Source organism: Aquitalea sp. ASV11, from assembly GCF_016429185.1.
Classification (GTDB): Bacteria; Pseudomonadota; Gammaproteobacteria; order Burkholderiales; family Chromobacteriaceae; genus Aquitalea; species Aquitalea pelogenes.
Genome location: NZ_JAELUD010000004.1, coordinates 57,672 through 115,342, shown reverse-complemented (window position 1 = coordinate 115,342; position 57,671 = coordinate 57,672). Strand labels below are relative to the sequence as shown.

General features: G+C 60.5%; 51 protein-coding genes (2 of these 51 cut by a window edge). 24 read left to right on the top strand and 27 right to left on the bottom strand.

The genetic code is table 11. The features are described 5' to 3' along the window. Positions 1-338, bottom strand: partial view of an antibiotic biosynthesis monooxygenase gene (locus JHD62_RS02950; protein ID WP_199101705.1) — the 5' portion only. Its footprint begins 220 nt before the window's first position; the window shows 338 of its 558 coding nt (coding positions 1-338); its start codon is at positions 336-338; its stop codon lies off the left edge, out of view. 111 nt (positions 339-449) lie between these two features. Beyond that, positions 450-2,714, bottom strand: coding sequence for a cation-translocating P-type ATPase (locus tag JHD62_RS02945; protein WP_199101704.1), 2,265 nt, complete (start codon positions 2,712-2,714; stop codon positions 450-452). Positions 2,715-2,791: 77 nt separating this feature from the next. Here JHD62_RS02945 and cadR point away from each other — a divergent pair, with 77 nt between their 5' ends. After that, the gene (gene cadR, locus JHD62_RS02940; protein ID WP_199101703.1) at positions 2,792-3,220 is read left to right on the top strand and encodes a Cd(II)/Pb(II)-responsive transcriptional regulator; all 429 of its coding nucleotides are present in this window, start codon (positions 2,792-2,794) and stop codon (positions 3,218-3,220) included. Between the two features lie 32 nt (positions 3,221-3,252). Here the strand turns inward: cadR and JHD62_RS02935 are convergent, their stop codons facing one another. Continuing rightward, complete coding sequence (locus tag JHD62_RS02935) at positions 3,253-4,872, bottom strand: methyl-accepting chemotaxis protein (protein WP_199101702.1); 1,620 nt, start codon at positions 4,870-4,872, stop codon at positions 3,253-3,255. Between the two features lie 135 nt (positions 4,873-5,007). Continuing rightward, complete coding sequence (locus JHD62_RS02930) at positions 5,008-5,316, bottom strand: LexA family transcriptional regulator (protein ID WP_199101701.1); 309 nt, start codon at positions 5,314-5,316, stop codon at positions 5,008-5,010. Positions 5,317-5,525: 209 nt separating this feature from the next. Here JHD62_RS02930 and JHD62_RS02925 point away from each other — a divergent pair, with 209 nt between their 5' ends. Together JHD62_RS02925 and JHD62_RS02920 are read left to right on the top strand one after the other, a co-directional pair. Next, positions 5,526-5,801 (top strand): HU family DNA-binding protein, encoded by a 276-nt coding sequence (locus JHD62_RS02925; protein ID WP_045844798.1) that lies wholly within the window; start codon positions 5,526-5,528, stop codon positions 5,799-5,801. A gap of 376 nt (positions 5,802-6,177) precedes the next feature. Then, positions 6,178-8,049: a methyl-accepting chemotaxis protein gene (locus JHD62_RS02920; RefSeq protein ID WP_199101700.1), complete on the top strand. Its 1,872-nt coding sequence runs from the start codon at positions 6,178-6,180 to the stop codon at positions 8,047-8,049. Positions 8,050-8,130: 81 nt separating this feature from the next. Here JHD62_RS02920 and JHD62_RS02915 read toward each other — a convergent pair whose 3' ends face one another. The 3 genes from JHD62_RS02915 to JHD62_RS02905 all read right to left on the bottom strand — a co-directional run bounded on the left by JHD62_RS02915 (position 8,131) and on the right by JHD62_RS02905 (position 14,557). Continuing rightward, positions 8,131-9,177 carry a two-component system response regulator gene (locus JHD62_RS02915; protein WP_199101699.1) on the bottom strand — a complete coding sequence of 349 codons (1,047 nt, stop codon included), beginning with the start codon at positions 9,175-9,177 and terminating at the stop codon, positions 8,131-8,133. A gap of 30 nt (positions 9,178-9,207) precedes the next feature. Further along, positions 9,208-13,116 (bottom strand): response regulator, encoded by a 3,909-nt coding sequence (locus JHD62_RS02910; protein ID WP_199101698.1) that lies wholly within the window; start codon positions 13,114-13,116, stop codon positions 9,208-9,210. Positions 13,117-13,315: 199 nt separating this feature from the next. After that, on the bottom strand, positions 13,316-14,557 hold the full coding sequence (locus JHD62_RS02905; protein ID WP_199101697.1) for a DEAD/DEAH box helicase: 1,242 nt from the start codon (positions 14,555-14,557) through the stop codon (positions 13,316-13,318). 172 nt (positions 14,558-14,729) lie between these two features. Here JHD62_RS02905 and hflX point away from each other — a divergent pair, with 172 nt between their 5' ends. Next, positions 14,730-16,112 (top strand): GTPase HflX, encoded by a 1,383-nt coding sequence (hflX, locus tag JHD62_RS02900; protein ID WP_199101696.1) that lies wholly within the window; start codon positions 14,730-14,732, stop codon positions 16,110-16,112. Positions 16,113-16,176: 64 nt separating this feature from the next. Here the strand turns inward: hflX and JHD62_RS02895 are convergent, their stop codons facing one another. The 15 genes from JHD62_RS02895 to JHD62_RS02825 form a co-directional block, all read right to left on the bottom strand. After that, positions 16,177-16,998, bottom strand: a complete 822-nt coding sequence (locus JHD62_RS02895; protein WP_199101695.1) for a TOBE domain-containing protein — start codon at positions 16,996-16,998, stop codon at positions 16,177-16,179. Beyond that, positions 16,995-17,555 (bottom strand): nitrogen fixation protein NifQ, encoded by a 561-nt coding sequence (locus JHD62_RS02890; protein WP_199101694.1) that lies wholly within the window; start codon positions 17,553-17,555, stop codon positions 16,995-16,997. Before JHD62_RS02890 ends, JHD62_RS02895 begins: the two co-directional genes overlap by 4 nt. After that, positions 17,548-18,255: an ATP-binding cassette domain-containing protein gene (locus tag JHD62_RS02885; RefSeq protein ID WP_199101693.1), complete on the bottom strand. Its 708-nt coding sequence runs from the start codon at positions 18,253-18,255 to the stop codon at positions 17,548-17,550. The genes JHD62_RS02890 and JHD62_RS02885 overlap by 8 nt, the downstream gene beginning before the upstream one ends. A gap of 1 nt (position 18,256) precedes the next feature. Continuing rightward, positions 18,257-18,943 (bottom strand): molybdate ABC transporter permease subunit, encoded by a 687-nt coding sequence (modB, locus tag JHD62_RS02880; protein WP_199101692.1) that lies wholly within the window; start codon positions 18,941-18,943, stop codon positions 18,257-18,259. A 2-nt stretch (positions 18,944-18,945) separates the two neighbouring features. Next, the gene (gene modA / locus JHD62_RS02875) at positions 18,946-19,695 is read right to left on the bottom strand and encodes a molybdate ABC transporter substrate-binding protein (RefSeq protein WP_199101691.1); all 750 of its coding nucleotides are present in this window, start codon (positions 19,693-19,695) and stop codon (positions 18,946-18,948) included. Positions 19,696-19,874: 179 nt separating this feature from the next. Next, complete coding sequence (locus tag JHD62_RS02870; protein WP_199101690.1) at positions 19,875-20,822, bottom strand: carbohydrate kinase; 948 nt, start codon at positions 20,820-20,822, stop codon at positions 19,875-19,877. 14 nt (positions 20,823-20,836) lie between these two features. Further along, positions 20,837-21,808: a transaldolase gene (gene tal / locus JHD62_RS02865; RefSeq protein WP_199101689.1), complete on the bottom strand. Its 972-nt coding sequence runs from the start codon at positions 21,806-21,808 to the stop codon at positions 20,837-20,839. Between the two features lie 2 nt (positions 21,809-21,810). Then, positions 21,811-23,277: a xylulokinase gene (gene xylB / locus JHD62_RS02860; protein WP_199101688.1), complete on the bottom strand. Its 1,467-nt coding sequence runs from the start codon at positions 23,275-23,277 to the stop codon at positions 21,811-21,813. Positions 23,278-23,302: 25 nt separating this feature from the next. After that, on the bottom strand, positions 23,303-24,694 hold the full coding sequence (gene dalD / locus JHD62_RS02855; RefSeq protein WP_199101687.1) for a D-arabinitol 4-dehydrogenase: 1,392 nt from the start codon (positions 24,692-24,694) through the stop codon (positions 23,303-23,305). A gap of 96 nt (positions 24,695-24,790) precedes the next feature. Beyond that, the gene (locus JHD62_RS02850; RefSeq protein WP_103525925.1) at positions 24,791-25,900 is read right to left on the bottom strand and encodes an ABC transporter ATP-binding protein; all 1,110 of its coding nucleotides are present in this window, start codon (positions 25,898-25,900) and stop codon (positions 24,791-24,793) included. Between the two features lie 37 nt (positions 25,901-25,937). Beyond that, positions 25,938-26,621 carry an HAD-IA family hydrolase gene (locus tag JHD62_RS02845; RefSeq protein WP_199101686.1) on the bottom strand — a complete coding sequence of 228 codons (684 nt, stop codon included), beginning with the start codon at positions 26,619-26,621 and terminating at the stop codon, positions 25,938-25,940. Further along, the gene (locus tag JHD62_RS02840) at positions 26,618-27,439 is read right to left on the bottom strand and encodes a carbohydrate ABC transporter permease (protein WP_199101685.1); all 822 of its coding nucleotides are present in this window, start codon (positions 27,437-27,439) and stop codon (positions 26,618-26,620) included. The genes JHD62_RS02845 and JHD62_RS02840 overlap by 4 nt, the downstream gene beginning before the upstream one ends. Then, positions 27,436-28,389: a carbohydrate ABC transporter permease gene (locus JHD62_RS02835; protein ID WP_199101684.1), complete on the bottom strand. Its 954-nt coding sequence runs from the start codon at positions 28,387-28,389 to the stop codon at positions 27,436-27,438. Before JHD62_RS02835 ends, JHD62_RS02840 begins: the two co-directional genes overlap by 4 nt. An 87-nt stretch (positions 28,390-28,476) precedes the next feature. Beyond that, a complete protein-coding gene (locus tag JHD62_RS02830; RefSeq protein WP_131360082.1) occupies positions 28,477-29,808 on the bottom strand; it encodes a sugar ABC transporter substrate-binding protein in 1,332 nt (443 codons plus the stop codon). Between the two features lie 102 nt (positions 29,809-29,910). Beyond that, positions 29,911-30,684, bottom strand: coding sequence for an L-iditol 2-dehydrogenase (locus JHD62_RS02825; RefSeq protein WP_199052736.1), 774 nt, complete (start codon positions 30,682-30,684; stop codon positions 29,911-29,913). Between the two features lie 354 nt (positions 30,685-31,038). On the opposite strand from JHD62_RS02825, the gene JHD62_RS02820 reads away from it, so the two are divergent. Both JHD62_RS02820 and JHD62_RS02815 read left to right on the top strand, forming a co-directional pair. Further along, complete coding sequence (locus JHD62_RS02820; protein ID WP_199101683.1) at positions 31,039-32,010, top strand: sugar-binding transcriptional regulator; 972 nt, start codon at positions 31,039-31,041, stop codon at positions 32,008-32,010. A 123-nt stretch (positions 32,011-32,133) separates the two neighbouring features. Continuing rightward, positions 32,134-32,895 carry a dimethylarginine dimethylaminohydrolase family protein gene (locus tag JHD62_RS02815; RefSeq protein WP_199101682.1) on the top strand — a complete coding sequence of 254 codons (762 nt, stop codon included), beginning with the start codon at positions 32,134-32,136 and terminating at the stop codon, positions 32,893-32,895. An 8-nt stretch (positions 32,896-32,903) separates the two neighbouring features. On the opposite strand, the gene JHD62_RS02810 is transcribed toward JHD62_RS02815, so the two are convergent. After that, positions 32,904-33,374 (bottom strand): Lrp/AsnC family transcriptional regulator, encoded by a 471-nt coding sequence (locus JHD62_RS02810; RefSeq protein ID WP_199101681.1) that lies wholly within the window; start codon positions 33,372-33,374, stop codon positions 32,904-32,906. A gap of 185 nt (positions 33,375-33,559) precedes the next feature. Here JHD62_RS02810 and alaC point away from each other — a divergent pair, with 185 nt between their 5' ends. Further along, positions 33,560-34,753, top strand: coding sequence for an alanine transaminase (gene alaC, locus JHD62_RS02805; protein WP_199101680.1), 1,194 nt, complete (start codon positions 33,560-33,562; stop codon positions 34,751-34,753). 57 nt (positions 34,754-34,810) lie between these two features. Here alaC and JHD62_RS02800 read toward each other — a convergent pair whose 3' ends face one another. Further along, positions 34,811-36,439 carry a methyl-accepting chemotaxis protein gene (locus JHD62_RS02800; protein ID WP_199101679.1) on the bottom strand — a complete coding sequence of 543 codons (1,629 nt, stop codon included), beginning with the start codon at positions 36,437-36,439 and terminating at the stop codon, positions 34,811-34,813. A 710-nt stretch (positions 36,440-37,149) separates the two neighbouring features. Here JHD62_RS02800 and wecB point away from each other — a divergent pair. The 17 genes from wecB (at position 37,150) to aroF (ending at position 56,043) form a co-directional block, all read left to right on the top strand. Beyond that, positions 37,150-38,322, top strand: coding sequence for a non-hydrolyzing UDP-N-acetylglucosamine 2-epimerase (gene wecB / locus JHD62_RS02795; protein ID WP_370541019.1), 1,173 nt, complete (start codon positions 37,150-37,152; stop codon positions 38,320-38,322). Continuing rightward, positions 38,306-39,925, top strand: a complete 1,620-nt coding sequence (locus tag JHD62_RS02790) for a glycosyltransferase family 2 protein (protein WP_199101678.1) — start codon at positions 38,306-38,308, stop codon at positions 39,923-39,925. Before wecB ends, JHD62_RS02790 begins: the two co-directional genes overlap by 17 nt. Further along, complete coding sequence (locus JHD62_RS02785; RefSeq protein ID WP_199101677.1) at positions 39,922-40,953, top strand: hypothetical protein; 1,032 nt, start codon at positions 39,922-39,924, stop codon at positions 40,951-40,953. The genes JHD62_RS02790 and JHD62_RS02785 overlap by 4 nt, the downstream gene beginning before the upstream one ends. Before the next feature lie 49 nt (positions 40,954-41,002). Further along, complete coding sequence (locus tag JHD62_RS02780) at positions 41,003-41,911, top strand: hypothetical protein (protein ID WP_199101676.1); 909 nt, start codon at positions 41,003-41,005, stop codon at positions 41,909-41,911. Positions 41,912-41,917: 6 nt separating this feature from the next. Further along, the gene (locus JHD62_RS02775; protein WP_199101675.1) at positions 41,918-43,780 is read left to right on the top strand and encodes a hypothetical protein; all 1,863 of its coding nucleotides are present in this window, start codon (positions 41,918-41,920) and stop codon (positions 43,778-43,780) included. A 5-nt stretch (positions 43,781-43,785) separates the two neighbouring features. Next, on the top strand, positions 43,786-44,703 hold the full coding sequence (locus JHD62_RS02770) for a YaiO family outer membrane beta-barrel protein (RefSeq protein ID WP_199101674.1): 918 nt from the start codon (positions 43,786-43,788) through the stop codon (positions 44,701-44,703). Then, positions 44,700-45,512: a hypothetical protein gene (locus tag JHD62_RS02765; RefSeq protein WP_199101673.1), complete on the top strand. Its 813-nt coding sequence runs from the start codon at positions 44,700-44,702 to the stop codon at positions 45,510-45,512. Before JHD62_RS02770 ends, JHD62_RS02765 begins: the two co-directional genes overlap by 4 nt. Before the next feature lie 275 nt (positions 45,513-45,787). Beyond that, positions 45,788-48,487: a DNA gyrase subunit A gene (gene gyrA / locus JHD62_RS02760; RefSeq protein WP_199101672.1), complete on the top strand. Its 2,700-nt coding sequence runs from the start codon at positions 45,788-45,790 to the stop codon at positions 48,485-48,487. After that, the gene (locus tag JHD62_RS02755; protein ID WP_199101671.1) at positions 48,484-48,951 is read left to right on the top strand and encodes a PaaI family thioesterase; all 468 of its coding nucleotides are present in this window, start codon (positions 48,484-48,486) and stop codon (positions 48,949-48,951) included. Before gyrA ends, JHD62_RS02755 begins: the two co-directional genes overlap by 4 nt. Beyond that, positions 48,948-49,388, top strand: a complete 441-nt coding sequence (locus JHD62_RS02750) for a PaaI family thioesterase (RefSeq protein WP_045846915.1) — start codon at positions 48,948-48,950, stop codon at positions 49,386-49,388. Before JHD62_RS02755 ends, JHD62_RS02750 begins: the two co-directional genes overlap by 4 nt. Before the next feature lie 62 nt (positions 49,389-49,450). Continuing rightward, entirely contained in the window at positions 49,451-50,536 is a 1,086-nt protein-coding gene (serC, locus tag JHD62_RS02745; RefSeq protein ID WP_045846916.1) for a 3-phosphoserine/phosphohydroxythreonine transaminase, read from the top strand. Positions 50,537-50,664: 128 nt separating this feature from the next. Then, positions 50,665-51,888, top strand: coding sequence for an MFS transporter (locus tag JHD62_RS02740; protein WP_199101670.1), 1,224 nt, complete (start codon positions 50,665-50,667; stop codon positions 51,886-51,888). A gap of 126 nt (positions 51,889-52,014) precedes the next feature. Further along, complete coding sequence (locus JHD62_RS02735; protein WP_199101669.1) at positions 52,015-52,602, top strand: O-methyltransferase; 588 nt, start codon at positions 52,015-52,017, stop codon at positions 52,600-52,602. A gap of 4 nt (positions 52,603-52,606) precedes the next feature. Continuing rightward, the gene (gene pheA / locus JHD62_RS02730; protein ID WP_199101668.1) at positions 52,607-53,680 is read left to right on the top strand and encodes a prephenate dehydratase; all 1,074 of its coding nucleotides are present in this window, start codon (positions 52,607-52,609) and stop codon (positions 53,678-53,680) included. 62 nt (positions 53,681-53,742) lie between these two features. Continuing rightward, complete coding sequence (locus tag JHD62_RS02725; protein ID WP_199101667.1) at positions 53,743-54,330, top strand: TIGR00730 family Rossman fold protein; 588 nt, start codon at positions 53,743-53,745, stop codon at positions 54,328-54,330. A 36-nt stretch (positions 54,331-54,366) separates the two neighbouring features. Next, positions 54,367-54,945: a hypothetical protein gene (locus JHD62_RS02720; protein ID WP_199101666.1), complete on the top strand. Its 579-nt coding sequence runs from the start codon at positions 54,367-54,369 to the stop codon at positions 54,943-54,945. A 90-nt stretch (positions 54,946-55,035) separates the two neighbouring features. Continuing rightward, positions 55,036-56,043: a 3-deoxy-7-phosphoheptulonate synthase gene (aroF, locus tag JHD62_RS02715; protein WP_233160559.1), complete on the top strand. Its 1,008-nt coding sequence runs from the start codon at positions 55,036-55,038 to the stop codon at positions 56,041-56,043. Positions 56,044-56,111: 68 nt separating this feature from the next. Here the strand turns inward: aroF and JHD62_RS02710 are convergent, their stop codons facing one another. The 3 genes in view from JHD62_RS02710 to dapF are tightly spaced (at most 37 nt apart) and all read right to left on the bottom strand, a layout consistent with a single transcriptional unit that may run on beyond the window. Then, positions 56,112-56,681: a hypothetical protein gene (locus JHD62_RS02710; RefSeq protein WP_199101664.1), complete on the bottom strand. Its 570-nt coding sequence runs from the start codon at positions 56,679-56,681 to the stop codon at positions 56,112-56,114. Further along, the gene (locus tag JHD62_RS02705) at positions 56,678-57,325 is read right to left on the bottom strand and encodes a DUF484 family protein (protein ID WP_045846924.1); all 648 of its coding nucleotides are present in this window, start codon (positions 57,323-57,325) and stop codon (positions 56,678-56,680) included. The genes JHD62_RS02710 and JHD62_RS02705 overlap by 4 nt, the downstream gene beginning before the upstream one ends. A gap of 37 nt (positions 57,326-57,362) precedes the next feature. Beyond that, a protein-coding gene (dapF, locus tag JHD62_RS02700; RefSeq protein WP_045846925.1) for a diaminopimelate epimerase crosses the window boundary here: on the bottom strand, positions 57,363-57,671 show its final stretch. It continues 522 nt past the right edge of the window; only the last 309 of its 831 coding nucleotides appear in the window; its start codon lies beyond the right edge, outside the window; the stop codon is at positions 57,363-57,365.

Here is a 57,671-nt window from a genome sequence, read left to right as displayed (position 1 = left end):
GCCTGCTTCCAGCGTGGCGGTGTTTTCAGACCAAACCACTGTTCCAGGCCTTCGGCACAATGCACGCTGCTGTGCCGGATCAACTCTTCCCCAGCTGCCAGCCATGCCTGGCGTGCCGGGCTGACTGCCCAGGCATCCAGGCTGGCCTGATCGCTGAAGCGGAACAGGATTTGCCAGTGGTCATCGCCCGGCGGCGGTTGCAGCAGGCCGGAGCCCAGATAGCCGGGCGCGGCACTGGCGAGGCTCTCGCCCTGGCGGATCCAGGCGTGAAAATCGGCGTGGCGTGCCGGCTTGATGCGGCGGGTGATCAGCAAGGTAAGCGGTGTGCTCGGTGTCATGATGTGGCTCCTGCGGGCAAGTCCTGCCACCCGGGGTGTGGGTGGTCGGCACGCCTCCGGGGTGTTGGAGGCGTTTCGATCATGGAGCAAGCAAGCAGCGTGCCTGCATGCCTATTTGCGCAGCAGTCGCAAGCCGTTGCCCACCACAAGCAGGCTGGCACCTACATCGGCGAATACCGCCATCCACATGCTGCCCATGCCCAGCAGGGTCAGCAGCAGGAAAACCGCCTTGATGCCCAGCGCCAGCACGATGTTTTGCACCAGAATGGTGTGTGTGGCACGGGATAGTCGTACAAATGCGGGCAGGCGGGCGGGGTCGTCATCCATCAGTGCCACATCGGCGGTTTCGATGGCGGTATCCGACCCCATCGCGCCCATGGCAAAGCCGATGTCGGCGCGTGCCAGTGCCGGTGCGTCATTGATGCCATCCCCCACCATGCCCACCAGGCCGTCCCGGCCCAGATGGGCAATGATGTCGGCCTTGTCCTGTGGCAGCAGTCCGCCATGGGCTTGGTCAATGCCGACAGCAGCAGCAATGGCGCTGGCGGTTTGCTGGTTGTCCCCACTGAGCATGACGGTGCGGATGCCCAGCTTGTGCAGCTGGGCAATGGCGTCCCGGCTGGCGGGGCGGATGGTGTCTGCCACGGCAAACAGGGCCAGCACCCGCTCTTCATCCATCAACATCACCACGCTATTGCCATCTTGCTCACGGGCAGCTACCCAACCCTCAACTTCGGGTGTATTCCGGCCAAGCTGACCGGCCAGCGCCAGGTTGCCCAGCCACAGCTGACGTTCGGCTATCACCCCGTGAATGCCACGGCCGGTGATGGCACCAAACTGGCTGACTTCCTGCAGGGCGATGCCGTCTTGCTCTGCCGCGCGCAGCAAGGCGCGGGACACCGGATGGTCGGAGCGGCTGGCAAGGCTGGCTGCCAGGCTGCGGCAGCTGCTGGCGTGTTCAGGCTCCACTGCCTGCCATGCAGTCTGTTCCGGCTTGCCATGGGTAATGGTGCCGGTCTTGTCCAGTGCCAGTGTACGCAGCTTGCGGCCTTGTTCCAGCCAGACGCCGCCCTTGATCAGTATTCCCTGACGGGCTGCAGCGGCCAGGCCGCTGACCACGGTAACCGGGGTGGAGATGACCAGCGCGCACGGGCAGGCAATCACCAGCAGCACCAGCGCCTTGTAGATCCAGGCCAGCCAGTCGCCCCCCGCCAATAGTGGCGGCAGGATGGCCAGCAAGGTGGCCAGCGCAAAGACGGTCGGGGTATAGATGCGGGCAAAGCGGTCGACAAAACGCTGGGTGGGGGCCTTGGCATCCTGTGCCTGCTCTACCGCATGACGGATGCGCGCCAGCATGGTATCGCTGGCGGCAGCGGTGACGCGGTAGTCGAAAGCGCCGTTTTCGTTCAGCGTACCGGCGTAGACGCTATCGCCAGCCTGTTTTTCCAGCGGCATGCTTTCGCCGGTCATGGCGGACTGGTTGACCGTGGAATGACCGCTGATGATGACGCCATCCAGTGCAATGCGCTCGCCCGGCGCCACCCGCACTACTGCGTCCAGCGGAATGTCGTCCACCGGCATGCTTTGCCAGCTGCCATCGCTGGCCTGCATGGTGGCACTGGGCGGTGCGAGCTGCAGCAGGCTGTCAATGGCATGGCGAGCCCGCTCCAGCGACCTGGCCTCGATGCGCTCGGCCAGGGTGAACAGCACCATCACCATGGCGGCTTCCGGCCATTGCTGCAGCAACAGCGCGCCGGTAACGGCAATGCTCATCAGGGCATTGATGTTGAGGGTGAGGTGACGCAGTGCTATCCAGCCCTTGCGGTAGGTGCTGATGCCGCAAATGGCAATCGCTGCCAATGCCAGCAAGGCTGCCAGCCATGCCGGTGCGCTCAGCCAGTCACACAGTTCTGCCGTCAGCGCCAGTACACCGGAGGTGGCCAGCGGCCACCAGGGGGCAGGGGCAGTTGCGGAATCGGCCGGGGGCAGGGTGCCTGCCTCGGCTGCGGTTTCCGGGTTGAAGCCCAGCTCACGCAAGGCGCTCAGAATGGCAGGCAGTGCTGCCTTCTGGTGCGTGACTGTGAGCATGCGCTGCATCAGGCGGAATTCCAGCGCGACAACTTCGCTCATGGCGTCCAGCTGTTTGCGGATCAGCGCTTCTTCGGTGGGGCAATCCATTTGCAGGATGCGGATGGGCGTAACCGTCAGCTCGCCTTCACTGCGCGCTCCGGCCAGTGTTTCCAGCGGCGCGCTGGTGCTGCCGCAGCAGTGGTCGTGGTGGTGGTCAGCATGCTTGTGTCCATCCTGTCCGTGGCCATGATGGCTGTGGACAGGTTTGTCGTGCGGGGCGGGAACACGCTGGTAGCTGGCTTGCATGCTGGTCTCCTGTGTTGCATTGGCATACAGTTAACACCCTGTAGTAACTTCAAGGTCAACAGCTAAAGGAGAGTGCAATGAAAATTGGTGAATTGGCCAGACTGGCGGACTGTACCAGCGAAACCGTGCGCTTTTATGAAAAGACCGGGCTGTTGCCACCGCCACAACGCGAGGCCAACAACTATCGCAGCTATGGCGAGCGCCATCTGGAACGGCTGCGCTTTATCCGTAACTGCCGGGCGCTGGACATGACGCATGAGGAAATCCACCAGTTGCTGTCACTGATGGAGGACCCGCAGTCCGATTGCGGCGGGGTGAACCAGGTGCTGGATGCGCATATCTGTCATGTGGATACGCGCATTGCCGAGCTGGTGCAACTGAAAGCGCAGCTGGATGAACTGCGCCAGCGCTGCCAGCAGACACAGGCGCTGGACGCCTGCGGCATCTTGCAGGGTCTGGCCGAAATGGAAACCGCCGCCCGTCCGGAGCGCCATACCCATCTGTAAACGGGTATGGCTGCAGGACAAAGCGGGTAGCGTTACACCTGATACTGCGCCACGGTGTTGAGTATGGTTCTGGCCTGCTTGTGCAGTTCACGTGCGGCATCGGCCGAACTGCTGGCGGCAGACGAGTTTTCCTCTGCCATCTGGGCAATCTGTTCCACCCGCTGGGCAATGGTGGTGCTGGTGCTGGTCTGTTCGGAAATGCTGTGGGAAATGTCATGCACCAGTTCCCTGGCCTGCTGGGTATTGTCCTGGATGCGTTCGATGGCGCTGTTTGCACCGCGTGCGGCATCGGCTTCCTGATTGGCGCGCTCCACCACGCGTTCCATGCTGCCAACAGCATCCTGTGTGCCTTGCTGCATCTGGCTGATGACCGTGGAAATTTCCGTGGTGGACTTGGCCGTGCGTTCTGCCAGCTTGCGCACCTCATCGGCCACCACGGCAAAGCCCCGGCCCATTTCACCGGCCCGTGCCGCTTCGATGGCAGCATTGAGCGCCAGCAAATTGGTTTGTTCGGCAATTTCCTTGATGATGTTCATCACCGTGGCCACCGTCTGACTGTCCTGCCGCAAACTGGCCACCTGGCTTGCTGCCTGGCGGATGGATTCGGAAACCGCCGTGATGCCGCTTACCGTGGCCAGAATCACCTGTCCGCCCTGGCTGGCGGTATCGCCTGCGGCACTGGTTTGCTGGTTGGCCTCCAGCGCGCGGTCGGACACATGGTTGATGCTGACCGTCATTTCCTCAATGGCTGCTGCCATGGCGGCTGCAGCTTCGCTTTGCAACTCGGAACTGCGGGCAATCTGCGTGGTGTTGCTGGCCATGCCCTCAATGGCCTGGTCGACGGATTCCACGCTGCGGCGGATATCCTGGAAACTGTCCTGCAATTGTTGCAGCAGGGCATTGAATGCCATGGCTGTTTCGCCCACTTCATCCTGGCGCATCACTTTCACCCGCAGGCGGAAATCCAGCGCCTCACGCACATTGAACATCACATTGCGCATGCTCAGCAGGCTGCTGCGAATGTGCCGGAACAGGCTGCCACCCAGCAGCGCACAGCCCAGCAGGCAGGCAGCAATGACCGCAATCGACATGGTGATGGCCTGCTGATAGGCCTGGTGGTTGTCATCGGCCAGCTTGCCCGCCAGCCGGTAGTTGAATTGCATGTGTTCCTGCAGGTTCTTGCTCAAGGCCGCAGTCGCCGCACGCATATTGCCGCCGGTGATGGCTTGCTCGGCTTCCTGGGTCTTGTGCTGACGTGACAGCTGCAACAAGGCATCGCGGGCGCTGCGATAGCTGGCCACCAGCTTGCGGTCCTGCTCCAGCAACTGGCGATCCTCGGCGTTGACGATCAGGTCTTTTTCGTAACGGGCTGCGGCTTCATCAAAGCGTTTGTCCTGGGTATTGATGGCCTGTTGGTCTTTTTCTTTCTGACTGTCGTTTTGCGCAATGACATGGCGGTAGGTGCCGGTGCGCATCTGGGTCAGTGCATCCTGCATTTCATCCAGCGCAATGATGCTGGGGAAGGTATTGGCAGTCAGATATTCGAAGCGGGTATTGGCTTGCTGTTGCTGATACAGGCCAAAGCCGCCCACACCCATCAATGCCAGCAAGGCAATGCCCAGTGTCAGTGCCAGTCGTTGCGAAATATTCACGAAGCGCTCCCTGTCCTGAATTGTGTCGGATGACATACTGTCTTTATAGACGGGAGGGTTGTGGCGACAAGTTACAGGAAATCAATCTCTTGCCGAATGACAAACAAGTGGCACTCCGTAGACTACGGCCTGTTGCTATGCCGTAAGGTGACAGTCCTGCTGGCTGATGACACCCCAGATGGCAAAGTCCTGGCCGTAATCCGCCTCTATTGGCGGGTAGTCCGGGTGAGCGGCCAGCAGGCATAGCCGTTGCCCGTTGCGCTGCAGGCGACGCACCATGAATTCGCCATCCACGGCGGCCAGCACAAGATTGCCTTGTACCGGGCTGCGCTGCGCATCGATGGTAAGGATATGTCCGGCAGCAATACCGGCGCCGCTCAGCGAGTGGTCGGGCATGGTCAGATAGAAAGCCTGGCTCTGATCCGGGTTCATGGTGTTTGTCATGATGAAGCTCCGCACTGTTGATTATGAAATTGTACAAAATCAAAACCAACAGGGCAAGCAGTCAATATCCATGTGCAAACAGTTTGAAGCAGGTAGGGCAGGCAGGGCCCCTTGTGGCAGATATGACAAATTTTCCTTGCTGGAGCAGGCTCTGGCTGGTTAACCTTCCAGCTTGAGACTATTCACCTTTTGCGGCGCAGGAGCCTTGCATGACCAAACAACAACTCATTGCCATTCTTTCCGAAAAAACCGGCTGCAGCAAAGTCGATGTCCTGCGCTTCATGGATGCGCTGGAGCAGACCATTCGTGATGAGCTGGTCAGCGGTGGTGAGGTCACGCTGGCCAGTACCGGCAAGTTCAAGGTGAAAAATACCGCGGAGCGCAATGGCCGCAACCCGAAAACCGGCGAAACCGTGCTGATCCCGGCAAAGCGCAAGGTGGTGTTCACCCCTATCAAGCTGCTGAAGGAAGCCGTAGCCGGCTGATCGGCCATGCCGGCTTGACCGGTATTGGACATGAAAAGGACGCCATGGCGTCCTTTTTTCATGCGTTCGGTCTATTTTGTGTGTCGGGCTGGATTGTTGCCTGAAACTGATCAATAACTAGAGAGAGCAGTAATAAATCTATTCAGTCAGTGTTTTATTTGATGTGTCGGGGATAAATATGCATGAAACAAAGCGTTAATTGCGTCATCAATGCCAATATTGTGCATCGGCCTGTTGAAAATGCCGGATGCATTTGAAATTGGTATTGACGTGTCGGATTGAAGCCGGGAACATTGCAGCACGCCGGTGACCACCAGAGGCGGTCGTGTCAGCTAGCAATGTGTGGTTTTAAGTAATTATAAGAACAGGATCCTCCATGCGTACTCTCCGTTCCAGAATGCTTGCATTTGTACTGATGATTCTGGTAGCCATTTCGCTGCTGTTCTGCGGTGTGGCCTACTGGAAGATGAAAGAAGCACTGCTTTCTTCCATCAGTGACCAGATTGTCCAGACGGCCAATAACAAGGTCAGCTTCATTACCGAGTGGGTTTCCACTCGTCAGAATATCGTCGGCTCTGCCTTGCTGCACTTTACCGAAGGGGACATGAAACCCATCCTTGACCAGTCGCAGGTGGCTGGCAAGCTGGATGACATGTATGTCGGTGAACCCAGCAAGAAAATGACGCAATTCACCGGTTCCACGCCAGTGCCTCCGGGCTATGACCCGACCGGCCGTCCGTGGTACCTGGCGGCCAGCAATTCGCAGGAAGCCATTGCTACTGCGCCTTACATTGACGCCGCTACCAAGAAGCCCATCATCACCTTTGCCAAGGCCCTGCGCAAAGATGGCCAACTGGTGGCCGTGGCCGGCGGGGATGTCTCCCTGGCGCGTGTGGCCGACGAAGTGGTGTCCTCCAAGCTGCCGGGTGACGGCTTTGCCTTCCTGATTACCGGTGACGGTTCGGTGATTGCCCATCCGGTCAAGGATTCGGGCATGAAGAAAATCAACGAAGTGATGCCCGGCTTTGATCTGAACAGCGTCAGCAAGGACGGCACACTGCAAACCATCAACCTGAACGGCGAAGCCAGCATGACTGCGCTGTATCCGGTGGGCAAGACCGGCTGGCTGCTGGGCGTGGTGGTACCGGTGGCGGCGGCTACCGTGTCGGTGACTCACCTGATCGAGCTGATGATCGCGGTGCTGATTGGCGGTGTGGTGGTGGTGGCCTTGCTGGCAACCATCGGTGTGGCCCGCATGCTGTCCGGCCTGACCGAACTGCGCGATGCAATGCGTAACGTAGCCAGCGGCGATGGCGACCTGACCCTGCACCTGCCGGTACGCTCGCACGATGAAGTCGGCCAGATTGCCGAGGCCTTCAATGCCTTCGTCCACAAGCTGCATGGCATGTTTGTGTCGGTGCGCAACGATGCCGAAGCGCTGGCACGCGATACCGCAGCACTGCATCAGGCCGCCGAAAGCATTGCTTCGGACTCCCGCGTACAGTCCAATGAACTGTCGGCGACGGCGGCAACGATCGAAGAGATCACTGTCAGCATCAACCACATTGCCGACAATGCCGGGGAAACCGAAGTGCTGGTTGCTTCCACCCGTGAAAACTCGGAAGACTCCTACCAGGCCATGGAGCAAGTGGCACGCGAAGTGCAGTCCATCGTGCAGACGGTGGATGCCCTGCAAAGCGCCATGGGCGACCTGTCTTCGCATTCCGAACAGATTCGCGGCATTGTGGCGGTGATTCGTGACATTGCGGACCAGACCAACCTGCTGGCACTGAATGCGGCCATTGAAGCGGCACGTGCCGGTGAGCAAGGCCGTGGCTTTGCCGTGGTGGCGGACGAAGTACGCAAGCTGGCCGAGCGGACTGCATCGGCCACGGTGGAAATCGCGCAGATGATCAACAGCGTGATGAGCCAGACCGAAGTGGCAATCGGCCATACCAGCAAGACCAACGAGCGTGTTGCCACCGGGGTGGCGATGTCGCGTGAAGCGGCCGAGAAGGTGGGCCGCATCAAGGCCAGCACGCAGGACATTGCCAGCCGCATGTCGGAAATCACCAGCTCCACCAAGGAACAGAGCACGGCTACCACGGTGATGGCGCAAAGTGCAGAGCGCATCAACACCAAGGCACTGGAAAGTGATGAGAACGTGCAACGCATTCTCACCATCATTCAGGACCTGTCGCGCCGTGGTGGTGATTTGCGTAACCTGGTGTCGCAGTTCAAGCTGTAAGCCCGCACGCAGCAATCCCAAAGAAAAACCCCCGCTAGCCGGGGGTTTTGTTTTTTCTGCCTGCAGGAAAACCGGCAGCACTCAGTTGCCCTGACCCTCGTCGTCGGCATAGTTGGCGCGAATCCGCAGGATTTCCGGCAAGGCCTTGCGAAAAGCGGCAATCAGTTGTGGGTCGAAGTGCGCGCCGGACTGGCCGTACATATAGTCCAGCGCTTCTTCAAGCGGCAGGGCCTTTTTATAGGGACGGGCCGACAGCAGCGCATCAAATACATCGGCAATGGCCACGATGCGCCCGGCCAGTGGAATGGCCTCGCCACGCAAGCCGAACGGATAGCCACTGCCATCCCAGCGCTCGTGATGGCTCAGCGCAATGATGCCGGCGGTTTGCAGCAGCTCGTCATCGTGGCTGCCAATGATGTCCGCCCCCATTTGCGGGTGCTGTTTCATCAGCTTCCATTCTTCAGCATCCAGCTTGCCGGGCTTGAGCAGGATGTGGTCCGGAATGCCTATCTTGCCGATATCGTGCATGGGGGCGGCCAGTTGCAGGATTTCCTGCGCCTTGCTGCCCAGGCCCGCCACTTCGGCGATCAGTCGGGTGGCGTGCGCCATGCGGATGACATGGTTGCCGGTTTCATTGTCCTTGAACTCGGCGGCACGCCCCAGGCGCTGGATGATTTGCTGGCGCGAGCTGAGCAGCTCGTTGGTGCGCTGAACCACCATGCGCTCCAGTTCGCGAGCCTGGTCATACAGCGCCAGATGGGTGCGTACCCTGGCCTTGACCACCGGCGGGCTGATCGGCTTGGTGATGTAATCCACCGCGCCGATTTCCAGCCCCAGCTTTTCATCCTCTACCGAGCACATGGCGGTGACGAAGATGACCGGAATGTGCTGGCGGTCGGGGTTGGACTTCAGCCGGCGGCACACTTCATGCCCGCTCAGGCCTGGCATCATCACGTCCAGCAGGATCAGGTCCGGCGGGGTGTCGGAATAGGCAATCTTGAGCGCCTTCTCACCATTGGGTGCCACCTTGATGGTGTATTCGTCTTCCAGGATGGCGGCCAGCAATTCGATATTGTCCGGCACATCATCGGCAATCAGGATGCTTTGACGTTGTCTGAGATCAGCCATGGATAATGGGCTTTCGGTTGGCATGCATGGTCAGCTTGCTTGCAGCCGGGCGCGCAGCTGGGCCAGCTGCTGCAAGGCGGCTTCGTATTCATATTGTCCCGCCTGACGTGACAGCTGTTCGGCGGCGTCGGCGGCTTCGTGATCAGCCAGGTTGCGGAACAATTCCGCCGCGGTCTTGCTGGCGCGGATGTCATCGTCACGCAGTTGTTGTTCCAGCGTATCCAGCAATGCACGGATGCTGTCTTCACCGGCCAGCGGAATGGCAGCTGCTGGCGTCTGCTCCTGCTCCAGCTGCGCCAGCAGGGCTTGCAATTGCTGCTCCAGCCGGCGGATGGCCTGGTCGCGGCTGTCGATGTCGCTGTCCAGATGGTATTCCGCGTGGCGGCAGGCGGCGGCCAGCGCGTCCGCACCCAGATTGCCGGCAAGGCCCTTCAGGTTGTGCACGATGCGGCGGGCGGTTTCGGTGTCTGCCTGCTGCAAGGCTTGTCGCAGCCGCTGGCAGGCATCGCTTTCCCGCTCGCGGAAGCGATGCAGCAAGCGCTGGTACAAGGTGGTGTCTCCACCCATGCGCAGCAGGGCGGCATCGCGGTTCAGGACGACATCGCTGCTGCGGCCGCTGCCGGGCAGCGTCAGCTTGCCGGGCAGGCTTTGCGGCATGCCGGGGCGCAAGTGGCGCAGCAGGCAGGCATAAAACACCTGGATGTCGATGGGCTTGGCGATGTAGTCGTCCATGCCGGCACTCAGGCAGCGCTGTTCTTCGCCTTCCATGACATTGGCGGTCATGGCGACGATCTTGCTCGCGTTGTGGCGGGTGTCCAGCCGCAACTGGCGCGTGGCTTCCAGTCCGTCCATCACCGGCATCTGGCAGTCCATCAGTATCAGGGCATAGTCCCTGGCGGCGGCCATCGCCACGGCCTGGGCGCCGTTTTCGGCCAGATCAGCCTGTATGCCGACCTGACGCAGTAGCTCCAGAGCCACTTCCTGATTGGTCTGGTTGTCTTCCACCAGCAAAACCTGTGCGCCTTGCAGTAACTGGCGCAGCTGTGCCAGATCCAGCCGCGGCGCATTGCTGCCGACTTGCAGCGCCGGCTGATGACGGCAGGCGGTATGAATGGCGTCCAGCAAGGTGGAGAAGGTGGCCGGCTTGTTGAAAATGCCGTCAACCGTGGTGTTGCCCAGAGCCTGGCTCAGGCTGTCGCAATCGTGCGCGGTGGCCAGCAGGCATACCGGGGTGTCCAGTTGTGTATTGGCCTGGATGCAGCGCAGGGTTTCCACCCCGTCCATGCCGGGCATTTTCCAGTCGATCAGCACCAGCTGATAGGGCAGTCCGGCATCCTGTGCCTGCTGCAGGGCCTGCAAGGCAGCCGTGCCGCTGTCTACCGACCATGCCTCCAGTTGCAGTGCTTGCAGCATGTGGACGAATACTTCGCGCGCTGCGGCATTGTCATCCACCACCAGCGCACGCATGCCACGGATGTCCGGCAGCGTGCTCAGTGCCGGCTCTTTGGCATCCGCCTTGCCAAACTGGCAGGTAAAGCTGAAGCAGCTGCCCTGTCCTGGCTGGCTGCTGACGGTGATATCGCCATCCATCAGTTGCACGATGTGCTTGCTGATGCTCAACCCGAGGCCGGTGCCGCCGTAACGGCGGGTGGTAGAACTGTCAGCCTGCGAGAAGGCCTGGAAAATACAGTCCTGCTGGGCCGCGCTCATGCCGATGCCGGTGTCGCTGACTGCAAAGTGCAGTGTCAGCTTGTCCTGTTCTTCCCGCTCCAGCCGCACGCTCAGCGTCACTTCGCCGGAATCGGTGAACTTGACGGCATTGCCCACCAGGTTGTTCAGCACCTGACCCAGGCGCAGCGGGTCGCCAATCAGCCGGGCGGGAACCGCGCTGTCAATGTCGAACAGCAGTTCCAGCCCCTTGTCCCGCACCCGCAGCGCCATCAGGTCGGCCACCCGGGCAATGACTTCTTCCAGCGCGAATTCGGTTTGCTCGCAACTGAGTTTGCCGGCTTCGATCTTGGAGAAGTCCAGGATGTCGTTGATCAGGCCAAGCAGGCCGTTGGCTGCGGTATTGACCTTCTCCAGATAATTGCGTTGCTGTGGGCTCAGCTGAGTTTGCAGTGCCAGCTGGGTCATGCCGATGACGGCATTCATCGGTGTGCGGATTTCATGGCTCATATTGGCCAGGAATTCGGCTTTGGCACGGGTGGCGGCTTCGGCCTGATGGCGGGCGGCACGGGCTTCCTGCTCGGCAACCTTGATGGCGCTGACATCGACAATCACGCCAATCAGCCCGCCCGGTGTGTTGTCCTCGTGGCGGAAGCCGGTTACCGAATACAGCACGTGATGCAACTGTCCATCGGCAAAGCGCAGCTGTTCTTCACGCGAAACGCGGCTGCAGTTGGCAATGACTGCTTCGTCCTCTTGCTGGAAGATCTGGCGGGCGCTGGCCGGCAGGTATTCCAGCTCCAGCACCCGTTTGCCGATGAAGTTGCTTCTGTCTATGCCGAAGGCCTGCTCGTATGCCTGGTTGCAGCCGATGAAGCGGGTGTCGGCACCCTTGTAGAAAATGGGATTGGGAATGGTGTCCAGCAGGGCTTCCACCAGGGCTACCTGATGTTGCAGGTCGCTGGTGCGCTCGACCACTTTTTGCTCCAGCTCGGCGCGGGCCTGTTGCAGTTCTGAAGTTTTGACCAGCAATTGCTGACGCATTTGCTCCTGCGCGGCTGCCAGCTGGCGCACTTCCAGCCAGGGGGATTGCAAGGCTTCCTGACTGACCGCCTGTTGCAGCTCCAGCTGGCCGAAACGGACGCTGCCCTGCGCCAGTAATTCCAGTGGTCGGGCAAAACGCTGTGCCATGCGCAGTGCCACCATGCCGGCACAAATCAGGGCGGCAATGCTGATCAGTACCAGCAGGATCAGGTCGCTGGCGGTGCCGGGCAGAAAGGAAGACTCCGGCGCAATCACCGCAATCCACCAGGTCTGGTCACTCAGTGTCATGGGCTGAAACAGGCTGAACCACTCCTGCCCATCTGCGGTGAAGCGGCTGGCTTGCCCGGCCAGCTGGCTGCGCAACAGCCAGTGCGGATAGGCATGCGACAGAGGGCCGTTGTTCACCGTGGCCAGCGGGTGCAGTTGCTCGCCCGGCTGCAATTGGCCATCAGCATAGGGCAGGGCTAGCAGGCGGCCCTGTTCATCCAGCAAGGCCAGGGTTTTGGCGCGTTCCGAAGGCAAAGTGCCGGCCAGGCGGGACAGGCTGCTCAGGTTGACGTCATGGCCAATCACGAAGCGGCTGCCGTCACTGGCGGTCCAGCGGGTGGAGACGGTCAGGCCGATCTGGCGCGTAGTGTAGAAGGTATAGGGTCTGGTCCAGACAATGGCCCCGTCATCGTTGCTGGCCATGGCATTGCGAAACCAGGGACGCTGGCGGGCGTCGTAATCCTGCTGCCGAGTCTCGCTGCGGATCAGCCTGCGTTGTCGGTCCCAGAAAAACCAGTAGGTGGTGCGGCCCCAGTGTGCCGGGTCGCTGATGCGATTGGTCCAGCCGCCGTTGGCATCATGCAGCAGCAGTATTTCGCGCCCGGACTGATGTGCCATGTTGACCGAGGCTATCTCGGCGTGGTTTTCGATGATGGGGAAAAAGAAATCGTTGAAGCGTTGCAGTTCGTGACGATTGGCCGCCAGCCATTCGGTCTGGCTGTTCCAGGTGCTGTTGCGGCCCCAGGACTGGCTGGCACGTAAGGTGTCCTGCACGCTGGACAGCAAATGCTGGGTGCGGGACTGCAATTGCTGGGCGGAAATCTGCATTTCCGACTGGGCCAGGCTGTCGACAGTGCGCTGCACGATCAGGTGATAGCAGCCAAAGGCGAATACCAGGATGGACAGCAGGATCAACCCGCACATGCGCAGGACCAGACTGCTGGCGAAAGTCTTTTTCAATCAGCGCTCCAATACCGGCGTACTGTGCTGTGCTGCGATGAGGGGAGAAGTGTTTGCCGGCCCGGTTGCGCCTGATTCAGAGGGGCGGAGCTGGCGATTTCCGTAGCGGCTTCATGATATTAACATGGCGGAAATCGCAAACTCAATTGTCATTGCAGATTGATTGCAGCCCCCGCCGGGGCTGGCTTCAGGGCTGGTTTCAGGATTGGGCCGCCTGGGCCGCGCGCAGCTTGTCCTTCTTGCTCATGCGCTTGCCCTTGATGCCGCCGTTGCCGTCGGCAAGCGGGGTGCTCGCTGGTGCATCCTGCGGTTCGAAACCGGCAATGCGTTCACGCTCAAGCTGGAGCTGTTGGCGCTTCTCGATCAGGCGGAAGTGGGCGGCGTTGTCGGCACAGACAAAGCTGATGGCTACGCCGCTGGCACCGGCACGGCCGGTACGGCCAATGCGGTGGGTGTAATCCGCAGGTGAGCGCGGCAGGTCGTAGTTGACCACCATCTCCAGCCGGGCAATGTCGATGCCGCGGGCCGCCACATCGGTGGCCACCAGTACTTGCAGCCGGGCAGCCTTGAAGTCGGCAAGTACCTGGCCACGCTGGCCCTGGCTACAGTCGCCGTGCAGGGCGGCGGCACGGATGCCTGCCTGTTGCAACTTGCCGCTGACGCGCTCGGCGCTGTGGCGGCTGGCAACAAATACCAGCGCCCGTTCCGGTGTTTCGTTTTGCAGCAGATGACGCAGCAGCATGGTACGGCGCGTTGCATCCACTTCGATGGCCCGCTGGCGGATGGCCGGGCTATTTTCAGCCGAGGCCGGGATGTCTATGGTTTGCGGCTGTTGCAGCAATTGCGTGGCCAGCGTGCGCAACGCTGGCGGGAAGGTGGCGGAAAACAGCAGGTTCTGCCGGTAGGGTGGCAGCAAGTCCAGCAACTGCTTGATTTCGGCAGCAAAGCCCAGGTCCAGCAAGCGGTCGGCCTCATCCAGCACCAGGGTACTGACGGCAGACAGACTCAGCGCATTGTGTTGCAGCAAATCCAGCAAGCGGCCGGGCGTAGCCACCACGATGTCGGCACCACCGCGCAGGGCCATCATCTGCGGATTGATGGAAACCCCACCATAGGCCACTACCACCTTGGGATGGCGCGGCAGGCTGTCGCCCAGTTCGCGCAGGGTGGCACCCACCTGGATGGCCAGCTCACGTGTGGGCAGCAGGATGAGCCCGCGCAGCTGGCGACGCTTGCTTGTGTGGTCGCTCAGCCATTGTTGCAGCAGCGGCAGGCAGTAGGCTGCGGTCTTGCCCGAGCCGGTCTGGGCGGTAGCCAGCACATCGCCCCCTTGCAGGATGGCGGGGATGGCAGCGTGCTGGATGGCGCTGGGGGTGGCATAGCCTTGGGCAGCGGCGGCATCGGCCAGCGCAGGCTGCAGGCCCAGAGAGGTGAATGGCATGAGCGGGACAGACGAAAGAAGAATGATGGAAGCGGCGGCAAAGCCGGCAGAGGCGCGCAGTATCAGCCTGTCAGCCTGCAGGGTCAAGCTTGCTGCAATCTGGGCGGCAGGCGGGGACGTTTAAGGGTAAAATCCGGGCTCGCCAGCCAAAGTAAAGTGAAGCAATCAGCTCATGGAAGAAACAGAAGTCAAAGACAAACCCAGATATGCCATCGTGGCGTCGGTTCAATTGCCGGAAGTCAGCGATATCGAATTTGCCTCCTCGCTGGCCGAGCTGAGCGAACTGGCCAAGACCCTGGGTTTCCAGGTGGTGCATACCTTTGTGCAGAAGCGTAACGGCTTTGACCGTACCGCCTATCTGGGGGTGGGCAAGCTGGAAGAAATCCACATGTACGTCAATCGCGGCTTGCGCGCTGATGAGCTGGCCGATGCGCCGCCGCAGTTGGACCCGTCCGCCATTGAGATTGATGTGCTGCTGGTGGATCACGAAATTTCCCCGTCCCAGGCGCGCAATCTGGAGCTGGCCGTTGGTTGCGAAGTGATGGACCGCACCATGGTGATTCTGGAAATCTTCCATCGCAATGCCCGTTCGCGCGCGGCCAAGGCACAGGTGGAAATTGCCCGGCTGGGTTATATGGCCCCGCGTCTGCGCGAGGCGGCCAAGCTGGCCGGCCCACAAGGCCGTCAGCGTAGCGGCATGGGTGGCCGTGGTTCGGGTGAGTCACATACCGAGCTGGACCGCCGCAAGGTGCGCGACCGGATTGCCGAACTGCAACGTGAAATCCTGGCGATGGAGCTGGAACGCAAGACCCAGCGTGCCCGCCGTCTGGAACGGCAGGGTCAGGGCCTGGCCGGGGTGTCGCTGGTGGGGTATACCAATGCCGGCAAATCCACCCTGATGCGGGCACTTACCGGTAGCGAAGTGCTGGTGGCCAACAAGCTGTTTGCCACGCTGGATACCACGGTGCGCGCCATCTACCCGGAAAGCGTGCCGCGCGTGCTGGTGAGCGATACCGTGGGCTTCATCAAGAACTTGCCTCACGGCCTGGTGGCCTCGTTCAAATCCACGCTGGAAGAAGCGCTGGATGCGGGCCTGCTGCTGCATGTGATCGACGCCAGCGACCCGGGCTTTGAACGCCAGCTGGAAGTAACCGATACCGTGCTGCATGAAATCGGTGCCGACGAAGTGCCGCGTATCCGCGTGTTCAACAAGATCGACCACGTGGCGGACGAAAGCGGCTGGCGTGCCGAGCTGGAACAGCGTTACCCCGGCTGCGTGGTGATGAGTGCGCGTCGTCCGGACGATGTATCCGCCCTGCGTGCCCGTATCGTGGCTTTCTTCCAGCAGGATCTGACTGAAGATGAAATCCTGTTGCCGTGGTCGGCCCAGCAACTGCGTGGCGAAATCTACAGCCACTGCCAGGTGCTGGAAGAACGGGCAGAAGAAGAGGGCAGCTGGTTCCGCGTGCGTGGAGAGGCAGAGCAATTGCGCCGTCTGCACGAAAAGCTCAACCCCGGTTCTGGCGGGCGGGAAAAGGAATACTGGGAAGTCTGAATCCGGTTTTCTGAACATAAAAGCCCATGTTGTCGCAACATGGGCTTTTTGTTGTGCTGTTGCGTCAGCCCGGCACGCCCAGAATCACGCTGGATGCCTTGAAGATGGCGGTGGCGCTGCAGCCGGTCTGCAAGCCCATGTCTTCGGCACTGCCATTGGTGATGATGGCGGCGATGCTGACCCCGGCGGCAATTTCGATCACCACTTCGCTATTGACCGCTCCCGGAATCAGCCGGCTGACCGTGCCACGCAGCTGGTTGCGTGCCGACAGGCGGATGTTGTCATCCCCAGTGCCGTCATCCCCGGTGCCGACAATCACCGATGAAGCCTTGATCAGCGCATAAGCCGTCACCCCCGGTTCCAGCCCCAGGCTGGCGACGCTGTCGTGGGTGACCACGGCCACCAGGCGCAGGCCATCGGTGATTTCCAGTTCAACTTCGTCATTCACCGCACCGTTCCTGACGGCCACCACCTTGCCCAGAAACTGGTTACGCGCGCTGGTTTTCATGCTCATGCCTCCCAAAAGCAGCAAGTCGTCGGCCATGCCGCTGGCCTGACGCTGCAGATTGCGCAGGAACTGCTGATGTTCCCGCTCGATGATCTGGTAATTTGCCACCAGTTGACGGCCACGAGCGGTCAGCCGGGTACCGCCACCGCCCTTGCCACCGGACAGCCGCTCCACCAGCGGCTCACCGGCGAGATTGTTCATGTGGTCGATGGCATCCCATGCAGCTTTGTAGCTCAGTCTGATATCGCGCGCTGCCTGACTGATGGAGCCGCAGACATCGATTTGCGCCAGCAAGGCCAGATGTTGCGGGCTGCCGAATTTCTCCCCGGCCAGGTTCAGCCACAATGCGCCTTGCAGGGTGATGTCCTGTTGCTTCATGTCAGATTTCCTGTCCCGGATGGGTGGCAAACGGTGCGCTCCTGATTTCTATGACATTCAGGTGGCTTGAGGTCTGGACGACCCAGCTGCTCTCCCAGCTCTGCATAGAGGAAATTCTTCCATTTGGCATCGCCCCGATTGCGCACATGCAAGGGGTAGAGATAGCACTGCAACAGCTGGTTCAGCTCGTGTCGGGACGACAGGCCCATGTCCTGCCACAGGTGGCGGCTGCCCAGGCTGGCAACGGCCACTGCATGTGCCAGCCAGCGGCCATGCAGTGGATTTTCCGCCGCCGAGCGGTTAACCAGCAGCATGAGCAGCAAATCATTATGCAAGGGTGGGCGCTGTGCCTGCAGTTGCTGGTACTGGGCATCGGGCAAGGCTTCCATGGTGCCAAGCTCTGGCGCGCAGGTGGACAACACCTCCAGAAAGTCCGCTTGTGACAGGCCCAGTGTCCAGGCAAACAGTGGCAGCTCACCATCCTGTGCATTGCGCAGCACACCCAGCACCGCACGGCTGAGCAGACTGAAGGTCTGTTGTTGCCGGGAATCATCCATGGAGCGTCTCCGTCAGGTCCGCAGGTGGCTGACCAAGCCTGCCTTCCTGCAGGTATAGGGTTTGCTGGCCGAATGCGCGCACGTCTGCCGCATCGTGGGTAATCAGCAGCATGGGAATGGACAGCCGTTGCAACAGTTCGGCCAGCTCGCCGCGTAATTGCTGGCGCAGCGCCGGATCCAGCGCGGAGAACGGCTCATCCAGCAGCAAGGCACGCGGCTGGGCCACCAGCGCGCGGGCCAGTGCGGTGCGCTGGCGCTGGCCGCCGGACAGGGTGGCCGGCAGTTGATCGGCCAGTGTTTGCAGGCCGAAAGCTTCCAGCCAGTAATCAACAGCCTCCAGCTGGCGGCGGCGTCCGGGGTTGAGCCAGCCGCGCTGCAGGCCAAAGCCGATGTTCTGCCGTACGCTCAGATGCGGAAACAGCGCGTAATCCTGAAACAGATAGCCCAGCTGCCTTTGCTGTGGACTCAGGCAGATGCCCTGTGCGCTGTCGAACAGACTGCGGCCATCCAGCCGGATGTGACCGGCATCAGGGCGGTGCAAGCCGGCAATGGCCTTGAGCAGCAGGCTCTTGCCTGCGCCGGACGGGCCATACACCACCAATTGCTGGCAGCGGCTTTGCAGGGAAATATCCAGCGAGAAGCTGCGCTGACCGCTGTGCAGGGTGTGGCGGATGGAAAGATCAAAGCGGGGTGTTGTCATGTCAGCGCTCCGCCACCCGGCCCGGAGCCAGCTTGCCGGCCAACAGCAAAACCAGCACACAGACCAGCGATGTCACCAGTACCAGCCGGTTGGCGCTGTCGTCCTGTCCTGCTTGTACTGCCTCATAAATGGCTACCGACAAGGTCTGGGTCTTGCCGGGAATACTGCCCGCCACCATCAGCGTGGCACCGAATTCACCCAGTGCGCGGGCAAAAGCCAGCAGCAAGCCAGCCAGTATTCCACGCCAGGCCAAGGGCAGGGTGATGCGAAAGAAAATGCCGATTTCCGAGATGCCCAGCACGCGGCCGGCCTGTTCCAGCTGGCCGTCCACCGCTTCAAATGCCGCGCGGGCTGGTTTGTATACCAGGGGAAAAGCTACCAGCGCGGCGGCAATTACCGCACCTTGCCAGGTGAAGATCAGGATGATGCCAAACTGCGCCTGTAGCCAGCCGCCCAAGGGGCCGCGTCGGCCCAGCAAGGTGAGCAGGTAATAGCCCAGCACGGTGGGCGGCATCACCATGGGCAGGGTCAGCAAGGTGTCCAGCAGATTACGGCCGGGAAAGCGGCCACGTGCCAGCAACAAGCCTACCCCCACGCCCAGCAACAGGTTGAGCAGGGTGGCGCAGCCCGCCACCCGCAGCGACAGGCCCAGTGCTGTCCAGGCCGGGTCATTCATCCAGTCAGTCATGGTCAGGGTTTGCTGAATCCATAGCGGGCCAGAATGGCCCGGGCGGCTGGCGACAACAGATAGCTGACAAAGCGTTGTGCCTCGGCGGCATTGGCCGCGCTGGTGGTGCGCGCCACCGGGTAGCTGATGGTTTCATCCAGCGGCACGGCAAACGCTACTTTTACCTTGTCCGGCATGATGGCGGCGTCGGTCTGGTAGACAAAGCCGGCCTCCACTTCGCCACGGGCTACGTAATCCAGCGACTGGCGTACGTTCTGGGTATTGATGGCCTTGGCTTCCACCGCTGGCCACAGGTGGGCATTTTCCAGCGCCCGCTTGGCGTAGCGGCCTACCGGCACGCTGGCCGGAACGCCCAGCGCCACATGCTTGATGGCAGGCTGTTGCAGGTCGGACAGTTGTTGCAGCTTCAGCTTGCTGTCGGCAGGCACAATCAGCACCAGCGTATTGCGGGCAAAGTCCTTGCGCTCGGCACTGTTCACCAGTTTCTGCTTGACCGCGCTGTCCATGGTTTCCTGATCGGCCGAGGCAAACACATCCACCGGTGCTCCCTTGGCCATTTGCTGCAACAGCGCGCCGGAAGCGGCAAAGTTGAAGTTGACCTTGCTGCCCGGATTTTTCGCTTCAAAACCCTGGGCAATATCCTTGAAGGCATTGGTCAGGCTGGCGGCGGCAGAAACAGTGATTTCCCCGGCCAGGGTATGTCCTGCCAGCAACATGCTGCACAGGGAAAGGGCAATCCGCCTTGCTTTCATCGGGCACTCCGGTGTGAGGGATGAGTGCGTAATATACCCGGATATATAACGCCAAGAAATAATCCTTCCGGTGAATGGGCAATCGGCCGGAGTTGGTAGCGGTGAATGGTGGGGTTCTGGGGTGTCGCACGAAAAAAGCCCGGGCAGCTGAGTGGCTGACCGGGCTTTGTGACAGAAGCTCAGGCGGCGGGTAATTCTGCACGCCGTGGCAAGTCCGGCCCGCGGCGCGAGCAGGTGATGGCAGCGGCGCGGATGGCAAACTGCAGCAGGGTGTTGATTTGTGCCTGATCCAGCCCGGCCAGCGCGGCCGGACTGGCCAGACCCTGCTCGGCCAGATGGCATAGCAAGGCGGCCTGGAAGGTGTCGCCCGCGCCCACGCTGTCCACCACGTCCACCGGCAGGGCCGGCAGCGACCATTCACCGTGGTGCGGGCTGAACACGGTGACGCCGTCGCCGCCACGGGTCAGTATCACCAGACTGCATTGCCCGCCCAGCCAGCGACGGGCGGCTTCTTCCACCGGCAAGTCCGGGTAGAGCAGTTGCAGGTCTTCGTCGCTGACCTTGATCAGATGGGCATGGTTGGCATGGAAGTCCAGCACGCTGCGCCAGCGGTTCAGGTCCGGCTCCACGTTCAGGCGAATGTTAGGGTCCAGGCTGATCAGCCGTTGCTTGCTTTCACGGGCGACCAGATGTTGCAGGCTGTCACCGGTGGGGTGGCTCACCAGCGCATACGACCCGACATGAATCCCCTGTACCGCATTGCCCAGCTGTGGCAGGTCGGCAAGGCTAAGGCTGGCTTCCGGGGCCTTGTCACCATAAAAGCTGTATTGCGGCTTGCCAGCGGCATCCAGCCCCACCAGCGCCAGTGTGGTGGGCAATTGGCGCAGTTGCAGGTGGCGGCAGTCCACGCCTTCCTGCTCCAGCACGGCAAGCAACTGCCGGCCAAGGAAATCCTCTGACATGCCGCTGAACAGGGCAGCGCGCTGGCCCAGCCGCGCCAGCCCGATGGCGACATTAAAGGGCGAGCCGCCCGGCACCGCCTGATAACGCAGTTGTGGCCAGCAGTCGGCACTGGCGGGCTGATCGACAAAAAAGTCGAACAGCGCTTCTCCACAAACCAGAAACATGTTGTTCTCCTGACTCAATCGTTTGGTAGCGCTTGCAGCCACTGCGCCAGTTTTTCGGTATCGGCGGCAAACAGGCGGATGCCTTCGGCCAGTTTTTCCGTGGCCATTGCGTCTTCATTCAGCGCAAAGCGGAAGCGGCTTTCGTCGATGGCATCGTCCAGCAGGCTGGCAGGCAGGGTGTCGTCGCCCAGGTCCATGTCAGCATGCAGTTGCGGCTGCAACACGCCATCCGCCTGTTGCAGCTGTTGCAGCAAATCCGGGCTGATGGTGAGCAGGTCGCAGCCGGCCAGTGCCAGGATCTGCCCGGTGGAGCGGAAGCTGGCTCCCATCACTTCAGTAGCAAAGCCATGCTGGCGCAGAAGGGCGTAAATGCGCCGTACCGAACGCACTCCGGGGTCGTTGACGCCGGCATGGGCGGCTTCGTCCCAGCTGGCCCCGGCGGTTTTCTTGTACCAGTCGTAAATGCGGCCAACAAAGGGTGAAATCAGTTTGACTCCGGCACGGGCGCAGGCGGCGGCCTGTACCGGGGCAAACAGCAGGGTGAGGTTGCAGTGAATGCCGTCACGCTGCAGCGCGGCGGCCGCCTGAATGCCTTCCCAGGTAGCGGCAATCTTGATCAGCACACGGGAGGTATCTACCCCGGCTGCCTGATACAGGGCAATCAGCTGACGCGCCTTGGCCTCGGTGGCCACGCGGTCGAACGACAGGCGGGCGTCCACTTCGGTGGAGACCCGGCCCGGTACGCTGTCCAGAATGCGCAGGCCAAAGGCAATCAGCAGCGCGTCGATCTGCTGATCCATGGGTAACTGGCGCTTGTCGGCCAGTGTGTCCAGCACCAGTTGGCGATAAGCCGCTTGCTGGGCCGCCTTGAGAATCAGCGAAGGGTTGGTGGTGGCGTCCTGCGGGGCGTACTGGCGGATCAGCTGAAAGTCGCCAGTATCGGCCACCACGGTGGTGTATTGCTTGAGTTGTGCCAGCAAATTCATGCTCAGGCCTCTTGCTGTGGAACCGGTCGGTTCCGGTAGATGTCACGGAAAAGTTGCAGACGGCCTTGCAGCGCCTGATGGCGCTGGGCATCCGGCTGATACACGGCCTGCACCGGTGGCCTGGTGCATACGGTGGGGATATCACCGCCCGCTGCCAGCCAGCCCAGCCGGGCTGCGCCCAGTGCACCACCGGCTTCACTGCCCACATGGGTGACAATGTCCAGTTGCAATGCATCGGCCAGCAGTTGCGCCCAGAACGGGCTGCGTGCGCCACCGCCCACCAGCGACAGCTGGCTGACCTGACTACCGGCGGCACGCAATGCATCCAGCCCGTCCACCATGCCGAAGCTGACGCCTTCCAGCACCGCATAGCCCAGCGCGGCACGGTCGTGCGCCTGGGTCAGGCCCCAGAACACACCGGGGGCAAAGGGGTCGTTATGCGGGGTGCGTTCGCCGGACAGATAGGGCAGGAATACCGGCGCGCTGGCGCGGGCCTCATCCGGCATGGCTTCGATTTCCTGCAGCAGGCTGGCTTCATCCACGCTGGTGAGCTTGCAGAACCAGCGCAGGCAACTGGCGGCGGCCAGCATCACGCTCATCTGGTTCCAGCGGCCGGGCAGGGCATGGCAGAAGGTGTGCAGGGCGGAGGCCGGGTTGGGGCGGAAACTGTCGTCCACCACAAACATCACGCCCGAGGTGCCCAGCGACAAAAAGCCGTCGCCCGGCTGCACCGCGCCGATGCCCACTGCGCTGGCCGCACCGTCACCGGCACCTCCGGCCACGATGACGCCATCCCCCAGCCCCCAGGCGGCGGCGACTTCCGGCAGCAGGGTGCCTGCGGCTTGCAGGCCTTCCACCAGTTGCGGCATCTGCTCGCGGCGCATGCCGGAGGCGGCCAGCAATTCGTCCGACCAGTCGCGTTCGGCTACATCCAGCCACAAGGTGCCGGAGGCATCCGAGGTGTCACACACCTTGGCCCCGGTCATGCGCAGGCGCAGGTAGTCCTTGGGTAGCAGTACGGTAGCGGTGGCGGCAAACAGCTCCGGCTCGTGGCGGGCCACCCACAACAGCTTGGGCGCGGTAAAGCCCGGCATGGCCAGGTTCCCTGCCAAGTGGTGCAGACGCGGCGCAGCAGCCGTCAGTGCCTGGCATTCAGCCACACTGCGCAAGTCGTTCCACAAAATGGCCGGGCGCAATACCCGGTCGTGCTCGTCCAGCAGTACCGCGCCATGCATCTGGCCGGACAGGCCGATGGCGCGCACGCCGGCAAAGGCCGCACCGGCCTTGTCTCGCAGCTTGGCAATGGCCTTGCCGGTGGCCTGCCACCAGTCTTCCGGCTGCTGCTCGGACCAGCCAGGCCGTGGCCGCGACACGCTCAGGCTTTCGCCCGCCACGGCCAGCAGGCCGCCAGCCTCATCCAGCAGGACAACCTTGACTTCCGAGGTGCCCAGATCAATTCCAAGATACATCGCTCTCTCCAGCGGATTACCCGAATCAGCCTGCCTGCATGCCATCCAGCCACTGGTCGATTTTTTGCAGCGCCGCACGCAGCGGCGTCTCCAGTTGAGCGGTGCCAGCCAGGCTGCCCCACAGCATGGGGTCGGCGCAGAAGGCGGCCACCGGGTCGGCGGCGGCCAGCATCTGGCGGCAGGCTGCGGCGTCCATGATACCGTCCTGATAGGTGTATGGCAGCGTATTGGCTTGCCAGCGTTGCAGGAAGCGGAAGAACAGCGCCGGCAGCATGCAGGTGGCCTCCGGCACCGCACCACGCGCTACGCATTGTTGCAAGGTGGGAGCGATGAAACCCGGCACCTTGGAGAAACCATCAGCAGCCACACGCTGGTTGCTGTCGCGGATGTGCGGGTTGCCAAAACGCTCCAGCACGGTGTCGCGGTAGGCAGCCAGATCCAGCGGACTGGGCGACAGGCAGGGGATGACATCTTCGGTTACGTAATCGAAAGCCATCTGGCGGATGGACGGCACGGCCGTGCTTTCATCAATGCTGGACAGGCCAATCAGGGTTCCGGCCCAGGCAATGCAGCTGTGGCTGGCGTTGAGGATGCGGATTTTGGCTTCCTCATACGGCAGTACTGACTCCACCATTTCCACGCCAACAGTCTCCAGCGCCGGGCGACCGGCAATGAAGTTGTCTTCCACCACCCACTGGATGAAGGACTCGCCCATGATGGCGCAGGGGTCGTGCTTGCCGGTGGCCGCCTGTACCCGCGCGACAACTTCCGGCGTTGGGCGCGGGGTGATGCGGTCCACCATGCAGTTGGGGCTGCTGGTATGGCTGTCCACCCAGGCGAGCAAATCCGTTTCGCCACGCAGTTGCAGAAACTGCTTCAGCCCGCTGTGAAAGCGCTCGCCGTTATGGCGCAGGTTGTCGCAGTTGAGCAGGGTGACTGGCGCACCGCTATCCGCCATGCGGGTGCGCAAAATGGCAGCGATGGCGCCATAGATGGTGTTAAGGCCGCCTTGCAGGTCGGCCGCCAGGTCGGCATTGGCGGTATCCAGCTGCAAGTGCTGGTCCAGGTAATAGCCGCCCTCGGTCACGGTGAAGGAAATCACCCGAGTGTTGCTGTCCGCCCCTGCGGCAATCAGCGCGGATAATTGGGCGTCCCAGGGAATGACGGCCTGAATGGCGTGGATTTCTTCATAACGATGCTCACCGGCCGGGGAGATGGTTTCCAGCGTGTACACGCCGTTTTGGGCGGCCAGTTGCTCCAGTAGCGGCGACATGTCAGCGCGGATATTGCCCAGCGCCAGCCGCCAGGCGGGCTGGCCTTGTTTGGCCAGTTGGTCCAGATACCAGGCCTGATGGGCGCGATGGAAGGAACCGGCACCGATGTGCAGCCAGCCGGGCTGTTGTTGGGATGAAGTCATGATCTGTGCTTCCTGTGTTTGGCTTGATCAGGGCGCAGCCGTCCCCGCGCCCTTGCCGGACAGGCAAGGGCGGTGCAGGGGCTGCAATGCTTGAAATCAGTGTTGCGTCGGCGGTGTGGTGCGCGGCATGGCCTCGCCCTGGCTGTCGAACAAGTGGCAGTGGTGCGGCTTGATGGAGAAGCCGATCTGGCTGCCATCGGCCACTTCCAGTGTGTCCGGGATGCGGCTGATCAAGGGTTCTTCGGCACTGGCGGAGGCGGCATAGATATAGGAGAAGTCACCCAGGCCCTCCACCGTGCTGACGGTGGCCTTGATGACGGGATGGTCGCTGTCCAGTTGCAGGTATTCCGGCCGCACCCCGATGCAGACCTTGTCACCGGGCTGGATGCCACGCGCAGCCACGCACACCTGTTGCAGGCCGCCGTTGTTGATCTGCACGGTGACGGTTTCAGCATCGATGGCGCTGACGGTGCCGTCGATGAAGTTCATCTTGGGCGAGCCGATAAAGCCCGCCACAAAACGGTTGGCCGGGTGGTGGTACAGGGTTTTCGGGCTGCCCACCTGCTCGATGCGTCCGGCGGACAGCACCACGATCTTGTCGGCCAGCGTCATCGCCTCTACCTGGTCGTGGGTGACGTAGATCATGGTGGTTTTCAGGTCCTGGTGCAGACGGGAAAACTCCAGCCGCATTTTTACCCGCAGCGCGGCGTCCAGATTGGACAGCGGTTCGTCAAACAGGAACACCTTGGGCTCGCGGGTGATGGCGCGGCCAATGGCCACCCGTTGGCGCTGGCCGCCGGACAAGGCCTTGGGTTTGCGGTCCAGCAGGTGGTCGATATGCAGGATGCTGGCTGCCTTGCGTACCGCAGCGTCGATTTCGCTTTTGGATTTGCCCGCCAGCTTCAGGCCGAAGGCCATATTGTCGTACAGGCTCATATGCGGATAGAGCGCATAGGACTGGAACACCATGGCGATGCCGCGCTTGGCCGGTGGCACGGTGTTCATGCGGTCGTCGCCAATCAGCAAATCGCCGCCGCTGATGTCTTCCAGCCCGGCAATCATGCGCAGCAGGGTGGATTTGCCGCAGCCGCTGGGGCCGACAAACACCACGAATTCTCCATCCTGAATGTCCAGATTGATGTCGCGCATCACTTCCGGGTTGTCGCCATAGCGCTTGCTGACATTACGCAGGTTGACGCTTGCCATATTCATTCTCCTCGGGCGGCTGGGGTCGCCGCTTTTGTCATTGTTGGTGGTGTTGGCACAGCAGGGCCACCAGCTGGGGCAGGCGCTGCATGTTATCAAAAGTAGTGCAGGCCCCGCAGGCCAGCAGCTTGTCGGCCTGGCCGTCGGCCACATGCCCGGCACCGGTAAAGCCCAGTACCGTCATGCCGGCTGCCACGGCAGCGCGTACGCCGGTGACGCTGTCTTCCACCACCAGGCAGTGCTGCGGCGCCACGCCAAAAGCCTGGCTGGCGGCCAGATACAGCGCCGGGTCCGGCTTGGCCGCGCCCACTTCATCGGCGCAGAAAACCCGGTTTTCAAACAGCGGGGCCAGGCCGGTTTTGTTCAGCGCAGCACGTACCCGGTGCCCGGCGCTATTGCTGACCACCGCCCGCGGCAGCGGCACGGCGGTCATGGCGGCGGCCACGCCGGGTATCAATTGCAGGCGTTCGGCCACTTCGCCTTCCACCGTGTCACGCAGTTGTTCGATGTCTGACGCCGACATGGACAGCGGATGGTGACGGGCGATGTCGGCCAGCAGTGCATCCAGCGTCAGGCCAAGGCGCGGCAGGATGGCGGCAGCCACATCGATGCCGGGCAGGCTGGCGGAAAGTTCGCGCTGCAACACTTCAAAGGCGATGGCTTCGGTGTCCAGCAGCACGCCGTCGCAGTCGCTGATCAGATGGGTGAAGGTCTGGCTCACTTGACCGCTCCGAAGGTAAGGCCGCGTACCAGCTGCTTTTGTGCCAGCCAGCCCAGCACCATGATGGGTGCGACCGCCAGCAGGGAAGCAGCAGACAGCTTGGCCCAGAACAAGCCCTCCGGGCTGGAGTAGGAGGCAATGAACACCGTCAGCGGCGCGGCATGCGAGCTGGACAGGTTGATACTCCAGAAAGCCTCGTTCCACGACAGGATCAGCAACAGCAGGCCGGTGGAAGCCAGGCCGGGCAAGGACATCGGCAACAGCAGGTGGAAGATTTCCTGCCAGGTATTGGCCCCGTCAATGCGTGCGGCTTCCAGGATTTCCTTCGGTACTTCGCAGAAGTAGGTAAAGGCCATCCACACCGCGATGGGCAGGTTGATCAGGGTATAGATGATGATCAGCCCGCTGACGGTATCCAACAGCCCGCTGTTCTTCCACAGCAGGTAGACCGGCAGCAGTACGCCCACCGACGGCATCATCTTGGTGGACATCATCCACAGCAGGATTTTCTGGGTACGCGGGCCGGGGAAGAAGGCCATGCTGTAGGCGGCCGGAATAGCGACCAGCAGGCTCAGCACGGTAACGCCCAGCGAGATGGCGATGGAGTTGCCGGCAAAGGACAGGTAGTCGCTGCGGGCAAACACCTCGCGGAAGCTTTGCAGCGTAGGCTGGAAAATCACGCTCAGCTGGTAGGCCTGCTCCTCGGTCTTGAAGGCGGTGATCATCATCCAGAAGATGGGGAAGAACACCAGGATGGCCAGGCTCCAGGCCACGGCGGAGGTGATGCCATAACGCAGGCGGCTGTGGGCGACGCTCATTGCTCGTTCTCCCCTTTGAGGTTGCTGGCCAGCATGCGCACCAGGAATACCGACACGATATTGGCCAGTACCACGGCCAGAATGCCGCCGGTGGACGCCATGCCCACGTCAAACTGTTGCAGGCCCATGGAGTAGATCAAAAAGGACAGAGTGGTGGTGGCCGTACCCGGACCACCCGCGGTGGTGGTGTAGATTTCGGCAAAAATCGACAGCAAAAAGATGGTTTCAATCATCACCACCACGCCGATGGCACGCTTGAGGTGCGGCAGCACGATGTAAAAGAACATGGAGAAGGGGCCGGCACCGTCAATCTGCGCGGCTTCCTTTTGTTCCGGGTCCAGCGACTGGATGGCTGTCAGCAGAATCAGGAAGGCAAACGGCAGCCATTGCCAGCTGACAATCATGATGATGGAAAACATCGGGTACTGGCCCAGCCAGTCAATCGGCTGCAAGCCCAGCGCATGCATGGCAGCGGCCAGCAGGCCGTATACCGGGTGCAGCAGCATGTTCTTCCAGATCAGCGCACTGACGGTGGGCATGACAAAGAAGGGCGCAATCACCAGCAGCCGGGCAATGCCACGACCAAAGAATTCCTGGTCGAACAACACCGCCAGCAGAACACCGCCCACTACCGAAATCAGCAGTACCGCGCCGGTCAGCAGCAGGGTATTGAAGATGGACGGCAGGAAGGACGGGTCGCTCCACAGGAAGCGGTAATTATCCAGCCCGACAAAACCGGACTCGTCCGGGCTGAGCAGGTTGTAACGGGTGACCGAGAAATAGATGGTCATCAGCAGCGGCACCACCGACCACAGCAACAGGCTGAGGACAGCGGGGGACAGCAGCCAGCGCTGTGCCCAGACGGATTTGCGTGCGTTGCCGGCAGCGGCAGCGGCATGGAGCTGGCCGCTGTCAACAGCGGGCAGGGCCTCGCGGGTGGGGGAGTTCATCAATACTGCTCCAGCAAAACGGGAATCACAGGCAGGGCAGGCCAGACACGGGCGACAGGGCTGCGCCCGGCCTGGCCATGACTGCGCTTACTTCTGGTAACCACCTTGCACCACGGCGCGGTTGGCAGCGGCCTGACCGGCCTTCAGCGCTGCATCCACGGTGGTGTTGCCAGCCAGTGCGCCGGAGATGGACTGACCCACCACGGTGCCGAAGGACTGGAATTCCGGAATGCCGACAAACTGGATACCGCTATACGGCACTTTTTTCAGTGTGGCGTCGGTGGGATTGGCCGACTGGATGGCATTCAGCACAAAGCTGGCAAACGGCGCGGCCTTCTGGTACTCCGGCTGCTTGTAGGTGGAAATGCGGGTGCCCGGCGGAACCGAAGTCCAGCCCAGGTCCTTGGCCACCAGCTTGATGTAGTCCTTGGAGGTGGCCCATTGCACAAACTGCTTGGCGGCGGCTTCCTGCTTGGAGGACTTGGGAATGGCCAGCGACCACGACCACAACCAGCTGCTGCCCTTGGGCGTGACACCGGTGGGTGCCATGGCAAAGCCCACCTTGTCGGCCACTTGCGATTCCTTGGGGTTGAACAGCATGCCGGCTGCCACGGTGGCGTCAATCCACATGCCGCACTTGCCGCTGGCAAACAGGGTCAGGTTTTCGTTAAAGCCGTTGGTGCTGGCACCGGGCGGGCCGTACTTTTGCAGCAGGTCCACATAGAAGCCGACCGACTTTTTCCACTCTGGGCTATCGATGGTGGGATGCCATTTTTCATCAAACCAGCGCCCGCCATTGGTGTTGATCAGGGTGGACAGGAAGGCCATGTTCTCGCCCCAGCCGGCCTTGCCACGCAAACAGATGCCATACACGCCACCTTTTTCCTTCAGCGCCTTGGCGTAGTCGGCAATCTGGGTGTAAGTCGGCTTTTCCGGCATGGTGAGGCCCAGCTTGCTGAACAGGTCCTTGCGGTAGAAAGTCATCGAGCTTTCCACGTAGAACGGCAGTGCATACAGCTTGCCACCGTAGGACAGGCCGTCACGCGCGGTTTTCACCACGTCGTTCAGGTCGTAGTCGGCGGACAGCTTGTCCATCGGGTAGAGCCAGCCCTTCTTGGCCCAGATCGGCGCTTCGTAAGTGCCAATCATCATCACGTCGAACTTGCCGCTATTGGTGGCAATATCGGTGGTGACGCGCTGGCGCAGCACGTTTTCTTCCAGCACCACCCAGTTGAGCTTGATGTCCGGGTTTTGCTGCTCGAACGCCGGTGCCAGTTTTTTCAGCTCGATCATGTCCGGGTTGTTGAGCGCGGCAATGGTGAGCGTGGTGGCCGCACCGGCGGACAGGGAAGCCAGGGCCAGGCTGCCGGCAAGGACAATCTGGCGCAAACGGGACGGGCGTTGGTATTGCTGATGCATGATGTCTGTCTCCTCTTTATTTTTTCAGTACAGCAAGGTTGCACTACAGCGGGTTAATGTCCGCAAGCGGACGGGAAAATCTGCATGGCCGGGCGCGAGGGCTCAGCTCATCCAGTTGCCACCGTCCACGTTCAGCGTCTGGGCGGTGATGTAATCGGAATCGGCCGAAGCCAGGAACAGGGCCGCACCGGTCAGGTCTTCCGGCAGGCCCATGCGGCCCAGCGGCACGGCTTCGCCCACCAGGCGTTTTTTCTCGCCGGGCTGGCGGCCTTCGTAGCGGGCAAACAGCGCGTCGACATCCTTCCACATCGGCGTATCCACCACGCCGGGGGCGATGCCGTTCACATTGATGCCATGCGGAGCCAGCGCCAGGGCGGCAGACTGGGTATAGCTGATGACGGCCGCCTTGGTGGCGCAGTAGTGGGCCACCAGCGCCTCGCCACGACGACCGGCCTGGGAGGAAAGGTTGATGATCTTGCCACCGCGACCTTGTTCCACCATCTGGCGTGCCACGGCTTGCAGCAGGAAGAACATGCCCTTGACGTTGACCGCAAACAGCCGGTCGAAGCTGTCCCAGGATTCGTCCAGCAAGGGGTGCATGTCGAAGATGGCTGCGTTGTTGTACAGGATGTCGATGCCGCCAAAGCGTTCTATGGCAGTGCTGACGATGGCGGCGATATCTTCGCGCCGGGTGACGTCGGCTTGCAGCAAGGCCACGTGTTGTGGGTGTTCCTGTTGCAATGCCTGGAGTTCGTCGTTGAGTTTCAGGTCCACCAGCAGGCAGCTGGCACCTTCTTGCAGATAGCGGCGGGCGACGGCAATGCCGATGCCGCTGGCGGCCCCGGTGAGGATGGCCGTTTTGTTGGCGAGTTTCACTGTGTTGTCTCCGTTGCAGGCTTGATGTTTTGCTTTTAGAGCAAATGCCCTTGTTGTGGGCAAATATTCGATAATTTGAAATTTGCTGTCAAGCGCTTTTTGTGATGGCTGACTGATGCTGCATAGCATCATGATTTCCCGTGACATTTTGCTGCGCCGCACATAAGGGCTGACAGGCTGATCAGGCTTGCCTTGCGCCAGTAATGGGCGGTATGTCGCACGCTGTTGTATCCAGTACGGCGTGGCAGGGCAGTGGCCGTGCATTCACACAGTGCTTGACGCCGGGGGCGGGGGCGGTGGTACAACGCCACACAGTGAGGGCTGGGCCCGACAGGAAAACCGGCAGGAGGGGAGATGGCCAAACAACAGGACAAGCTGGATCAGGCAGCAAGAGCAGCCTGGTTGTATTACGTGGCAGGCAAGAACCAGAACGAAGTGGCCGAGCAGCTGAATGTGTCACGCCAGGTGGCGCAACGGCTGCTGGCTTCGGCAGTGGAGGGCGGTCTGGTCAAGGTGTCGGTGCAACACCCGGTGGCGGATTGTCTGGAATTGGCTGCCGCCTTGCAGGCAAGGTTCGGCCTGAGCTTGTGCGAAGTGGTGCCCAAGGACATGGACTCGCCCGCCGAGCTGCAGCAAAAGCTGGCGGTGGCCGGCGCGCAAATCTTCCAGCGCTATCTCACCCAGGACAAACCGATGGTGGTGGCGCTGGGTTCGGGCCGTACCCTCAAGGCCATCATCGACGAACTGCCGCCGCTGGATTGCCCGCAACACCGTTTGGTATCGCTGATCGGCACCATTGCGCATGACGGTTCATCCAACCGTTACGACGTGGCCTTGCCCGCCTCGCAAAAAACCCAGAGCAAGTATTTCCTGCTGCCCGCCCCCTTGTATGCCGATAACGCAAGCGACCGCGCCTTGTGGTGCAACCACCGGCTCTACCATGTGGTGGAAGGGCTGGCGGCGCAGGCTGATGTGGCGTTCATCGGCATTGGCAGCATTGGCGAGCACTGCGCCTTGCAGGAAGACGGCTTTTTGACCGAGGCCGAGGTGCAGGCCCTGATGGCACAGAATGCCGTGGCTGAAATCATTGGCCGGCCCATCGACAAGCAGGGCCAGCTGGCCGCTGCCGACATCCAGCAGCGCGTCACCAGCCTGCCATTGCAGCATGCCCCGCAACGCCCGGTGATTGCCTTTGCCGGCGGGGAAAGCAAGGCGTCCGCCATTCTGGCGGTGCTGCGCGGTCAGTGGCTGTCCGGGCTGGTGACCGATGAGGGTTGCGCCCGGCAGATTCTGGCCTGGACCGACCAGGCTGCGTCTGGGCGGTAACACAGCGCAGATTGGCTGCGGCATGGCCGCATATCAACCGTTCTGGCAGGAAGACCTCCCTAGAATGGTGGGCAGCAAGACAGACAACACCTGTCGTATCAGCCCATTACCGGAGCAATCGCCATGTACTTTACCCATGCCATCACCCGCCTGCCTGCCGACACCGTTGCCGCCGGGCTGACCACGGCCAGCCTTGGTGTGCCGGATGCCGCGCTCACCCGGCAGCAGTTTTGTGAATACATCGACATCCTGCTGCAACTTGGCCTGACCGTCACCACGCTGCCGGCCTTGCCGGATTTCCCCGATGCCCATTTTGTGGAAGACGTGGCGGTGATGATGCCGGAGCTGGCCATCATCACCCATCCGGGTGCGGCGTCGCGGCGGGGCGAGGTGCACAGCATTGCTCCGCTGATATCGCGTTTTCGCCATGCGGTGTGGCTGGGTGAGGGCGAGCACATGGATGGCGGCGATGTGCTGATGGTGGACAAGCGTTTCTTCATCGGCCTGTCCAGCCGCACCAATGAAGCTGGCATCAGCCGCTTTGCCCGCGAGGTGGAAAAATTCGGCTACAGCGTGCAGGCAGTGCCGGTGGCCTCCGGCCTGCATCTGAAATCGGTGGTGAATTATGTGGGACGCAATACCGTGCTGCTGTCAGCAAGCGCGGCCGATGAACCGGCCTTCCGCGATTTTCGCCATATCGTGCTGGACCCGGCCGAGGAATACGCCGGCAACACCATGTGGATCAACAACACCCTGATCACCCCCAGCGGCTATCCGCATACCTTGCGTCAGCTACAGCAGCTGGACCTGCCCATCATCCAGACCGATACCAGTGAAATCCGCAAGATGGACGGCGGACTCACCTGCCTGTCCTTGCGCTTCTGACGGTGACGCTATTCCGGGCTGCGGCCATCGCGCTTGATGGTTTGCAGCTCGGTAGTGGTCAGGATTTTCTCGATGCGAAACGCCGTGCTGGCCAGCCAGGCGTCGGCCAGCTGGCGATATTCATCAATGTGCTGGCAGGCAATGCGCAGTAAAAAATCCACCGTGCCGCTCACCATCCAGCCATCCTGCACTTGCGGGGTGCGCTGGATTTCGGCAATGAAGGCTTGCTGGGAAACCAGATGGTCGGCCAGCGTCACCTGCGCCAGAATCACCAGTGGCGGTGCACTGCGCGGCAGGTTGACGATGGCGCTGTAGCCCTTGATGATGCCGGCCTTTTCCAGACGGCGCACCCGCTCCAGACAAGGACGCGGGGTCAGGTTTACCTGCTCGGACAGACGCTGGAAGGGCAGGCGGCCATCGCGTTGCAGGATGTCGAGGATTTTCAGATCGATGCGATCCAGGCCATTCTTGTCTGTCATGGGGAACAAGGCTTCATGGGGCGGTGACACAAGAGCGCATTGCAGCGCTGCCAGCGCTGGCTTGTCAAGAATAATGCCGACGGCAAAAAATCCTTGTGCATCGCAGCAGGCGGGGATAGGATCGTCTCTGCCCCTCATGGGCAACGTCGCTCGGACGGTTCCGGGCGCTTACGTGAAAGGCTCACATGGCTTCCTCTGCAGGCAAGCGCCGCTTTGCGCGCATCGATCGTCTCCCTCCCTACGTATTCAATATCACCGCCGAACTGAAACTGGCTGCCAGACAACGCGGCGAGGACATCATCGACCTGAGCATGGGCAACCCCGATGGGGCCACCCCGCCGCATATCGTGGCCAAGCTCAACGAAGTGTCACAACGCCCGGATACCCACGGCTATTCCGCATCCAAGGGCATCCCACGGCTGCGTCGTGCCATTTCGCGCTGGTACAAGGACCGCTACGAGGTGGACATCGACCCCAATAGCGAGGCGATTGTCACCATCGGTTCCAAGGAAGGCCTGGCCCACCTGATGCTGGCCACGCTGGATGGTGGTGATACCGTGCTGGTGCCGGATCCGAGTTATCCCATCCACATTTACGGCGCGGTGATCGCAGGCGCGCAAATCCGTTCGGTACCGCTGGTGCCGGGCATCGACTTTTTTGCCGAACTGGAAAAAGCCATTCGTGGCAGCTACCCCAAGCCCAAGATGATGGTGCTGGGCTTTCCGTCGAATCCCACTGCGCAGTGCGTGGAGCTGGATTTCTTCGAAAAAGTGATTGCCCTGGCCAAGAAGCACGACATCTTCGTGGTACATGACCTGGCCTATGCCGACATCGTGTTTGATGGCTGGAAAGCGCCGTCCATCATGCAGGTGCCGGGAGCCAAGGACATCGCCGTCGAATTCTTTACCCTCAGCAAGAGCTACAACATGGCGGGCTGGCGCATCGGCTTCATGGTGGGCAACCCGGACCTGGTGGCTGCGCTGGCACGGATGAAGAGCTACCACGACTACGGCACCTTCACCCCGCTGCAAGTGGCCGCCATTGCCGCACTGGAAGGCGATCAGCAATGCGTGCGTGATATCGCTGCCAAATACCAGCAGCGCCGCGACGTGCTGGTGAAGGGATTGAACGAGATTGGCTGGGAAGTGGAATGCCCCAAGGCTTCCATGTATATCTGGGCGCGCATTCCGGAGCAGTGGCGTGCACTGGGCTCGCTGGAGTTCGCCCGCCTGATGCTGGAAAAGGCCAAGGTGTGCGTGTCACCCGGCATCGGTTTTGGTGACCAGGGTGATGAATACGTGCGTTTTGCGTTGATTGAGAACGAAGCGCGTATCCGCCAGGCCTTGCGCGGCATCAAGGCCATGTTCAAGGAGCAGTGAACTGCGGTTTGCATGTCAAAAGGCCACGCTTGTCAGCGTGGCCTTTTTTGTGTGCGTTCACACCTGGAAGCGCGCCACCAGTTTTTCCATGTCGGTGGCGATTTTTTCAACTGCATCGGCCGACTGCGCCGTGCTGTGCGCGGTAGCGCTGGCTTCTTCTGCATGCTGGACAATGGTTTCCACTTTTTGCGCCACCTCGGTAGCGGCAGCGGCCTGTTCGTGCAGGGCGGTATTCAGTTCGTTGACAATGCCGGCCACCTGCCGCGCACTGTCACGCAAGGCGGATACCGTATCACCAGCTGCATGGGTATTGCTGACACTGGTACTGATCAGCTCCACGCCCTGATCCACGCCATGCACCACATCGCGGGTGGATTGCTGGATGGCATTCACCATCAGGATGATTTCATTACTGGATTGCGCGGTGCGCTCGGACAGCTTGCGTACTTCATCGGCCACCACGGCAAAGCCCCGCCCTTGCTCACCGGCACGGGCGGCTTCGATTGCAGCATTGAGCGCCAGCAGATTGGTCTGGTCGGCAATGTCCTTGATGACAGCGACAATGGATGAAATCTTGGCGGATTCGGTCTGAAGCAGGGCAATCCGTTCGGCGGCATTGCCAACCACCTGTGATATGTCGTTGATCTGGCTGCCAAGGGCGCGCAATGCATCCAGGCCGTTGGCTGCCTGCTGGTCGGACGCGCTGCTCAGGCTGGCGGCTTCAGTCGTGCCATTGGCCACGTGGTTGATGGAAACCGTCAGTTGTTCGGTATTGGCGGCAATGGTGGAGGCAGCTTCACTTTGCAGGCTGGCTGATTGCTCCATTTGCTGTACCGACCGGTTGAGCTGGCGGGATGACTCCAGCAATACCTGTGCATTGCGGCGCGAGTCCTGCATGGCGTCACGCAGGGCGGTTTGCATATTGCCCATCGCCACAATCAGCTTGCCAACCTCATCACTGCTGGCGGGCGGCAGGCCGCCACGCAAATCGCCATCGGCAATGCGTCGTGCAGCGGCTACCGTATTGTCCAGCCTGCCAGCAATGCGCCGTGCCACCAGCAGCGACAAGGCCAGTGACAGGATGACACCGACAATCAGTGCCAATATGCCACCACTAATACCGGACTTGACATCTGCATCTGCGCGCGTGGCTGCTACGGCCGCGCCATCCGCATTCAGCTTGATCAGGGAGTCGGTCAGGTCGCGCAGCGTGTTGGCTTTCTTTACCCACTCACCCTTGCGCAGGGCTTGAGCCTGGTCTTCATGGCCGTCCTTCATCAGCTGAACCGCCTGATTCACCACGTCACGATACGCAGCAGCGGCAGACACCGCCTGCTGATAGGCAGCCTTTTCCGTGTCAGAACTGATCAGTGCTTCGTAGCGCTTGAAGGCTGTTTGCAGTTGCTGATCCAGCTCGGACATGGATTTTTCCATCTTGATGCGTTCTTCCGGGCTGTTGGGCAGCATGTATTCCAAGCTGCGAACCCGGTAGCGCAGTCGCAACTGGCTTATTTCACCAACAGACTGCACTGAAGGCAGCCAGTCCTGTGCAATTTCATGCGTTTCATTGCCAACGGAGCGGATTTGCATGATGCAAAACACAATGGCGGCAATCAATACGCCACCACTGAGCAGGAAGTTGACCAGAAACTTGCGTGTCAGGCTGAGATTGTCGAGAAATTGCATGGCGTGCTCCACCTGTTTTGATTGTTTGTGCCTATTGTTTACCTTCAGTAAAGAACATCCCGACGGTCTATGCCACTGCAAGCTGCAATTTCGATGGAAACAGGCAAGTTCATGCCGTATGCAGGTACGGCACGTAGCTGACAAAAAGCGTCAGCTAATGCCTGTTATGGTCAGCCATTACCTTGCTGATCTTCGTCTGCTGGCAACAAGCATGCAGGCTGTCATCAGCCCACAATGTCCACGCTCTATGCTGCCAGCCCCGAGGGAGTTGATGCTCAACGCCAGGGACAGAATGCAGTTACCGCATGATTGGCACGAGCATTGGCAGGAATATGTTTAAAATGCATTCATTTCATGTTGAAAATCCTGCTGTCATGCGTTACATTGCTTCCCGCAACAAAAATCATCCAAATTCAGCCCTTATTTAAATAAACTTGTTTATTTTAAATAATGTGTTGGTATTAATTTTTATTTAGATAATTTCGTCAGTCTGCGAATAAAATACAGAAAAACAAAAGCCACTCCGGCTGAAATCCGCCAAGAATGGGCACGATGTTTGCTCAATAAAAATACGGACGCAGAACGGAGTGGTAGCAATCATGGACCTTCAAGGTCGGGATGGCAGGCATTTTCAGTGCACGACACAAGCAATTGCAAAGGTTAGGTGCGCAATGTGGGCAGATGAAGAATTATGCAAACGGGGTAGTCGCGTGATCAAGGTTTTGACAGTATTCGGTACACGGCCGGAAGCCGTGAAAATGGTGCCGGTCATCCAGGCACTGGAGTCTTTTCCCAATATCGAGTCGCGGGTTTGTGTGACGGGTCAGCATCGGGAAATGCTGGATCAGGTACTGGACTTCTTTGAGGTCAAGCCTGACTTCGACCTGCAACTGATGCAGCAGGGGCAAAGCCTGGCGTCCTTGACGGCAAGGCTGATTGAGGGCATCGACAAGGTGCTGGAGCAGGAGCGCCCCGACGTGGTGCTGGTGCATGGCGATACCGCTACCACACTGGGTGCCAGCCTGGCTGCGTTTTACCGCAAGGTGCCTATCGGCCACGTGGAAGCCGGTTTGCGTACCGGTGATCTGTATTCGCCGTGGCCGGAAGAAATGAACCGCCGCGTTACCGATACGCTGACCAGTTTCTACTTTGCCCCGACAGAAGAGTCCTGCCGCAACCTGTACGCGGAAAAAATCGATCCGTCGCGCATTTTCATTACCGGCAACAGTGTGGTTGACACCCTAAAGCTGGCTGTGGAAAAACTGCAAAAAAATGCCGACCTGCGCGCCAGCATGGAGGAGAGCTTCTCCTTTATCCGTACCGATGCCCGCATGATTCTGGTTACCGGGCATCGCCGCGAGAACTTTGGCGACAAATTTGCCAGTTTCTGCAACGGCCTGCTCAAACTGGCGCAACGCTACCCGGATGTGGACATTGTCTACCCGGTGCATCTGAACCCCAATGTGCGCAAACCGGTGTTCGAACTGCTGTCCCGCGTATCCAACATTCATCTGATCGAGCCGCAGGAATACCTGCCCTTTGTCTATCTGATGAACCGTTGCCACCTGATCATCACCGACTCCGGTGGCATCCAGGAAGAAGCCCCGGCGCTGGGCAAGCCCGTGCTGGTGACCCGCGACACCACCGAGCGCCCCGAAGCGCTGGCTGCCGGCGTGGCACGCCTGGTAGGGACTGAAGCGGAAAACATCGTGCGCTGCGCCAGCGAACTGCTGGATGACGCCATGGTGTACGCCAATATGTCGCAGGCGCACAGCCCGTATGGCGATGGTTCTGCCGGACGGCGCATTGCCAGCATTCTGGCATCCCTGCCGCAGTTGCGGCATGAAATGGCTGCGGAGGCGTCCCTTGCCACTGCAAGCTGAACACAAGCGGGGTCGCAGCGTGCGCGCCTTGCTGATGTTGCTGCTGTTGGGGGCGAGCATGACAGTGCAGGCTGCAAAGCCTGCATCGGCAGCCAACAGTCAATCCGCTGCCGCTCTGGCGGCACTGCCTATTGAAGATGCGGTGGATTTGCCGCCAGACGCCAGTGTGCCTGCGGCGCAACGTCACAGCCCGGCAGTCGAGGTGAAAGGCGCAGCCAGTGAGGCTGCGCTGAGCCGCACCCAGGCGGTGATCGAACAGCAGATCAAGGATGACAAGAACAGCGCCACTGCGGAGGAAGACCCGCCGCACCATGGCCAGCGCTCTGCGCCTGCGCTGTGGTTCCTGCGCATTCTGGCCATCATCCTGTACGTGATTGTTGCCTTCATCATGGTGTATGCCGTACGGCATATGGCCTTTACCCTCACTCGCCTGTTCGGCAAGCAGCGCCATCCATATCTGGATATCGAAACCGCCGAATGGCCGCGGGTGACGGTGTTCATTGCCGCGCACAACGAAGAGGCGGTGATTGCCGATGCAATGGAGGCCTTGCTGGAGTCCGACTATCCAGATGGCCGCATGATCATCATGCCGGTGAACGACCGTTCCTCCGATGGCACCCGTGAAATCATCGACCAGATTGCCGCACGTCGTCCGGATATCATCCGTCCGTTTCACCGCACCTCCGGCAAACCGGGCAAGGCCGCTGCACTGAAAGATGCCACGGCCATGATCGACACCGACATTTTCATCGTGTTCGATGCCGACTATGTGCCGGGGCGCGGCTTGCTCAAACAGCTGGTGGCACCGTTTTTCGACCCGGAAGTAGGGGCGGTGATGGGGCGCGTGGTACCGCTCAATGCCGGCACCAACATGCTGACCCGCCTGCTGGACATGGAGCGGGCAGGGGGCTACCAGGTAGACCAGCAGGCACGGATGAACATGAAGCTGGTGCCGCAATATGGTGGCACCGTAGGTGGCATCCGCGTGGCTGCGCTGGAAAGCGTGGGTGGCTGGCATGATGACGTGCTGGCCGAAGACACAGACCTGACCTACCGCTTGCTGATTGGCGGCTGGCTGACAGCCTATACCAACCGTTCCGAATGCTATGAGGAAGTCCCGGAAAGCTGGCCGGTGCGCATTCGCCAGCTGATGCGCTGGACGCGCGGCCACAATCAGGCACTGGCGCGTCACGTGGGCCGTTTGCTGCGCACCAAGGGCGTGCCCTTCCGTGAAAAATCGGACGGTCTGCTGTTGCTTGGCACTTATGCCATGTCGCCGTTTTTGCTCTTGGGCTGGTTGATCACCCTGATCCTGTTCTACTTCGACAGCGTATTGCCCTCGCCCGGTTTCTTCCTGATCCTGGGTCTGGTGTGTTACAGCGCCATGGGCAATTTTGCCGCGTTTTTTGAAATCGGCACGGCCTGCTATCTGGATGGCAGCGGCAACCGCTTGCGCATTCTGCCGTTCTCCATCTTTGGTTTCATTGTCAGTCTGGTGACCATTTCGCACGCCACCATCCTGCAATTCATCATCGAGCCCTTCCGCAAGACGCAAAACCTGCACTGGGACAAGACCAAGCGTTATCGGGGGCAGGCCAAATGATGGTATTGCTGTTTGCTGTAATCGTATTGCTGTTGATGTTGCTGCCCTTGTTGCCCGCCTTGCTGGAGTTGATCCGCAAGACCGATGTCACTTCGCTGGGTATCAATCGTCTGCATACCGGTTCGTCCAATGTATTTGCCGAAAACTATCGCAAATACCTGGAAAGCCATGGCCTGCTGGATCAGCTGCAGAATTACTGGAATTCCCGGCTGGCATCCTGGAGTGTGCTGCTGGAAAAGAAAGTCGAGGAAGAAGTACTGTCCACGGCAGGACTGGTGATTCCGTCTGATTTCAGCTTTATCAAGGAAGTGTATTGCGCGGGTGATGTGGAAACCCATGGCGGGGTTATCCTGCGCAGCTTGCTGGCTGAGGGCGACCTGATTCTGGGTGAGCACAATTCGGTGGTGCGCTGGGCCAGTGCCCGTCACATGCTGATTGGCCGCAATGCCACGCTGTTCGGCCGCATGGTGGCGGCGCAGGAAATGACCTTTGCCGGCCCGGCCAGCTTCCAGCGCATCCAGGCACCGGTCATTCGCATGGGTCTATCCTGGCGGCCAGTGATGCCGATGGGTCCGTACCGCGAGTTCGACATTACGGCACTGGAACATACGGTGTTTTTCAATGATGACATCCAGCGGGTGGTGGTGGAAGGCAATCTCACCATTCCGGATGACACGGTCATCCGCGGACACCTGGTGGTGCATGGCACGCTGAAAATCGGCCATGGTTGTTACATCCAGGGCAGCATCAAGGCCAGTGGCAATATCCATATCGGCAATGCCGTGGCTGTCGAAGGAGCCATGGTGTCCGACATGTCGGTTTCCTGCCTGAATGACTGCCTGCTGCTGGGTCCGATTGTGGCCGAGCGCTTTGTCTATGTCGGCAGCCGTTGCGTGCTGGGCAGTCTGCACAGCCCGATCAGCGTCTCCTCCAGCTCCATCCGGCTGAAGCTGCCCATGCAGGTGCATGGCACCGTATGGGCACGGACACGTGGTGCGATCCGGCATGAACGTGCGCAGCTGGCGTAAAGAACTCGCATGGCTGGGTTTGTCCTGGTTGCTGTGGACAGGAAGCGCCATGGCCAATGACAGCCTGGATTTGCAGCAGTACCAGATGGAAGACGGCGCCATCCTCTTGCAACACGAGGGTGGCGTGGTTGATCCGTACTTTGCGATGAAGGCCTTGCTGGCGGCGGATGAGCTGGGGCTGGATGCCAAGCCTGCTGCCACCGTATGGATAGCCTGGCTGCAACCGCGCCAGGAAGCCAACGGCAGCTTTCCCCGCTTCATCCGGGGAAAGAACGGCGAGTGGCGTCGTTTTGCCAATGCCGACGCTGATGACTCCACCATGGCCCTGTGGCTGTCCTTGTTGTACCGGGTGTATGGCACAGCGGACAACATGAGCCCTGACTTGCAGCAATCGCTGCGCAAGGCCAGAAAAGCCCTGTTGCGGCTGCGTGTTGCCAGTGGCGTGTTTCATTACGCCCGCGGTGCCGACCTGGGTTACCTGATGGACAACGCGGAAGTGCTGGAAGCCTTGCGTGACGACTGCCGCCATGCCGGTCTTGGTTGCCAGCAGGCGGACCAGCTGGAACGCGCCATGGTGCGGGTGTTCTGGAACCCCCGCCGTCATGTCTGGCGTACTGCCACCCAGGGCGAACCGGCGGCGGCGTTCTACCCGCGCAGTGCCGCACAGCTGTTTCCGCTGATGGCGGGGATGCGCTTGCCACCAGGGCAACCCGGTCTGGATGACTGGCTGAATGGCGAAGGGCGGCCATGGCTGATGCAGGATGAAAAGAAGCTGGATTTTGCCTGGGGTCTGCTGACCCTGGCTGCACTTAAAAGCCAGCGGGAAGATGTGGCGCGCCAATGGTGGGAACGTGCAGCGCCATCGCGACTCGGACGGCGCTGGAATGTGCTGGAAGAGGCTATTTTTCAGGGATTGGAACAGCGTTTCAATCCGGCTGAGCAAGAAGAGGGGAAGTAAGGTTTGATGAAAGTACAGCAATGGCCCAAGTGGGTCTGGTTTGTGCTGCTGCTGGTTCTGGTGTTGTTGGCCAGTCTGGCGTGGCATTGGCAGCGCAGCCGCAATGCGCCAGCTCCGGATGCCGGAATTGTCTTGTTGCTGCCGGATGCGGAAGCCTCGCGGAAATACGTGCTGACCTGGCAGGACGCCGCCGCAGAAAGCGGTGTGCTGATGACTCCCATGCGCGCCGCCGACTTTGTGGCGCTGGATGCTGCGCAGCGTGCGCAAATTCGTGGCGTGGTGTTGCCGGACAGCATTCACCGTCATGTCACATCCGCACTGGGCGGCGTGCTGGAAGAATATGTTCGTCAGGGTGGTGCGCTGTGGCTGAACTATGACGCAGCCACCGAAAATGCCGATGGTCGCTTCCTGGACCGTGCCGAACTGACCCGTCTGGTGGGTGTGGACTACTTGCTGTTCCGCGAGCGCGGCAAGGGCATGATCCACAACGACATGCTGCTGGTGCCGCCTTCCACCATCACAGACCTGGCCATTGCGCCCGGCCGCTTCCAGCCGTATACCGCCAGTGGCAATGGCTGGTTGCAGGCCACAACCTATGGCTATGACAATGCGGCGTTCAGCTATTTTGAAACGCGCGGCAGTTTCCCCGGCAAACTGTTGGCCGAAGGACGTGACGGCTCGGTGCTGGCTGGTCTGCGTGATTACGGCAAGGGCAAGGTCTTGTTCGTCAATCTGCCGGTGGGTTATCTGGCAGTGCGTACTGACGGCCTGTGGCTGCATTCCTTCATGGCCTTTTTCAATGGCCAGGTATTGCATCTGCCGCGCTTGTCCGCCGTGCCGGACGGTATTGGCGGACTGGTGATGAACTGGCACGTCGATGCAGCCAATGCGCTGCCGTATATCGACATGCTGGAGAAAATCGGCTTCCTCAAGCAGGGGCCGTATTCCATCCACTTCACCACCGGCCCGGACACCAATCGCCCCGGAGATCACATGGGTATGGATCTGGCCAACAACCCGAAGGCACAGGCGCTGGTCAGCCGCCTCAAGGGCATGGGTAACGAAATTGGTGCGCATGGCGGCTGGGCGCACAACTACTTTGCCTTCAACATCAACGAGCACAACGGAGCAGAGTGGACGCCGTATCTGGAGCATAACAAGCAGGATCTGGAAAACGTCATCCATCAGCCGCTGACCGAGTACTCCGCTCCCAACGGCAATCAGCCAGGCTGGGTGACCGACTGGCTGCGCAAGCATGGCGTGATTGCCTACTACCAGGTGGCCAATCTGTCGATGGGCCCGACCCGTTCCTTTATTGATCCGTCCGACATGCATGGCCGCCCGTGGTCCTTCCCGGTTTCGGCAGATGGTGCGGTAGCCTCGTTCGAAGAAGGTGTGCGCAACAATTACGGTCAGCCGCGCATGCAGGCATGGCTGCAGGCCATGACCCAGTTTGTGGTGGATAAGGGCGAAGCGCGCCTGGTGTATTTCCATCCGCCCGGTGTGTATTTCTTCCAGGATGCCGCCGCCAAATGGCTGGCCCAGACCGCAAACTTGCGCAGCAGTGGCAAGTTCCGCTGGTACACCATGTCCGGCCTGGCGCGCTTCCTGTCGCAACGCGAACTGACCACATGGAAAACCCGGCCGCTGGCAGGTGCCACGGATGGACGCCTGCGCATTCAGGCGAACAATCCGCAATCACTGGCTGATCAGAGCTGGCTGCTGCCCAAGGCCGGCATCAGTGGCAAGCCGCAAGTGACGGCAGGTGCCGCGCGCATCGAGGAAACCGCCACCGACTGGCGCATTACCGCGCAGTCCGGCAAGGATTTGCAAATCGACTATCTACCGACAACAGGTATTTCTCAGTGAGGGGAATGATGAAACTCAAACAACAACACTATGCCTTGCTGCTTGCCAGCGTATTGAGCACTCCGCTGGCGATGGCGGAAGACGCCATGCCGGCCGCCGAAGCTGCCCCGGCTGCAGCGGAAGCTGCAGCAGCAGCACCGGCGGCTGAAGCCGCTGCCGCGCCAGAGGCCCCCGAGGCTGCTGCGGCACCGGAAGTGGCTGGTCCGTACTCCATGAGCCGCAGCATTGAAGTAGGTGGTGGCGGTCACCATGTCAGCGGTGGCAATGGCGACTGGAACAGTGCCTTTGTCTCCGGTGTGTGGCAGACAGACACCGCCAATGTATTCGACTGGATCGTGCAGAATGACCACCGCTTCGGTGAAAGCGGCACGGCATTCAATGGCGGCTGGAACCATGACATCAACCAGGACTGGTTCGGTCGTCTGGAATTCGGCAAGAGCAGTGCCGGTACTTTCTGGGCTGACAAGCACTACGGCGCAGCCATCAACCGCAAATGGCTGGCCGATCGCAATCTGGTGTCCACTTTCGGCTTTGCCTACAACGACAACCGCCAGGGCTACAGTGACCGCGTTTATACCGCCGGCCTGATCTATTACTTTGACGGCCCGTGGGTTATTGAAGGCGGCATTCACCGCAACCTGAGCAATCCGGGCAGTGTCATTTCCACCCAGGGCTATGGTGCTGTTACCTATGGTCGTGACCGCTGGCGTCAGATCGTGCTGTCGGTGAACTCCGGCAGTGAAGGTTACATGCCGGTCGGCAACAGCGCCTCGCAGCAGGTGTTTGACAGCCAGTATTACAGCCTGGGCTGGAAAGAATGGATCGGCCCGCACTGGGGTGTGCATGCCACGGTGGATTACTACCACGGCACGTATTACCAGCGCTCTGGTGGTTCCGCTGCCGTGTTCTGGGACCTGCCATGAGCCTCAAACAGCGCGCGGACTTGCTCAATGCGATGCGCAGTACCGGCTATGCCGGTGGTGTCATCCAGAGCCATCGCGCCATGCGCACCGAGCGCTTCACCCGCGTACGCTGGGTGGAGATCATCGGCCTGCCATTGCTGTTCGACCTGATCCTGCTGGCTTTCCTGCCGCAGGTGATGCAGTTCTGGCAGATGTTGACCGCCTGGGCGGTGGCCTTTACCGGCGTGCCGGCTGATCTGTCCAGCCAGGCCATTGACGGCTGGCCGCTGCACCCGATGGTTTCCTTGCCCTGGCTGGAGCTGTCCGCCTCGGTGCCCAGCTACTGGCAGTGGTGGCTTAATTGCGTGGCATGCGTGGTATTGCTGGTGCTGTCTTTCCTGATCAACAAGGAAAACACGCCAATGCGCTACGTGCTGCGCCTGATTGTCATCGTGCATGGCAGCGCTTGCCTGTTCTTTGCGCTGTATCCGGCAGGTTTCACGCATTCGCTGCCGGAATACCACCACACCTGCCTGGAAACGGTGTTGATCCTGACTTTCCTGGTACCGTGGATACACAGCATCACCTTCAACATCCTGAACAAGTCCATCGTGGAGAAAATCCTGCTGACGGCGATTTCCATGGCTTATCTGCTGGTGGCAGCGCCGCTGCATTATTTTCTGGCTGCAATCATCATGCACTACGGCTCGCTGATGTTCATGCCCATGCTGTTCATCCTGTTCAGCCTGATGCTGAATGTGATGATGCTGATTGCTTTCTACGCCTGGGCCATGAGCTGGGAGTTTGGCAGCGGACATCAGTCCAGCTGAGCAGCTGAATACCGGTCAGTCTTGCATTGTCCGACGGGTCGCCATGTTTGCATGGCGGCCCGTTTTTACATTGCAGGCGCTGCGGGCACGGCGAATTCCCACCCGCAACCCGCGCTAAGTCACTGAGCGGCAAGGGGATGACCATGCTGCTCCCGGCAAGGCCTTGAATTGCTGGTGCGGCACGGGGCGGGCCGCACGACAAGACATGCGCTGACGGGGTGGACGTGGTAGAATCGAAGCTTATTTTTGATTCCTGAAAAGATAGCCATTTACCCATGACAGATCAGCTTTTCGCCAAGGAAACGATCCCAATCAGCCTCGAAGAGGAAATGCGCCGCTCCTACCTCGACTACGCCATGAGCGTGATCGTGGGTCGTGCACTTCCCGATGTGCGTGATGGCCTCAAACCGGTACATCGTCGCGTGCTGTTTGCCATGCACGAACTTTCCAACGACTGGAACCGTGCATACAAGAAATCCGCGCGTATCGTGGGCGATGTCATTGGTAAATACCACCCGCACGGTGACTCGGCGGTATACGACACCATCGTGCGCATGGCGCAGGACTTCAGCCTGCGTTACCCGCTGGTGGATGGTCAGGGCAACTTCGGCTCGGTGGATGGCGACAGCGCCGCCGCCATGCGTTACACCGAAATCCGCATGGCGCGCATTGCGCACGAACTGCTGGCGGATATCGACAAGGAAACCGTGGACTTCGGGCCGAACTACGACGGCTCCGAACACGAACCTCTGATCCTGCCGGCCAAGATTCCCAACCTGCTGATCAACGGCTCCTCCGGCATTGCCGTGGGCATGGCCACCAACATTCCGCCGCATAACCTGACGGAAGTGGTGGACGCCTGCCTGGCGCTGCTGGCCAATCCGGAAATGACCATCGACGAGCTGATCGACATCATTCCGGCACCTGACTTCCCGACTGCAGGCATCATCTACGGCACCGCCGGGGTGAAAGAGGGCTACCGTACCGGTCGCGGCCGCGTCATCATGCGCGCCCGCACCCACTTTGAAGACATCGGCAAGGGTGACCGTCAGGCCATCATCGTCGACGAGATTCCGTACCAGGTGAACAAGTCGCGTCTGCTGGAGCGCATTGCCGAACTGGTGCGTGACAAGCAGATCGAAGGCATTTCCGACCTGCGCGACGAGTCTGACAAGTCCGGCATGCGCGTGGTAATCGAACTCAAGCGCGGCGAAATGCCGGAGGTGGTGCTCAACCACCTGTTCAAGCTCACCCAGCTGCAAGACAGCTTCGGCATCAACATGGTGGCACTGGTCGACGGCCAGCCGCGCCTGTTGAACCTGAAGCAGATCATCGACGAATTCCTGCGCCACCGCCGCGAAGTCGTTACCCGCCGCACCATCTACGAACTGCGCAAGGCGCGCGAGCGTGGCCACATCCTGGAAGGCCTGGCGGTTGCGCTGTCCAATGTCGACGACATCATTGCGCTGATCAAGGCCTCGGAAACCCCGCCGGCTGCCAAGGTAGCACTGATGGCGCGCGCATGGCGCTCGGAGCTGGTGGAAGAAATGCTGTCCCGCGTGGACCAGAGCAAGGCACGCCCGGACGGGCTGGACGCCGAGTTCGGCCTGCACCCGGATGGCTACCGCCTGTCCGACGCGCAAGCCCAGGCCATCCTGGAAATGCGTCTGCAACGGCTGACCGGCCTGGAACAGGACAAGATCGTCGGGGAATACCGCGACATCATGGCCATCATTCTGGATCTGATCGACATTCTGGAACGTCCGGAACGCATCAACCAGATCATCGGTGACGAACTTTCCGCCATCAAGACCCAGTTCGGTGACGAACGTCGCTCTGAAATCGAACCGTTCGGTGGCGACATCAATATCGAGGACCTGATCACCCCGCAAGACATGGTGGTGACCATCTCCCATACCGGCTACATCAAGACCCAGCCGATTGACGACTACCGCTCGCAACGCCGTGGCGGTCGTGGCAAGCAGGCTGCCGCCACCAAGGATGACGATTTCATCGACACCCTGTTTGTGGCCAATACCCACGACTACGTGCTGTGCTTCTCCAGCAAGGGCCGTTGCTACTGGATCAAGGTTTACGATCTGCCGCAAGGCGGTCGCAACAGCCGCGGCAAGCCGATGGTGAATGTGCTGCCGCTGGCCGATGGCGAGAAGATCAATGCGCTGCTGCCGATCAAGGCCTTCACCGATGCCGAAGCCGTGTGTGACGAAAACGAGGACGACGAAGCCGCCGCCCTCAAGGCCAAGGGCCCGTTCATCTTCATGTGCACCGCCAACGGCACGGTGAAGAAAACCCCGCTGGAAGCCTTCTCCCGTCCGCGTACCGCCGGCATCATTGCCGTGCGTCTGGACGAAGGTGACAACCTGATCGGTGTCGCCCTGACTTCCGGCAACGACCAGATCATGCTGTTCTCCGACGCCGGCAAGGCCGTGCGTTTCAGCGAAACCGACGTGCGTGCCATGGGCCGTACCGCCGGCGGCGTGCGCGGCATGATGCTGGGTGAAGGCCAGCAGGTGATTTCCCTGCTGGTCACCAACTCGGAAGAACAACAAGTCCTGACCGCCAGCGATGGCGGCTATGGCAAGCGCACCCGCACCGGCGAATTCCGTCATACCAGCCGTGGCACCCAGGGCGTGATCGCGATGGACCTGACCGACAAGACCGGCCTCAAGCTGGTGGCCGCCAGCCTGGTGGAAGACAGCGACGACGTGATGCTGATCACCACCGGTGGCGTGCTGATCCGCACCAAGGTGTCGGAAGTACGGGAAACCGGTCGTTCGGCACAGGGCGTGCGCCTGATCAACCTGGACGAAGGCGAGAAGTTGATCGGCCTGGAAAAAGTGGCCGAAGGCGAGTCCGACGAGGAAGTTGAAGTTGCCGATGGCGAAGTGGTAAACGGTGAGGATGTCGCCACACCAGCAGCCGACGCCGCCAGCGCAGGGGATGCCGAGGCATGACGCCAAGCCCTGCCAATCCGCAGGTGCTGGAGACGATGAGCAAGCTCTTCGTCTCCCTCCCGCACTGCGCCACCCTTGGGTTCCAGTATCTGGGCACCGAGGGTCGCCGCCCGGTGCTCAAGGTGGAGTGGCGGGAAGACCTGGTGGGCAACCCCGCCAGCGGCACCATCCACGGCGGGGTGATCACCTCGCTGGTGGATACCACCAGTGCCGTTTCGGTCACCGCCTGCCTGCCGGATTTCGAAACCATCGCCACGCTGGATCTGCGCATCGACTACCTGAAGGCAGCCACACCGGGCAAGGCCATTCACTGCCGCGCGGAGTGTTACCGCCTGGCCAGCCAGATCGCCTTCACCCGCGCAGTGTGCTATCACGACGATCCTGCCGATCCGATTGCGCATGGCGTCGCCACTTTCATGCGGGAGTCCAGCCGCGCCTCGATGTTGCAGGAACCAAAACCATGAGCGATTTCATGGAAAAGCTGGCCGCACTGCGCGACGCCAAGGACTTCACCGCCCTGATTGACGCCATTCCCTATGCCCGGCTGATGGGCGTGGAAATGCTGGAAGACGAAGCAGGCGAGCTGCTGTTCCAGTTGCCTTTCGCCGAGCGCAATGTCGGCAACACCGTCCTGCCAGCACTGCATGGCGGCTTGATTGGCGGTTTTCTGGAGAATGCCGCGCTGCTGCATCTGATCTGGCATCGCGAATCGCTGGAAGCACCCAAGATTGTCGATTTTTCCCTCGACTACCTGCGCTCCGGCCGACCGCAAACCCTGTTTGCCCGCTGTGAAATCACCAAGCAGGGCAAGCGCGTGGCACATGTATTGATAGAGGCCTGGCAAGAAGACCGCCGCAAGCCGGTGGCCGTGGCACGGGCCCATTTCCTGCTGACGCAGTGACACACACAGGCATGGCCTGATCTGGTCGTGCCGCAAGTTTGAAGCAATGACTGAGGACAGACATGGCCAAGGTGTATAACTTTTCCGCCGGACCGGCAGTTTTGCCCCACGACGTTCTGGCACAAGCCCAAAGTGAAATGCTGGACTGGCACGGCTCCGGCATGTGCGTGATGGAAATGAGCCATCGCGGCAAGGAATTCATGGAAATCATCCATGATGCCGAACAGGATCTGCGCGAGCTGATGCACGTGCCAGCCGGTTACAAGGTGCTGTTCCTGCAAGGCGGCGCCTCCATGCAGTTTTCCATGGTGCCGCTCAACTTGCTGGGCGACAAACAGTCGGTCGACATCGTCAATACCGGGCACTGGTCCAAGCTGGCCATCAAGGAAGCGCGTCGTTATTGCAATGTCAACGTGGTGGCCAGCAGCGAAGACCGCAACTTTGCCTATGTGCCGGCAGAGGAAACCTGGCAGCGCGACCCCAACGCCGCCTATCTGCACTACACCTCGAACGAAACCATCGGCGGCCTGCAATTCCCCTTTGTCCCGTCTGATCTGGGCGTGCCACTGGTATGTGACATGTCGTCCGACTTCCTGTCGCGCGAAGTGGATGTCAGCAAGTTCGGCCTGATCTATGCTGGCGCGCAAAAGAATATCGGCCCGTCCGGTCTGGTGGTGCTACTGGTGCGTGAAGACCTGCTGGGCCGCGCCCGTGCCGACCTGCCTACCATGCTCAACTACCAGGTACATGCTGACGCCGACTCCATGTACAACACGCCGGCCACTTACCCCATCTATATCGCCGGTCTGGTGTTCAAGTGGCTGAAGCAGCAGGGCGGGGTGAAGGGCATGGAAAGCCGCAATGCGGAAAAAGCCGGCCTGCTGTATCACACCATCCAGGCCAGCGAAGGCTTCTACACTACCCATATCGATGAGCCCTTCCGTTCGCGCATGAATGTGGTGTTCCGCCTGAAGGACGAGGCACTGGAAGAGAGCTTCATGATGGAAGCACGCAAGAACGGACTGATCCAGCTCAAGGGCCACCGCGTGGTTGGCGGCATGCGTGCCTCCATTTACAACGCCATGCCGATTGAAGGCGTGAAGGCACTGGCCAGTTTCATGCAGGACTTCGCCCGCCAGAACGGCTAAGGCGGAGCTGGCAGCTTGATTGTTCTGCCTGCATTACACTGTGTGCAAAAACCCGTGACCAACACGGGTTTTTTCTTGTGCGCTGCGGTTTTATGATGGATGACCATAACAATACCGGAAATCATTCCATGGACCGCTCCATTCAACGCTTGCTGCTTGCGGGCGGCCTCATCGTTTCACTGGCCATGGGCATTCGCCATGGCTTCGGCTTTTTCATGCCGCCCATGACCAGCGCCTTTGGCTGGACCCGCGAAAGCTTCGCATTTGCACTGGGCATGCAGAACCTGATCTGGGGCCTGGCTCAGCCGTTTGCCGGAGCGCTGGCCGACCGGCACGGCCCAGGCAAAGTGCTGCTGGGTGGCGGCCTGCTGTATGCATTGGGCTTGCTGCTGATGACGGTATCGGCCACGCCCGTCCTGTTTTCCTTGTCAGCCGGTGTCTTGCTGGGGCTGGCATTGTCCGGCACCACCTATAGCGTGATTTTTGGCGTACTGGGCCGTACCGTGCCCGCTGCGTATCGCTCCCGCGCCATGGGCCTGACAGCCGCTGCCGGCTCATTCGGTCAGTTTGCCATGGTGCCGATCGAACGCTCGCTGATTGATGGCATGGGCTGGCTGCCCTCCTTGCTGGTACTGGGTGGCTGTGCGCTGCTGATGCTGCCACTGGGACGTGCACTGACCCGTCAGGCAGCATCCATGCCACAAACCGGTCCGACACAGGCTCATCCACACCTGCTGCAGGGCATGCTGCATACCTTTGCCCGTGCCTGGACCGAAAAAGGCTTCCGGCTGCTGATGGCCGGGTATTTTGTCTGCGGCTTTCAGGTGGTATTCATTGGCGTGCATCTGCCTGCCTATCTGCGTGACCATGGCATGGGTGGCAATATCGCCAGCCTGGCGCTGGCCTTGATCGGTCTGTTCAACATCTTTGGCACCTTCATCTTTGGCGAAGCCGGCAGCCGCTTTGCCAAGCCGCCCTTGCTGGCCGGTATTTATCTGGCGCGCAGCATTGCCATCGGCCTATTCCTGGTTCTGCCGTTGTCGGTGCCGTCAGTGCTGGTATTCGCCTCGGTCATGGGCTTTTTATGGCTGTCCACCGTACCGCTGACCAACGGCGTGATTGCCAGCCAGTTTGGCGTACAGCACCTTGGCATGCTGTCCGGTGCAGTGTTTTTCTCACACCAGGTGGGCAGCTTTCTTGGCGTATGGCTGGGAGGCAAGCTGTACGACCTGAATGGCAATTACAACATCGTATGGGGCATTGCCATTGTGCTGGGTGTGCTGGCCGCGCTGGCCAACCTGCCGATCCGCGAGCAGGCATCCGCTGCTTTCGCCGACAAGGCAGCTGCATGAAAACCGTTTTGTATGCCGTGCTGGGCCTGTTGCTGGTGATACTGCTGTTGATGTATCAGCAGCCACGCTTTGTCATGGCATTTTCCGACTTGATAACCGCCTGTTTTTGAAGCGTCAGGAGCTTGCATGCTGAGTACCGAACTGTTTGCCCGCTTGAATGCCATCTGGGAAGAGGGCGAGCATCACGATGCCGCCACCACCGAACGCGCACTGAAAAACCTGTTCATCACGCCGGATACCGGGCGCTTCCTCTACCAGCTGTTGCGGCATGCCAACCCGCAGCATGTACTGGAGATTGGCACGTCCAATGGTTATTCCACTCTGTGGCTGGCGCTGGCCTTGCGCGACCGGGATGGCCGGGTCACCAGTCTGGACATTTTGCCGGCGAAACAAGAGCAAGCTGCCCAGCATTTGCAGGAATTTGCCTTGCAACACAAGGTGGATCTGCTTTGCCAGGACGCCTCTGCCTACTTGCGTGAGGCCGCTGACAGCAGCGTGGATGTGGTGTTTCTGGACGCAGATCGCAGCCGATACATGGATTATTGGCCTGATTTGTGCAGGATTCTGCGGCGTGGCGGCCTGATCGTGGTGGATAATGTCCTGTCGCATGCGGCTGAATGTGCAGATTTCATTCGACAGGTGCTTGCGACGGAAGGCTATCTCGCGGAAACTTACCACATTGGAAAAGGCCAGTTTGTCATAGTGAAAGATTGATTACGTGTCAGAAGAACTGCTGAAGCAACATCGCGATGCCATCGACGCCATCGATGCCCAGATCCTCCACCTGCTGAACAGCCGCGCCAGTCATGCCCGTGAAATCGGTGAAATCAAGGGTGGTGGCATCATTTATCGCCCGGAGCGTGAGGCGCAGGTGCTGCGCCGCATCCAGCAGCTTAATCCGGGCCCCTTGCCGAATGAAAGCGTGGCTCGCTTGTTCCGCGAGGTGATGTCCGAATGCCTGGCGCTGGAAAAGCCCTTGTCCATTGCCTATCTGGGGCCGGAAGGCACCTTCACCCAACTGGCTGCCATCAAGCATTTTGGCCATGCTGCGCGTACGGTAGCCTGCGCCTCGGTGGATGAGGCTTTCCGCCTGGTGGAATCCCGCACGCTGGATTATGTGGTGGCTCCGGTAGAAAACAGCACCGAAGGTGCGGTTGGCCGCACGCTGGACTTGATGGTCAGCAGCCCGCTGCGCATTTGCGGTGAGGTGGTGCTGCGTATTCATCATCACCTGCTGCGCAAACAGGAAGGCATGAACGGCATCACCCGGGTATATGCCCATGCCCAGGCGCTGGCGCAATGTCATGAATGGCTGAACAAGAACCTGCCAGCACATGTTGAACGGGTGTCTGTGGCCAGTAATGCCGAGGCTGCCCGCCTGGCTGGTGAAGATGCCAATGCCGCTGCCATTGCTGGTCAGGCTGCGGCGGAGCGCTATGGCCTGGTCAAGCTGGCGGAAAACATCGAAGACGAACCGAACAACACCACCCGTTTCCTGGTGCTGGGCAACCAGCAAGTTGGCGTGACCGGGCAGGACAAGACATCCATCGTGGTGGCAGCACCCAATCGACCGGGTGCGGTACATCAGTTGCTGGCTCCGGTGGCAGACAACGGCGTATCAATGACCAAGTTCGAATCGCGCCCGTCGCGTGCCGGTTTGTGGGATTACGTCTTCTTTATCGACATGGAAGGGCATCATGACGATGCCAATGTCGCGACGGCGCTGGCCGGCCTGTCGGAGCGGACTTCCTTTGTCAAAGTGCTTGGTTCCTATCCGCAAGCGGTGCTGTAAAAATTGCTGTAATCAGTACAGCCGGGCTGGAGTAATCCGCCCGGCTTTATTCTTTTTGGAGAATGTTGATGAAGTCCCTGTGTCTGTTTTGTGGTTCCAACAAAGGGGTTCGCCCCGAATACCAGGCCGCTGCTGCCGCATTTGGCCGCACGCTGGCAGAAGAGGGCATCACCCTGGTGTATGGTGCTGGCAAGGTCGGTTTGATGGGCGTGGCTGCCGAAGCCGCGCTGGCTGCTGGCGGCAAGGTGATTGGGGTGATTCCGGAATTTCTCAAGGCCAAGGAAGTTGCCCATCTTGGGCTCACGGAATTGCATGTCACGCAAACCATGCATCAACGCAAGGCCATGATGGCGGAACTGTCTGACGGCTTTGTTGCCTTGCCCGGCGGTTTTGGCACCTTTGACGAGTTGTTTGAAATTCTGACCTGGGCGCAGCTGTCGGTACACGACAAACCGGTAGGCCTGCTGGATATTGCCGGCTTCTTCCAGCCTTTGCTTGCGCTCAGCCGCCATGCCGTGACTGAAGGCTTTGTACCGCAGGGCAATATGGATTTGTTCAGCCATTCGGCTGATATCAGCCAGTTATTGCAAGCCATGCGCGCTTACCAGCCAAAACAGACCGCCAAATGGCTTGATCTGGCGAAGACCTGACCCCATCTGGCATGACATCGCCCCAGGGGTTTTGACATGAATGATGACCGTGCGACAACGCGTAAAACCTTGCTCTGGCGTTTGCGTCGCTTGCTGACAGGGCCGCTGGTGCTGTTGGCGGCCTTGCTGATTGCCTTTGAAGAATTCGCCTGGGACGAATTGTCCGACTTGCTGGCCCGGCTGGGCCGCTGGCCGGTACTGCGCCAGCTGGAGGCTGCTGTGGCACGTGCCACACCTCCGGTGGCGCTCAGCCTGTTTTTGTTACCGGTGCTGGGGCTGTTGCCGGTCAAGCTGGCCGCAGTCTTGCTGATCAGCCGCGGCCATGCAGTGCTGGGCCTACTGGTTATTCTGCTGGCCAAGCTGCTGGGAACCGCGGTGGCTGCACGGCTGTTCAGCCTTACCCGCAATCAGCTGATGCGCGTGCAATGGTTTGCCCGTGCCTATCAGCTGTTCATGCGCTTCAAAAACTATATACACGATCGCCTTGTCGCATCACCTGCCTGGCAGGCTGCCCATCGCTTGCTGGATGCCGTGCGTGCCAGGCTGCGGCGCTCTTCGGTCTGGTCCCGCCTTGGCCGGCGCATGTCCCGCCAATGGCAGCATTTGCGTAAATAGCTGCCCGTACCCATGACTTGCTTCTGCTAAAATCTGGCTCCATAACAGCCAGACCAATCCCATCGCCAGGAAATAAACATGATTATCGTGATGAACCGTTTCGCAAAGGATGAACACATTCAGGCGGTGGTGGACAAGATTCGCGCTGCCGGCCTGAGCGAGCACGTCTCGCGCGGAACCGAGCGCACCATCATCGGCGCAGTCGGGGATGAACGGGTATTCAGCCCGGATGCCTTTGCCCTGTTGCCGGGTGTGGAGCGGGCGATGCGGGTAGTCAAGGAGTACCGCATTGTCTCGCGCGAAGTGCATCCTGCCGACAGTGTGGTGCAGGTGCGCGGGCTGTCCATCGGCGGCCCGGCCATTCATGTGATTGCCGGCCCGGCTGCCGTGGAAACGCCGGAGCAGATGGCGCTGTCCGCGCAGATGGTGCGTCAGCATGGCGGGAAACTGCTGCGCGGCGGCGCGTTCAAGCCGCGCACCAGTCCCTATGCATTCCAGGGCGTTGGCGTGGAGGGGCTGGATATCCTGCAGCAGGAGGCACGTCGTCAGGGCCTGCCCATGGTGAGCGAATTGCTGGATGTGCGCCTGCTGGACACCTTTCTTGAGTATGACGTTGATGTCATCGAAATCGGCGCGCGCAATATGCAGAATGTTGGCTTGCTCAAGGAGGTAGGGCGCATCAACAAACCGGTCATCCTGAAGCGTGGTCCATCCTCGACCTTGAGCGAATGGCTGATGGCTGCGGAATACATTGCTGCTGGTGGCAACCACAACATCATTTTCTGTGAGCGTGGCGTGCGCAGCTTTGAAACGTCTTATCGCAATATGCTGGACCTGTCGGCAATTAGCGTGATGAAGCGGGAAACCCACCTTCCGGTGATTGTCGACCCTAGTCACGCTGCGGGTAGGGCATGGATGGTACCTGCACTAGCCAAGGCTGCGCTGGCAGCGGGGGCGGATGGGCTGATGCTGGATATTCATCCAGACCCGGCCAATGCCTGGTGTGATGGCGAGCAGGCGCTAAATCCGGCTGAATTCAGCCAGCTGATGCAGCAGCTGTCAGTGCTGGCCGGGGCGCTCGGCCGTAGTCTCGCCTGAGTAGCACCGTTCCTCATCTGCAAGATAATAAAAAACCGGCAGAAGCCGGTTTTTTTATTTGAGCGCTATCAGGTCCATCCCAGCAGGATGGGCGCAATCCATCCACCCAGCCACATGCTGGCTATCGGTGCGGCGATTGTCCCGATGAGCAAGCAGCGCCAGCTCAATATGCCATCCTTGCTCCGCTGCAGGGAAAACAGAAACACGCGGTATAGCAGATAGCTGAGTACGGCCATCAGCGGTGGCAGCATCACGTAAGCTGCCATTGGGCGCCACTCCAGTGCGGGAGCGGTGAGCAGGCTGCCAAGGGTAAAGCACAGTTGTGAAACCAGCAGGGCAGCGATACGTGGCGACTCTGCAGGCAGCAATAAGCCGCGACGGGTCGGGCAGGCGCTGGCTGGCAACCAGAGCGCTGCTGCGATGGCAAGCCAGCTGTAGCTATAGACAAAGGGCAGCCAGACCGGGCGCAGCGGCGTGTAGGGTTCACTCAGGCGGAAAAATGCAGCCAGTACGAAATACGCGGCGATGAAACTGGCAATGGCAACCGGGCTGCGTGCTGCAATCTGACGCCAGAGTATGTGCAGGAGATATGCCAGCAGCAGCAGGATCAGCAGCCAGCCTCCAAGGGTTGCTGTCATGCTTGTCCCAATACGCGCAGCAAGGCGGCGGAAATGATTTCGCCCATTTGGGCCAGATAGTGGGTGTGCATGTCGAAGGTGAAGCGCTGCGCATCGTCACTGGCCAAGACCAGCAAACCAAAGCGCGCCCCACTGACATCGGTCAGCGGAATCTGGCTGAATGATTGCAGTACCGGTGTGGCAGGGAACCAGCCCAGGACTTCGTCATTGACATAGGGGCCGCAGTAGGGCGCGGACAGGTTGCGGGCCAAGGCCTGCACTTCGTGACGTGCATTGTAGAGCGGAGAGGATTCGGCCGCCGGATGCCACAGACGCAAGGCCATGCGGTCCAGCGAAAAATCCTGCTTGAAGCAGCTGGCCAGCCCATCCACCACCTGCTGCAGGTTCAGACAGCGTTGCAGCACCAGGGACAGGCGGTGGGCGCTGTGAATGATCTGGTCATTGGCTTCGCCATGGAGGATGAGTTGATGCAGGCGCGCTTCCAGCTGACGGTTACGGTCCTTCAGTTCCAGCATCTGTCTGTCAGCCAGCGAAACCACCACCCGGTCCTGTGTGGCCGGGCTGCGCAGGCCAAAGCGGTCGGCATGGTGCTGCAGGAAGTCAGGGTGCGTATCCAGAAAGGCCAGAACCTCATCGCTTTGCATCAACATTCTCCTTGTAGTGTGCCTGTGTACCGATCAGTCAGACTTCGATTTCACCCTGGAATACCGTCATGGCCGGGCCGGTCATGCGCACTGGCTGACCTTCGCCATGCCATTCGATTTGCAGATCGCCGCCACGGGTATGCACCAGCACCTTGCTATCCAGCAAGCCGCGGCGGATGCCCGACACCACTGCCGCACAAGCTCCGGTGCCGCAGGCCAGGGTTTCGCCTGCGCCACGTTCAAATACGCGCAGGCGGATTTCATGGCGCGAAACAATCTGCATGAACCCGGCATTCACCTTTTCGGGGAAACGGTGGTGGGTTTCGATCAGTGCACCCAACTCTTT

Bases quoted from the DNA above. Each gene is read 5' to 3' on its own strand.
- JHD62_RS02890 (WP_199101694.1), bottom strand. From the start codon at position 17,555: ATGGATGATTCCCGGCAACAACAGACCTTCAGTCTGCTCAGCCGTGCG.
- JHD62_RS02840 (WP_199101685.1), bottom strand. From the start codon at position 27,439: ATGAGCGTCGCCCACAGCCGCCTGCGTTATGGCATCACCTCCGCCGTG.
- JHD62_RS02780 (WP_199101676.1), top strand. From the start codon at position 41,003: ATGGCCAATGACAGCCTGGATTTGCAGCAGTACCAGATGGAAGACGGC.
- JHD62_RS02925 (WP_045844798.1), top strand. From the start codon at position 5,526: ATGACCAAACAACAACTCATTGCCATTCTTTCCGAAAAAACCGGCTGC.
- JHD62_RS02920 (WP_199101700.1), top strand. From the start codon at position 6,178: ATGCGTACTCTCCGTTCCAGAATGCTTGCATTTGTACTGATGATTCTG.
- JHD62_RS02705 (WP_045846924.1), bottom strand. From the start codon at position 57,325: ATGCAAAGCGATGAGGTTCTGGCCTTTCTGGATACGCACCCTGACTTC.
- serC (WP_045846916.1), top strand. From the start codon at position 49,451: ATGGCCAAGGTGTATAACTTTTCCGCCGGACCGGCAGTTTTGCCCCAC.
- modB (WP_199101692.1), bottom strand. From the start codon at position 18,943: ATGACTGACTGGATGAATGACCCGGCCTGGACAGCACTGGGCCTGTCG.
- JHD62_RS02945 (WP_199101704.1), bottom strand. From the start codon at position 2,714: ATGCAAGCCAGCTACCAGCGTGTTCCCGCCCCGCACGACAAACCTGTC.
- modA (WP_199101691.1), bottom strand. From the start codon at position 19,695: ATGAAAGCAAGGCGGATTGCCCTTTCCCTGTGCAGCATGTTGCTGGCA.
- JHD62_RS02870 (WP_199101690.1), bottom strand. From the start codon at position 20,822: ATGTTTCTGGTTTGTGGAGAAGCGCTGTTCGACTTTTTTGTCGATCAG.
- JHD62_RS02750 (WP_045846915.1), top strand. From the start codon at position 48,948: ATGAGCGATTTCATGGAAAAGCTGGCCGCACTGCGCGACGCCAAGGAC.
- cadR (WP_199101703.1), top strand. From the start codon at position 2,792: ATGAAAATTGGTGAATTGGCCAGACTGGCGGACTGTACCAGCGAAACC.
- JHD62_RS02810 (WP_199101681.1), bottom strand. From the start codon at position 33,374: ATGACAGACAAGAATGGCCTGGATCGCATCGATCTGAAAATCCTCGAC.
- JHD62_RS02755 (WP_199101671.1), top strand. From the start codon at position 48,484: ATGACGCCAAGCCCTGCCAATCCGCAGGTGCTGGAGACGATGAGCAAG.
- JHD62_RS02830 (WP_131360082.1), bottom strand. From the start codon at position 29,808: ATGCATCAGCAATACCAACGCCCGTCCCGTTTGCGCCAGATTGTCCTT.
- JHD62_RS02765 (WP_199101673.1), top strand. From the start codon at position 44,700: ATGAGCCTCAAACAGCGCGCGGACTTGCTCAATGCGATGCGCAGTACC.
- JHD62_RS02710 (WP_199101664.1), bottom strand. From the start codon at position 56,681: ATGACAGCAACCCTTGGAGGCTGGCTGCTGATCCTGCTGCTGCTGGCA.
- JHD62_RS02815 (WP_199101682.1), top strand. From the start codon at position 32,134: ATGTACTTTACCCATGCCATCACCCGCCTGCCTGCCGACACCGTTGCC.
- JHD62_RS02835 (WP_199101684.1), bottom strand. From the start codon at position 28,389: ATGAACTCCCCCACCCGCGAGGCCCTGCCCGCTGTTGACAGCGGCCAG.
- JHD62_RS02895 (WP_199101695.1), bottom strand. From the start codon at position 16,998: ATGAAGCAACAGGACATCACCCTGCAAGGCGCATTGTGGCTGAACCTG.
- gyrA (WP_199101672.1), top strand. From the start codon at position 45,788: ATGACAGATCAGCTTTTCGCCAAGGAAACGATCCCAATCAGCCTCGAA.
- JHD62_RS02885 (WP_199101693.1), bottom strand. From the start codon at position 18,255: ATGACAACACCCCGCTTTGATCTTTCCATCCGCCACACCCTGCACAGC.
- JHD62_RS02770 (WP_199101674.1), top strand. From the start codon at position 43,786: ATGATGAAACTCAAACAACAACACTATGCCTTGCTGCTTGCCAGCGTA.
- dalD (WP_199101687.1), bottom strand. From the start codon at position 24,694: ATGACTTCATCCCAACAACAGCCCGGCTGGCTGCACATCGGTGCCGGT.
- JHD62_RS02725 (WP_199101667.1), top strand. From the start codon at position 53,743: ATGTTGATGAAGTCCCTGTGTCTGTTTTGTGGTTCCAACAAAGGGGTT.
- JHD62_RS02800 (WP_199101679.1), bottom strand. From the start codon at position 36,439: ATGCAATTTCTCGACAATCTCAGCCTGACACGCAAGTTTCTGGTCAAC.
- xylB (WP_199101688.1), bottom strand. From the start codon at position 23,277: ATGTATCTTGGAATTGATCTGGGCACCTCGGAAGTCAAGGTTGTCCTG.
- JHD62_RS02850 (WP_103525925.1), bottom strand. From the start codon at position 25,900: ATGGCAAGCGTCAACCTGCGTAATGTCAGCAAGCGCTATGGCGACAAC.
- JHD62_RS02775 (WP_199101675.1), top strand. From the start codon at position 41,918: ATGAAAGTACAGCAATGGCCCAAGTGGGTCTGGTTTGTGCTGCTGCTG.
- aroF (WP_233160559.1), top strand. From the start codon at position 55,036: ATGAACCGTTTCGCAAAGGATGAACACATTCAGGCGGTGGTGGACAAG.
- JHD62_RS02735 (WP_199101669.1), top strand. From the start codon at position 52,015: ATGCTGAGTACCGAACTGTTTGCCCGCTTGAATGCCATCTGGGAAGAG.
- JHD62_RS02820 (WP_199101683.1), top strand. From the start codon at position 31,039: ATGGCCAAACAACAGGACAAGCTGGATCAGGCAGCAAGAGCAGCCTGG.
- JHD62_RS02930 (WP_199101701.1), bottom strand. From the start codon at position 5,316: ATGACAAACACCATGAACCCGGATCAGAGCCAGGCTTTCTATCTGACC.
- JHD62_RS02905 (WP_199101697.1), bottom strand. From the start codon at position 14,557: ATGCCATTCACCTCTCTGGGCCTGCAGCCTGCGCTGGCCGATGCCGCC.
- JHD62_RS02915 (WP_199101699.1), bottom strand. From the start codon at position 9,177: ATGGCTGATCTCAGACAACGTCAAAGCATCCTGATTGCCGATGATGTG.
- JHD62_RS02785 (WP_199101677.1), top strand. From the start codon at position 39,922: ATGATGGTATTGCTGTTTGCTGTAATCGTATTGCTGTTGATGTTGCTG.
- JHD62_RS02720 (WP_199101666.1), top strand. From the start codon at position 54,367: ATGAATGATGACCGTGCGACAACGCGTAAAACCTTGCTCTGGCGTTTG.
- tal (WP_199101689.1), bottom strand. From the start codon at position 21,808: ATGAATTTGCTGGCACAACTCAAGCAATACACCACCGTGGTGGCCGAT.
- hflX (WP_199101696.1), top strand. From the start codon at position 14,730: ATGGAAGAAACAGAAGTCAAAGACAAACCCAGATATGCCATCGTGGCG.
- JHD62_RS02740 (WP_199101670.1), top strand. From the start codon at position 50,665: ATGGACCGCTCCATTCAACGCTTGCTGCTTGCGGGCGGCCTCATCGTT.
- alaC (WP_199101680.1), top strand. From the start codon at position 33,560: ATGGCTTCCTCTGCAGGCAAGCGCCGCTTTGCGCGCATCGATCGTCTC.